This is a genomic window from Demequina lignilytica (genome assembly GCF_030418375.1).
Taxonomy (GTDB): domain Bacteria; phylum Actinomycetota; class Actinomycetes; order Actinomycetales; family Demequinaceae; genus Demequina; species Demequina lignilytica.
Window position 1 is genome coordinate 280,059 of the sequence record NZ_JAUHPZ010000002.1, and the last position, 56,398, is coordinate 336,456.

General features: G+C 73.3%; 53 protein-coding genes (2 of these 53 only partly in view). 27 read left to right on the top strand and 26 right to left on the bottom strand.

All coding sequences use genetic code 11. From position 1 onward, the window contains the following. Positions 1–1,655: the 3' portion of a glycosyltransferase gene (locus QQX13_RS04930; RefSeq protein ID WP_301152662.1), read on the top strand. 1,462 nt of this gene lie to the left of the window's left edge; only the last 1,655 of its 3,117 coding nucleotides appear in the window; the start codon falls outside the window, past its left edge; it ends in the stop codon at positions 1,653–1,655. A gap of 2 nt (positions 1,656–1,657) precedes the next feature. Next, on the top strand, positions 1,658–2,980 hold the full coding sequence (locus QQX13_RS04935) for a DUF5719 family protein (protein ID WP_301152663.1): 1,323 nt from the start codon (positions 1,658–1,660) through the stop codon (positions 2,978–2,980). A 6-nt stretch (positions 2,981–2,986) separates the two neighbouring features. Here the strand turns inward: QQX13_RS04935 and QQX13_RS04940 are convergent, their stop codons facing one another. Further along, positions 2,987–3,385, bottom strand: coding sequence for a metallopeptidase family protein (locus QQX13_RS04940; RefSeq protein ID WP_301119884.1), 399 nt, complete (start codon positions 3,383–3,385; stop codon positions 2,987–2,989). A gap of 74 nt (positions 3,386–3,459) precedes the next feature. Between QQX13_RS04940 and QQX13_RS04945 the strand changes: the two genes are divergently transcribed. Genes QQX13_RS04945 through QQX13_RS04955 form a run of 3 tightly spaced genes read left to right on the top strand, consistent with a single transcriptional unit; the run spans position 3,460 to position 6,238 of the window. After that, the gene (locus QQX13_RS04945; RefSeq protein WP_436968556.1) at positions 3,460–3,816 is read left to right on the top strand and encodes a DUF3499 domain-containing protein; all 357 of its coding nucleotides are present in this window, start codon (positions 3,460–3,462) and stop codon (positions 3,814–3,816) included. Positions 3,817–3,861: 45 nt separating this feature from the next. Beyond that, positions 3,862–5,289, top strand: a complete 1,428-nt coding sequence (locus QQX13_RS04950) for a phosphomannomutase/phosphoglucomutase (protein ID WP_301152665.1) — start codon at positions 3,862–3,864, stop codon at positions 5,287–5,289. Position 5,290: 1 nt separating this feature from the next. Next, positions 5,291–6,238, top strand: coding sequence for a cation diffusion facilitator family transporter (locus QQX13_RS04955; RefSeq protein WP_301152666.1), 948 nt, complete (start codon positions 5,291–5,293; stop codon positions 6,236–6,238). Here QQX13_RS04955 and QQX13_RS04960 read toward each other — a convergent pair. Beyond that, positions 6,214–7,035: an RDD family protein gene (locus QQX13_RS04960; protein ID WP_301152667.1), complete on the bottom strand. Its 822-nt coding sequence runs from the start codon at positions 7,033–7,035 to the stop codon at positions 6,214–6,216. The genes QQX13_RS04955 and QQX13_RS04960 overlap by 25 nt on opposite strands. Positions 7,036–7,074: 39 nt before the next feature. On the opposite strand from QQX13_RS04960, the gene QQX13_RS04965 reads away from it, so the two are divergent. Beyond that, entirely contained in the window at positions 7,075–8,070 is a 996-nt protein-coding gene (locus tag QQX13_RS04965) for a stage II sporulation protein M (protein WP_301152669.1), read from the top strand. A gap of 94 nt (positions 8,071–8,164) precedes the next feature. Here QQX13_RS04965 and QQX13_RS04970 read toward each other — a convergent pair whose 3' ends face one another. From QQX13_RS04970 to QQX13_RS04990, 5 genes are read right to left on the bottom strand one after another with little or no spacing between them, the layout of a single operon-like run. Then, positions 8,165–9,457: a DUF58 domain-containing protein gene (locus tag QQX13_RS04970; RefSeq protein WP_301119896.1), complete on the bottom strand. Its 1,293-nt coding sequence runs from the start codon at positions 9,455–9,457 to the stop codon at positions 8,165–8,167. Then, on the bottom strand, positions 9,457–10,473 hold the full coding sequence (locus QQX13_RS04975; RefSeq protein WP_301152670.1) for an AAA family ATPase: 1,017 nt from the start codon (positions 10,471–10,473) through the stop codon (positions 9,457–9,459). The genes QQX13_RS04970 and QQX13_RS04975 overlap by 1 nt, the downstream gene beginning before the upstream one ends. A 5-nt stretch (positions 10,474–10,478) precedes the next feature. After that, positions 10,479–11,714, bottom strand: coding sequence for a DUF4350 domain-containing protein (locus tag QQX13_RS04980; RefSeq protein ID WP_301152671.1), 1,236 nt, complete (start codon positions 11,712–11,714; stop codon positions 10,479–10,481). Continuing rightward, the gene (locus QQX13_RS04985) at positions 11,711–12,334 is read right to left on the bottom strand and encodes a DUF4129 domain-containing protein (RefSeq protein ID WP_301119902.1); all 624 of its coding nucleotides are present in this window, start codon (positions 12,332–12,334) and stop codon (positions 11,711–11,713) included. The genes QQX13_RS04980 and QQX13_RS04985 overlap by 4 nt, the downstream gene beginning before the upstream one ends. Positions 12,335–12,344: 10 nt before the next feature. Continuing rightward, positions 12,345–13,481: a DUF8558 domain-containing protein gene (locus QQX13_RS04990; protein ID WP_301119904.1), complete on the bottom strand. Its 1,137-nt coding sequence runs from the start codon at positions 13,479–13,481 to the stop codon at positions 12,345–12,347. 80 nt (positions 13,482–13,561) lie between these two features. Here QQX13_RS04990 and mtrA point away from each other — a divergent pair, with 80 nt between their 5' ends. The 7 genes from mtrA to secA all read left to right on the top strand — a co-directional run bounded on the left by mtrA (position 13,562) and on the right by secA (position 23,082). Continuing rightward, a complete protein-coding gene (gene mtrA / locus QQX13_RS04995; RefSeq protein WP_301119906.1) occupies positions 13,562–14,245 on the top strand; it encodes an MtrAB system response regulator MtrA in 684 nt (227 codons plus the stop codon). Further along, the gene (gene mtrB / locus QQX13_RS05000) at positions 14,242–15,879 is read left to right on the top strand and encodes an MtrAB system histidine kinase MtrB (protein WP_301119909.1); all 1,638 of its coding nucleotides are present in this window, start codon (positions 14,242–14,244) and stop codon (positions 15,877–15,879) included. The genes mtrA and mtrB overlap by 4 nt, the downstream gene beginning before the upstream one ends. Further along, positions 15,876–17,600, top strand: coding sequence for an LpqB family beta-propeller domain-containing protein (locus QQX13_RS05005; protein ID WP_301152673.1), 1,725 nt, complete (start codon positions 15,876–15,878; stop codon positions 17,598–17,600). The genes mtrB and QQX13_RS05005 overlap by 4 nt, the downstream gene beginning before the upstream one ends. A gap of 88 nt (positions 17,601–17,688) precedes the next feature. Continuing rightward, positions 17,689–18,411, top strand: coding sequence for a ComF family protein (locus tag QQX13_RS05010; RefSeq protein WP_301152674.1), 723 nt, complete (start codon positions 17,689–17,691; stop codon positions 18,409–18,411). Between the two features lie 128 nt (positions 18,412–18,539). Then, positions 18,540–19,199, top strand: a complete 660-nt coding sequence (gene hpf, locus QQX13_RS05015; protein WP_301119915.1) for a ribosome hibernation-promoting factor, HPF/YfiA family — start codon at positions 18,540–18,542, stop codon at positions 19,197–19,199. 44 nt (positions 19,200–19,243) lie between these two features. Next, positions 19,244–20,128: a DMT family transporter gene (locus QQX13_RS05020; protein ID WP_301119917.1), complete on the top strand. Its 885-nt coding sequence runs from the start codon at positions 19,244–19,246 to the stop codon at positions 20,126–20,128. Between the two features lie 47 nt (positions 20,129–20,175). After that, entirely contained in the window at positions 20,176–23,082 is a 2,907-nt protein-coding gene (gene secA, locus QQX13_RS05025; RefSeq protein WP_301119924.1) for a preprotein translocase subunit SecA, read from the top strand. Positions 23,083–23,149: 67 nt separating this feature from the next. Here secA and QQX13_RS05030 read toward each other — a convergent pair whose 3' ends face one another. Next, positions 23,150–23,548: an Rv3235 family protein gene (locus QQX13_RS05030; protein ID WP_301119926.1), complete on the bottom strand. Its 399-nt coding sequence runs from the start codon at positions 23,546–23,548 to the stop codon at positions 23,150–23,152. Continuing rightward, complete coding sequence (locus QQX13_RS05035; protein ID WP_301152676.1) at positions 23,545–24,309, bottom strand: LysM peptidoglycan-binding domain-containing protein; 765 nt, start codon at positions 24,307–24,309, stop codon at positions 23,545–23,547. The genes QQX13_RS05030 and QQX13_RS05035 overlap by 4 nt, the downstream gene beginning before the upstream one ends. Before the next feature lie 106 nt (positions 24,310–24,415). On the opposite strand from QQX13_RS05035, the gene QQX13_RS05040 reads away from it, so the two are divergent. Beyond that, positions 24,416–24,937 carry a hypothetical protein gene (locus QQX13_RS05040; RefSeq protein WP_301152677.1) on the top strand — a complete coding sequence of 174 codons (522 nt, stop codon included), beginning with the start codon at positions 24,416–24,418 and terminating at the stop codon, positions 24,935–24,937. Here QQX13_RS05040 and QQX13_RS05045 read toward each other — a convergent pair. After that, complete coding sequence (locus QQX13_RS05045; protein ID WP_301119932.1) at positions 24,934–25,146, bottom strand: helix-turn-helix domain-containing protein; 213 nt, start codon at positions 25,144–25,146, stop codon at positions 24,934–24,936. The two genes, QQX13_RS05040 and QQX13_RS05045, sit on opposite strands and share 4 nt — an antisense overlap. A gap of 108 nt (positions 25,147–25,254) precedes the next feature. Here QQX13_RS05045 and QQX13_RS05050 point away from each other — a divergent pair, with 108 nt between their 5' ends. The 3 genes from QQX13_RS05050 to QQX13_RS05060 are packed head-to-tail and all read left to right on the top strand — an operon-like array spanning position 25,255 to position 27,477. After that, positions 25,255–25,860: an SAF domain-containing protein gene (locus QQX13_RS05050; protein ID WP_301152679.1), complete on the top strand. Its 606-nt coding sequence runs from the start codon at positions 25,255–25,257 to the stop codon at positions 25,858–25,860. Continuing rightward, positions 25,860–27,038, top strand: a complete 1,179-nt coding sequence (locus QQX13_RS05055; RefSeq protein ID WP_301152681.1) for a CpaE/TadZ family protein — start codon at positions 25,860–25,862, stop codon at positions 27,036–27,038. Before QQX13_RS05050 ends, QQX13_RS05055 begins: the two co-directional genes overlap by 1 nt. Before the next feature lie 4 nt (positions 27,039–27,042). Beyond that, a complete protein-coding gene (locus tag QQX13_RS05060) occupies positions 27,043–27,477 on the top strand; it encodes a DUF6912 family protein (protein WP_301152682.1) in 435 nt (144 codons plus the stop codon). A gap of 11 nt (positions 27,478–27,488) precedes the next feature. Here the strand turns inward: QQX13_RS05060 and hisN are convergent, their stop codons facing one another. Further along, positions 27,489–28,274, bottom strand: coding sequence for a histidinol-phosphatase (gene hisN, locus QQX13_RS05065; protein ID WP_301152683.1), 786 nt, complete (start codon positions 28,272–28,274; stop codon positions 27,489–27,491). A 189-nt stretch (positions 28,275–28,463) separates the two neighbouring features. Beyond that, complete coding sequence (rsgA, locus tag QQX13_RS05070; RefSeq protein WP_301152684.1) at positions 28,464–29,486, bottom strand: ribosome small subunit-dependent GTPase A; 1,023 nt, start codon at positions 29,484–29,486, stop codon at positions 28,464–28,466. A gap of 104 nt (positions 29,487–29,590) precedes the next feature. Here rsgA and QQX13_RS05075 point away from each other — a divergent pair, with 104 nt between their 5' ends. After that, positions 29,591–30,574: a Gfo/Idh/MocA family protein gene (locus QQX13_RS05075; protein WP_301152685.1), complete on the top strand. Its 984-nt coding sequence runs from the start codon at positions 29,591–29,593 to the stop codon at positions 30,572–30,574. Between the two features lie 7 nt (positions 30,575–30,581). Here the strand turns inward: QQX13_RS05075 and aroA are convergent, their stop codons facing one another. Both aroA and QQX13_RS05085 read right to left on the bottom strand, forming a co-directional pair. Continuing rightward, entirely contained in the window at positions 30,582–31,892 is a 1,311-nt protein-coding gene (gene aroA, locus QQX13_RS05080) for a 3-phosphoshikimate 1-carboxyvinyltransferase (RefSeq protein ID WP_301152687.1), read from the bottom strand. Beyond that, positions 31,889–32,386, bottom strand: coding sequence for a hypothetical protein (locus QQX13_RS05085; protein ID WP_301152689.1), 498 nt, complete (start codon positions 32,384–32,386; stop codon positions 31,889–31,891). Before QQX13_RS05085 ends, aroA begins: the two co-directional genes overlap by 4 nt. 89 nt (positions 32,387–32,475) lie before the next feature. On the opposite strand from QQX13_RS05085, the gene QQX13_RS05090 reads away from it, so the two are divergent. Next, entirely contained in the window at positions 32,476–33,171 is a 696-nt protein-coding gene (locus tag QQX13_RS05090; protein WP_436968557.1) for a sigma-70 family RNA polymerase sigma factor, read from the top strand. Further along, positions 33,164–33,409 (top strand): mycothiol system anti-sigma-R factor, encoded by a 246-nt coding sequence (gene rsrA / locus QQX13_RS05095; RefSeq protein ID WP_301119952.1) that lies wholly within the window; start codon positions 33,164–33,166, stop codon positions 33,407–33,409. The genes QQX13_RS05090 and rsrA overlap by 8 nt, the downstream gene beginning before the upstream one ends. 81 nt (positions 33,410–33,490) lie before the next feature. Here the strand turns inward: rsrA and QQX13_RS13830 are convergent, their stop codons facing one another. Beyond that, complete coding sequence (locus QQX13_RS13830; RefSeq protein WP_375730880.1) at positions 33,491–33,565, bottom strand: 50S ribosomal protein bL37; 75 nt, start codon at positions 33,563–33,565, stop codon at positions 33,491–33,493. 159 nt (positions 33,566–33,724) lie between these two features. Between QQX13_RS13830 and QQX13_RS05100 the strand changes: the two genes are divergently transcribed. Continuing rightward, positions 33,725–34,813, top strand: coding sequence for a type IV pilus twitching motility protein PilT (locus tag QQX13_RS05100; protein ID WP_301119954.1), 1,089 nt, complete (start codon positions 33,725–33,727; stop codon positions 34,811–34,813). Between the two features lie 84 nt (positions 34,814–34,897). Here QQX13_RS05100 and QQX13_RS05105 read toward each other — a convergent pair whose 3' ends face one another. The 4 genes from QQX13_RS05105 to QQX13_RS05120 all read right to left on the bottom strand — a co-directional run bounded on the left by QQX13_RS05105 (position 34,898) and on the right by QQX13_RS05120 (position 41,160). Then, positions 34,898–35,494: a GDSL-type esterase/lipase family protein gene (locus tag QQX13_RS05105; protein ID WP_301119956.1), complete on the bottom strand. Its 597-nt coding sequence runs from the start codon at positions 35,492–35,494 to the stop codon at positions 34,898–34,900. Continuing rightward, the gene (locus QQX13_RS05110; protein ID WP_301152691.1) at positions 35,491–39,219 is read right to left on the bottom strand and encodes a multifunctional oxoglutarate decarboxylase/oxoglutarate dehydrogenase thiamine pyrophosphate-binding subunit/dihydrolipoyllysine-residue succinyltransferase subunit; all 3,729 of its coding nucleotides are present in this window, start codon (positions 39,217–39,219) and stop codon (positions 35,491–35,493) included. Before QQX13_RS05110 ends, QQX13_RS05105 begins: the two co-directional genes overlap by 4 nt. A gap of 256 nt (positions 39,220–39,475) precedes the next feature. After that, positions 39,476–40,273, bottom strand: a complete 798-nt coding sequence (locus tag QQX13_RS05115; RefSeq protein WP_301152692.1) for an ABC transporter permease — start codon at positions 40,271–40,273, stop codon at positions 39,476–39,478. Continuing rightward, on the bottom strand, positions 40,270–41,160 hold the full coding sequence (locus QQX13_RS05120) for an ATP-binding cassette domain-containing protein (protein WP_301152694.1): 891 nt from the start codon (positions 41,158–41,160) through the stop codon (positions 40,270–40,272). Before QQX13_RS05120 ends, QQX13_RS05115 begins: the two co-directional genes overlap by 4 nt. A gap of 113 nt (positions 41,161–41,273) precedes the next feature. Here QQX13_RS05120 and QQX13_RS05125 point away from each other — a divergent pair, with 113 nt between their 5' ends. From QQX13_RS05125 to QQX13_RS05135, 3 genes are all read left to right on the top strand, one after another. Next, a complete protein-coding gene (locus tag QQX13_RS05125; RefSeq protein ID WP_301152695.1) occupies positions 41,274–42,569 on the top strand; it encodes a hemolysin family protein in 1,296 nt (431 codons plus the stop codon). Beyond that, positions 42,566–43,606, top strand: a complete 1,041-nt coding sequence (locus QQX13_RS05130) for a hemolysin family protein (RefSeq protein WP_301152697.1) — start codon at positions 42,566–42,568, stop codon at positions 43,604–43,606. Before QQX13_RS05125 ends, QQX13_RS05130 begins: the two co-directional genes overlap by 4 nt. Before the next feature lie 157 nt (positions 43,607–43,763). After that, the gene (locus tag QQX13_RS05135) at positions 43,764–44,555 is read left to right on the top strand and encodes a M15 family metallopeptidase (protein WP_301152821.1); all 792 of its coding nucleotides are present in this window, start codon (positions 43,764–43,766) and stop codon (positions 44,553–44,555) included. 192 nt (positions 44,556–44,747) lie between these two features. On the opposite strand, the gene QQX13_RS05140 is transcribed toward QQX13_RS05135, so the two are convergent. Next, the gene (locus tag QQX13_RS05140; protein ID WP_301152698.1) at positions 44,748–45,569 is read right to left on the bottom strand and encodes a class II aldolase/adducin family protein; all 822 of its coding nucleotides are present in this window, start codon (positions 45,567–45,569) and stop codon (positions 44,748–44,750) included. A 309-nt stretch (positions 45,570–45,878) separates the two neighbouring features. Between QQX13_RS05140 and ald the strand changes: the two genes are divergently transcribed. Continuing rightward, positions 45,879–46,952 carry an alanine dehydrogenase gene (ald, locus tag QQX13_RS05145; protein ID WP_301152700.1) on the top strand — a complete coding sequence of 358 codons (1,074 nt, stop codon included), beginning with the start codon at positions 45,879–45,881 and terminating at the stop codon, positions 46,950–46,952. A gap of 48 nt (positions 46,953–47,000) precedes the next feature. Here the strand turns inward: ald and QQX13_RS05150 are convergent, their stop codons facing one another. Genes QQX13_RS05150 through QQX13_RS05165 form a run of 4 tightly spaced genes read right to left on the bottom strand, consistent with a single transcriptional unit; the run spans position 47,001 to position 51,379 of the window. Beyond that, positions 47,001–48,239, bottom strand: coding sequence for an MFS transporter (locus QQX13_RS05150; RefSeq protein WP_301152702.1), 1,239 nt, complete (start codon positions 48,237–48,239; stop codon positions 47,001–47,003). A gap of 31 nt (positions 48,240–48,270) precedes the next feature. After that, a complete protein-coding gene (locus QQX13_RS05155) occupies positions 48,271–49,242 on the bottom strand; it encodes a fumarylacetoacetate hydrolase family protein (RefSeq protein ID WP_301152703.1) in 972 nt (323 codons plus the stop codon). Continuing rightward, positions 49,239–50,369 carry an FAD-dependent monooxygenase gene (locus QQX13_RS05160; protein ID WP_301152705.1) on the bottom strand — a complete coding sequence of 377 codons (1,131 nt, stop codon included), beginning with the start codon at positions 50,367–50,369 and terminating at the stop codon, positions 49,239–49,241. Before QQX13_RS05160 ends, QQX13_RS05155 begins: the two co-directional genes overlap by 4 nt. A 23-nt stretch (positions 50,370–50,392) precedes the next feature. After that, positions 50,393–51,379, bottom strand: a complete 987-nt coding sequence (locus tag QQX13_RS05165) for a cyclase family protein (protein WP_301152707.1) — start codon at positions 51,377–51,379, stop codon at positions 50,393–50,395. 123 nt (positions 51,380–51,502) lie between these two features. Here QQX13_RS05165 and QQX13_RS05170 point away from each other — a divergent pair, with 123 nt between their 5' ends. Further along, positions 51,503–52,441: a LysR family transcriptional regulator gene (locus QQX13_RS05170; RefSeq protein WP_301152708.1), complete on the top strand. Its 939-nt coding sequence runs from the start codon at positions 51,503–51,505 to the stop codon at positions 52,439–52,441. 124 nt (positions 52,442–52,565) lie between these two features. Here QQX13_RS05170 and QQX13_RS05175 read toward each other — a convergent pair whose 3' ends face one another. Next, a complete protein-coding gene (locus tag QQX13_RS05175; RefSeq protein ID WP_301121830.1) occupies positions 52,566–53,582 on the bottom strand; it encodes a VOC family protein in 1,017 nt (338 codons plus the stop codon). Positions 53,583–53,969: 387 nt separating this feature from the next. On the opposite strand from QQX13_RS05175, the gene QQX13_RS05180 reads away from it, so the two are divergent. Beyond that, complete coding sequence (locus QQX13_RS05180; RefSeq protein WP_301152709.1) at positions 53,970–55,145, top strand: alpha/beta hydrolase family protein; 1,176 nt, start codon at positions 53,970–53,972, stop codon at positions 55,143–55,145. A 33-nt stretch (positions 55,146–55,178) separates the two neighbouring features. Here QQX13_RS05180 and QQX13_RS05185 read toward each other — a convergent pair whose 3' ends face one another. After that, positions 55,179–56,398: the final stretch of an alpha-L-rhamnosidase gene (locus tag QQX13_RS05185; RefSeq protein WP_301152710.1), read on the bottom strand. The gene runs 1,651 nt beyond the window's last position; 1,220 of the gene's 2,871 nt are visible here — the last part of the coding sequence; its start codon lies beyond the right edge, outside the window; it ends in the stop codon at positions 55,179–55,181.

Consider the following 56,398-nt stretch of genomic DNA (forward strand, 5'->3'; position numbering starts at 1 on the left):
ACGGGCTCTGGCCCCTCCACCTCCAGGCGATCTCGGACGGCCGCGTGGGCGCTGTCATCGCGCACGTGATGCTGCCGTGGGCCGCGCTCGCGATCGCCCGGGCGGCCGGCTGGCACCGCGGCGAGGCGGTGGGCGACGGAGAGGAGCATCCGCCGGTGCGTCTCGCCTCCCCGAGCGCCGCCATGGGCGCCGCCTTCTCCACGGCCGTGATCGTGGTCGCGGCGCCGGTGCTCCTGGCCCCGCTGGTCGCGGCCATCGTCGTCGCGGGTGCCTTCGCCCGGGGTGCGCGCTGGCGCGTGTGGAGCGCGGCAGCGGCGCCCCTGATCGTCTCCGGGCCGGCGCTGGTGGCCGCCTGGGAGGCGGGACCGCTGACCTCGCAGACGTGGGCGATCCTCGCGCGCGAACCCGGACCCGCGATCGCATCCGGCGTCACGTCGCCGTGGCGCATCCTGCTGGGCCTGACCGACCATTCGCGCGGGGTGCCCGGCCTGGACCTTCCCGGCACGCTGGTGGTCGGCGCGGTCGGGCTCGCCGTGGTCGCCGCGGCGGCGCTCGCGCTGCTGTCCGGACGGGCGCCGGCGCGCGTCGCCGCGGGGCTCGGCGTCGCCGCCGTGGGTCTCACGGTGGCCGTCGCCGCGCAGCGCACGGTGGTGGTCCCCGTGACCTCGACGGGTGCGGAGGCGAACGGCTTCGCCGGCCCCGGCAGCTCGCTCATGGTGCTCGGTCTGCTCACCGCGGTCGCCGCGGCATCGTTCCGCGCCTGGGACGCCGGCACCGGGCGGGCGCGCGCCGGCCGGCGGCTCGCGCTCTCGCTCGGGATCGTCGCCGCGTGCGGGGTGATCGCCGCAGCGGTGGTGGTCGAGGCCTGGCCGGGCCGGGCCGAGCGGGGCGACGTGCATCCCGTCGACGCCCGGGTGCTGCCGCTGGTCGCGACGCTCGAGCAGGACCTGCCGACCCGCCAACGCGTCCTGGTGGTCGCCGACACCGACGCGGGAGTCCGCTACTCGCTGCTCGAGACCGACGGGACCGTGCTGCTGGCCGGTCGCGCCGACCGCGCGCTCGACGGGTCCCTCCTCGCCGCAGGCTCCGATCCCGGGGAGGTGCTCGAGCCGCTGGTCACCCTGCTGGCCGGCTCGGGGGCGACCGCGCAGCAGCCGCTCGCCGACTGGGGCGTCGGCGTCGTGGTCGCGGCGCCGGAATCGCCGCAGGTCGGCGGCGCGCTGAGCCAGATGGCGGGGCTGCGGCTGATCGGGGCGAGCGAGTACGGCACCAGCTACCGGGTGCCGCGCACGGCGGGCGACGCGCCCGTGTCGCGCGCGTGGATCGAGACGGGCGGCGCCGACGCGGTGGTGCTCGACTCCGACGGCCGGGGAGGCGAGGTGGTCGCCGAGGCCCTCGAGGAGGGCCGCCTGATCGTCGCTGTGCCCGATGCCGACGGGTGGCAGGCGTCCGCCGACGGCGTCGCGCTCGAGCGGGTCGACGATCCGCTGGGGCGGGTGGCGTTCGCGGTCCCGTCGGGTGCCGCGCACGTCGCATACGAGTACGAGGACCGGAACTACCGGGTGTGGTGGTGGGCGGCGGTCGTCGCGATCGGATGGGCCATGATCGGGATGATCCCCCTGCACGACCGGCGGCACAGGGCGGTGAGGCGATGACGATGCGATGGAGCGCGGTCGGCGCCGTGGTCGCCGGCGCGGCGGTGGTCGCGGCGGCGGCCCTCACGGGGGCGATCCCGGCGGGCGAGCCGCTCGCGTCCGCGCCCTTCCAGGGCGAGGTGACGCCGGACCAGCAGCCGCTCGCCTGCCCGGGTCAGGTCGAGATCCCGGTGGGCCAGATCGAGTCCGGCGACGCCGCGCTCGACTCCGGCTCGGACGACGTCGCGTACGACGCCGAGGGGGAGGACCGCCAGGGGGCCGGGGCCGGCTTCACCACCGGCGCGGACACCGGGGCCTCCGTCGAGCGGGTCGGCGGCGGCGACGTGGCGGGCCTGGCGGCGGCCGGCTGCACGGCGCCGTCGCAGGAGCAGTGGCTGGTCGGTGGCTCGACCGCGCTCGGGTCGAGCGCCCGGCTGGTGCTCACCAACCCGACCGAGGCGTCGACCGAGGTCACGGTGACCTACTACGGCCCCCTGGGGCCGGTCGACGACCGCACCGTCGTGTCCGTCGCCGCGGGCGGGCAGCAGGACCTGCTGATCGAGGGGGTCGCGGCCGAGACGGCGGCGCTCGTCACCCGCGTGACGGCGACGGGAGCCGGCGTGGTCGCGGCGATCCAGGACTCGCGGCTCGACGGCTTCCAGCCCGCCGGCACCGACTGGGTGGTGCCCTCGGCCTCTCCCGCCCGCTCGCTCGTGATCGCGGGCGTGGGCAGCGCCGCCGACGGCGCCGAGACGCTCCTCCGCCTGATGGCCCCCGAGGGTGCGACCCTGGATCTGGCGCTGCTCACCGGAGAGGGAGCCGTGACGTGGGGAGGCGTGAGCGCCCTCGAGCTCGAGCCCGGTGTGGTGACGGAGGTCGTGGTGCCCCAGGTCGACGCGGGCGCGATCACCATCGAGGCCGACGCGCCGGTCACGGCCGCCGCGATGGTCCGCGTGCCGCGCGCGGTGATCGACGGCCCGCGCGACGCGCAGGCCTGGGACCTCGCCTGGTCGCCCGCGCAGGCGATCGCGGACGGCATGCCGAGGTCCGTCCGTGTCGGCGAGCACACCACGGCCGTGGTGGTCTACGCGCCCACGGTCGGCACCTTCACCCTCACCGATGCGTCGGGTGCCGAGGTGGTGAGCCGCACCCTCAGCGCCGGCACCGTCGCGTCCCTCCCGATCGACGTGGCCGCCGGCACCGAGCTGACCGGCACCGCGGGGTTCGCGTGGGAGCTCGTGCTGGAGGACTCGCCGGGCTTCGTCTCCCGGCTGACGCCGCGTCGGACCGATGTCGAGCCGATCGGCGTCGACGTCACCCGCGGCGCGTACGTCGAGCCGTCCTGACCGGGATCAGGTGCCGTAGTCGGGGTCGACGTCCTCGGGTGCGATGCCGAGGACGTGGGCGACGTGCTCGGCCAGGACGTCGCGCACCAGGGCGGGGAGGTCGCCCGGCTCCACGCGCTGCTCGATCGGTCGTCGGTACAGGACGATCCGGGTCGGCTGGCCGAGCTCGGCGGGGAACAGGCGTCCGAGGGGCACGCCGTCCTCCCACGGCGTCGGGTCGGAGGGCGGAACGTCCTCGGACCCGAACTCGATGCGCCCCCACTCGCCTCCCCACCGCGCCGCGAGGCGTTCCGCGGCATCGGCCAGCGCGTCGTCGAAGCGCTCGGCGCGGGTGCGATGCCCGGGTGCGCCGAACGGGAGCAACGGGCGGCGCAGGCCCCGCCCGTGGCGGTCGCGGCGTGACATGGTAGCGAGGCTACCGCGACCCCGGCGTGGCAGCGCCCGCGCGCCCCGGCGGCGGGGTAGCGTCTCGAACCGTGATGGCAACCCGGCAGTGCTCGCGGAGCTCGTGCGCCCGACCCGCGGCGGCGACGCTCACCTACGTGTACGCCGACTCGACCGTGGTGGTCGGTCAGCTGTCCGCGACGGCGGAGCCGCACTCCTACGACCTGTGCGCGCATCACGCCGACCGCTTCACCGCGCCGCGCGGCTGGGACGTCGTGCACATCCAGGCCGAGTATGTCGAGCCCGAGCCGTCGACCGACGACCTCGAGGCGCTCGCCCGAGCGGTGCGTGAGGCCGGCCGGCCTCGGCCCGCCGCGACCTTCACCGTGCCGGCGCCGGTGGCGTCCGAGCCGCGCCGCGGGCACCTCCGCGTCATCTCCACCGACGGTTGAGGACCCCCTAGCGGCCGGGTGGGGGCGTCCCGCTAACCTAAGGGCGTGACCGACGCACCTGATCTCAGCGCCCTCATCAAGTCCTACGACGTCCGCGGCATCGTCGGCGACACGTTGACAGCCCCGGTCGCCCGCGCGATCGGCGCGGCCTTCGCCGACGCGATCGTGCTCCCCGAGGGGGGCACCACGGTCGCGATCGGTCACGACATGCGCGACAGCGGGCCGTGGCTCGCCGACGCGGTGGCCGAGGGGCTCACGCGGCGCGGGGTCGACGTGGTCCGCATCGGGCTGTGCTCGACCGACGGCCTCTACCACGCCTCGGGCGCGCTCGACCTGCCCGGCGTGATGATCACCGCGAGCCACAACCCGGCGGAGTACAACGGGATGAAGATGTGCCGCTCCCGGGCCCGGGCGGTCGGCGAGAACTCCGGCCTCGTCGACGTCCGTGAGACCGCCGCACGCTACCTGGTGGAGGAGCCGCCCGCGGCGGAGACGCCCGGCACCGAGTCCACGCGCGACATGATCGGGGAGTACGGGGCCTTCCTGCGCTCGCTGGTGCCTCTCGACGGGATCCGGCCGCTCAAGGTCGTGGTCGACGCGGCGAACGCGATGGCCGGGTACACCGTGCCCGCGGTGCTCGGCACCGAGGCGGGCCTTCCCGGGCTGCCCCTCGAGATCATCCCCCTGTACTTCGAGCTCGACGGCACCTTCCCGAACCACGAGGCGAACCCTCTCGACTCGTCGACGCTCGTGGACCTGCAGGCCGCCGTCAGGGAGCACGGGGCGGACATCGGCCTGGCGTTCGACGGCGACGCGGACCGCTGCTTCGTGATCGACGAGCGCGGCGAGGTCGTGACCCCGTCGACCATCACGTGCCTGGTGGGCCTGCGGGAGACCGCGCGCGAGCTCGCATCCGGTGGGCAGCCCACCGTGATCCACAACCTGATCTCGTCGCGCGCGGTGCGCGAGCAGCTCGCGGCGGCCGGCGCCACGCCGGTGCGGTCGCGCGTCGGCCACAGCTTCATCAAGGCGGAGATGGCGCGGCTCAACGCGATCTTCGGCGGCGAGCACAGCGGCCACTTCTACTTCCGCGACTTCTGGTACGCCGACTCGGGCATGATCGCGGCCATGCACGTGCTCGCCGCGCTGGGCACCCAGGACCGACCGCTGTCCGAGATGCTCACGGCGCACGACCCGTACGTCGCCTCCGGGGAGATCAACTCGAAGGTCGACTCCGTCCCCGCGGCGCTCGCCCGCGTGAAGGAGGCGTTCGTCACCGAGGACGTCTACTCCGACGAGTTCGACGGCCTCACCGTCGAGCACTGGCCCGCCCCGGGGGAGGGCGAGCGCTGGTGGTTCAACGTGCGCCCGTCCAACACCGAGCCGTTGCTGCGGCTCAACTCGGAGGCTGACGGCCAGGAGCTGATGGAGCGCATGCGCGACCGCGTGCTCGCGGTCATCCGGCAGGGCTGACGTGTCGACCGAGGGCGGCACCAAGGCTGTCGTCGCGGCGCTCAGCGCGAACCTGGGCATCGGCGTCACCAAGTTCGCGGCCTGGGCGCTCACGGGCGCGTCGTCGATGCTCGCGGAGGCGATCCACTCGGTCGCGGACTCGGGCAACCAGGTGCTGCTGCTGGTCGGCGGCAAGGCCGCGAAGCGCGAGGCGACGCCTGAGCATCCGTTCGGATTCTCGCGGTACCGCTACTACTACGCGTTCCTGGTCGCCGTGGTGCTCTTCACCGTCGGCGGCCTGTTCGCGCTGTACGAGGGCTGGCACAAGTGGCACGATCCGGAGCCGATCGAGTCGTGGCAGTGGGTGCCCATCGCCGTGCTGGTCATCGCGATCGTGCTCGAGGGGCTCTCCTTCCGCACCGCGATCCGCGAGTCGAACAAGATCCGCGGCAACGTCGGCTGGGGCAGGTTCATCCGCCGGTCGCGCTCGCCCGAGCTGCCGGTGATCCTCCTCGAGGACTTCGGCGCGCTGATCGGCCTGGTGTTCGCACTGTTCGGGGTGTCGATGACCCTCGTCACGCATGACGGCCGCTGGGACGCGGTCGGCTCGGCGGCGATCGGGCTCCTGCTGGTCACGATCGCGATCGTGCTCGGCAGCGAGACCCGCGAGATGCTGCTCGGGGAGTCGGCGACCGACGAGGACCTGGCGAGGATCCGCGCCGCGCTCGCGGAGGGCGGCTACCCCGACGTCATCCACCTGCGCACCTCGCACCTCGGCCCCGAGGACATCCTGCTGGCGGTCAAGGTGGCCGCGGAGCCGGAGGCGTCGCTCGCGGAGATCGGCGAGCGGACCGACAGGGCCGAGGCGCTGGTCCGCGCGGCCGTCCCCGCGGTCCGGCTGATCTTCATCGAGCCCGACGTCCGTCACGCCGAGGAGCCGACGGGTCAGTCCACGTCCGGGATGCCGTAGGGCAGGCGGCGCAGCGCGTCGCCGTCGGCCTCGGCCCGGCTCATCCGCGCGGACTCGAGGACCCACTCACGGTCGCGTCGCTCCGTGAGGACCGCCGCGATGAACGCCTCGGGATGGGTGCCCGCCGGCGGGGGCGGCGAGACATGGGTCGCCATGCGCCCGCTCAGCAGCGATCCCAGGCGTACTCGCGAGGGCGCGTGCATCCGATCGGCTCGCGCGAGGAACATGCGGCCCGTGAGCGCCAGGCCGTCCGGCAGCCGGGTGATGTCCGCGGTCCGCGCCCACTCGCCCAGGCCGGGCGGCATGGACAGGGGCGGCAGGGCCTTGCGGCTGCCGCGCGTGCGCATCGCGTAGGTGCCGGCCAGATGATCGCCGATCCGCTTGCCGCGCGCCCCGAGCACGGAGACGGTGACGGCCAGCGTGCCGACCGTGCCGTAGATCTCGAGCACGCCGAGGAGAGCCCGGGTGAGCGCGTGGCGGACGGACACGGGGCCGCCGTCGTCGCGGACGACCCGCAGGCCCGCCGCCCAGCGGCCGACCGAACGGCCCCGGGACAGGGTCTCGACCGTGGTCGGCACGATCACGAGGCACGTCACGGTCCAGCCGATCACGAGCACGCGCGCCCACGCGTCGCCGACCGCGGGCAGGAGCTGCCCCACCAGCCCGAACCCGGCGGCGTAGAGCACCAGCACCACGAGCATGTCCAGGGCCCCGGACAGGATCCTCAGCGTGACGGGGGCCGCGCCCGAGTCGAGCACCACGCCCTCACCGATGAGAATCTGGTCCTCGTCGTCCACGCTCTCCTCCTCATCGGGCTCCTGTGGCATCGTAGCGGCGTGGACATCGACTCCTTCAGCGCCTCCCGGGAGCGCCGCTGGGCGCGGCTGAAGGAGCTCGCGGGCGCGCGCCGCCTGACCGGCGCGGAGGCCGACGAGCTCGCAAGGCTCTACCAGGCGACCGCGGGCGACCTGTCGACGGTGAGATCCGCCGCGCCGGAGCCGACCCTGGTCTCGCGGCTCTCGGTGCTGCTCGCCTCCGCGCGGGTGTGGCTGACCGGCGCCCACACGGCGTCGACGCGAGAGGTGGCGCGCTACCTTCTCGTGGGCCTGCCGGCGGCGCTCCACCGGGTGCGCTGGTGGGCGGTCGCGGTCACGCTCGCCGTGCTGGTCATGGCGTTCGTCTCGGGCTGGTGGACGGTGACCCACGAGGACGCGCTCGACCTGGTCGGGCCGCCGGAGGTGCGCGCCGCCATCGCGCAGGAGGAGTTCGCCAGCTACTACACCGAGTACGACTCGACCTCGTTCGCCGCCACCGTGTGGACCAACAACGGCTGGCTCGCGGCGCAATGCATCGCGTTCGGGATCACGGGCGTCTACCCCCTGTTCCTGATGTACAGCACCGTCCTGCAGCTCGGGGTGGCGGGCGCGATCATGGCCGAGGCGGGGGCGCTCGACATCTTCTTCCAGCTGATCATGCCGCACGGGCTGCTCGAGCTCTCCGCCGTGTTCGTCGCCGCCGGCACCGGGCTCCGCCTCTGCTGGACCATGCTCGTCCCCGGACCGCGGCCGCGGTCGCGGGCGCTCGCCGAGGAGGGGCGGGCTGCGGTCGGCGTCGCGATCGGGCTGGTGATCGCGCTCCTCCTGTCGGGCCTCATCGAGGGCTACGTGACGGGATCGCTGATGCCCTGGTGGCTCAAGATCGTGATCGGCGTCATCGCGGTCACCGCGTTCTGGATGTACATCTTCGTCGCCGGGCGCGCCGCGACGCGCGCGGGCGCCACCGGTGATGCGGAGGGCGACTTCGCGACGGACCAGGTGGCCCTCGCGGGCTGACGCCGGCCGTCCTGACCCGCCGACCGAATCGGACGCCCCATCAGCCGTCCCCGAGTTGCTGCGCGGGGTCGTGCCCGGGGTGGACGAGGCGACGTCAGAGCCGGCCGGCCGCCTTGAGCGCCAGGTAGCGGTCCGTGACGTCGGGCGCGAGGGAGTCCGGTGCGGCGAGCACCACCTCGGCGCCGAGCCGGCGCAGCTGCGCCGCGACGGCCTCACGCTCGAGCAGCGCCCGGGCCGCGGCGCCGGCCGCGTAGGCGGCCGCCGCATCGTCCCGGCCGGCCGCCATCTCGGCGACCTCGGGGTCCTCCACGGAGGCCACGAGCACCTGATGGTGGCGCTGCAGCGCCGCGACAGCGTCGAGCAGTCCGGAGTCCGTCGCGGACGTGTCGACCGTGGTGAGCAGGACCACCAGCGCGCGCTGGGACACCCGCGACTGGGCGAGCCGCAGCAGCGCGGGCCAGTCGGGCTCGAGCAGCGAGGGCTCGACCGTGGCGAGCGCCTCGGCCAGCAGCGGCATGATCTGCTCGCCGGTGGCGGCGGCCCGGGCGCGCTCGGAGCGGTCGAACGCCGTCGCCTGCACCCGGTCGCCCGCGCGGGAGGCCAGCGCCGCGAGCAGCAGCGCGGCCTCGATCGACGCATCGAGCCGCGGGGCGTCGCCGACCCGGGCCGCGGACTGGCGCGCGCAGTCGATCGCGATCAGCACCCGGCGGTCGCGCTCGGGGCGGAAGGTGCGCACCAGCACCTCGCCCCGGCGGGCGGTGGAGCGCCAGTCGATCGCGCGCACGTCGTCCCCGATCACGTACTCGCGCATCGAGTCGAACTCCGAGCCCGCGCCCTTGAGGCGCACCGCGGTGCTGCCGTCGATCTCGCGCAGCCGCTTGAGCCGCGACGGCAGGTGCTTGCGGGACGCGAACTCCGGGAGCACGCGCAGGCGCGCCGGGACCTCGACCGAGCGCTGGCGCCCCGCGAGCCGCAGCGGACCCGCGGTCCGGATGGTGACGGGACCCGCGTGCCGGTCGCCCCGACGCGTCGGGCGCATCGCGGTGGCGAACGTCGCCGCCTCGCCGGGGCCAAGGTCGAACCGGTGTCGCGTCCGCGCGGCTCCCGCGGACGGCTGCCATGCGTCGCGGAGGACGCCGCGGACCCGTCGTCGGCCGCCGACGTGCCCCGCGACCAGGCGGGTGGACGTCGGCTCGGTCAGCCGCACGGAGGCGGGCGCCTCGCGCCGCACTCCCACCGTCGCGGTGCGGGGCGCGAGCCACGCGTCGAGCAGCGCGAGCAGAGCGACGCCGAGCATCCACGCGAACGCCACGCCGCGCGACTGGGACAGCGCCGCGGGGACCGCCCCGAGCGCCGCGAGCGCGACCGTCCAGCCGGTGAGGTACATCAGCGCGGGACGGGGACCGTCGCCAGCACGGACGTGAGCACGGAGGTCGCGGTGACGCCCTCGAGCTCGGCCTCGGCGCGCACCTGGATGCGGTGGGCGAGGGTCCAGGCGGCGAGGGCCTTGACGTCGTCCGGCGCGACGTAGGTCCGCCCGCGCATCCACGCCCACGCGCGCGACGTCGCCATCAACGCGGTCGCGCCGCGCGGCGAGACGCCCAGCGCCACCGAGGGCGCCTCGCGCGTGGCCCGGCAGATGTCGACGATGTACCGGAGCACGTCGTCCGAGATCTCCACCTGCGCGGACTCGCGGCGGCCCTGCTCGAGGTCCTCGGCGCTCGCGACCGCCGAGACGCCCGCCGCGGCCAGATCGCGCGGGTCGAAGCCGGCGGCGTGACGGCGCAGCACATCGGTCTCGGAGTCCCGGTCCGGCAGCGCGACGGGGAGCTTCAGCATGAAGCGGTCGAGCTGCGCCTCAGGCAGGGGGTAGGTGCCCTCGTACTCGACGGGGTTCTGGGTCGCGAGCACCAGGAACGGCGTCGGCAGGGCGCGCGCCTCGCCGTCGACGGTCACCTGCCGCTCCTCCATCGCCTCGAGCAGCGCGGACTGCGTCTTCGGGGGCGTGCGGTTGATCTCGTCGGCGAGCAGCAGGTTGGTGAAGATGGGTCCCTCGCGGAACGAGAACGCCGCGGTGCGGGCGTCGTAGACGAGCGAGCCCGTGACGTCACCGGGCATGAGGTCCGGCGTGAACTGGACGCGCGACGTGTCGAGGCCGAGCGACGCGCCCAGGGTGCGCACCAGCAGCGTCTTCGCGGTGCCGGGCACGCCCTCGAGCAGCACGTGCCCGCGGCAGAGCAGCGCGATCACCAGGCCGGTGACGATCGGATCCTGTCCCACCACGGCCTTGCCCACCTCGGTCCGGAGGCGACCCAGAGCGTCCCGGGCGGACGATGCCGCGGGAGCCTCGGACGCCGGGCCGGGCGGCGGTGCGCCCTCGGAGGATGGTGCGGTGTCGGGCATGTCGGTCACGGTCGGTGTACCTCGCTTTCGAGAGCGTCGAGTGCGGTGAGGAGCGTGAGCAGGGCGGCGTCGTCGGCCGGCGGGGCGCCGTAGAGGAGGGCCTCGATCTCGGCGGTCGAGCGGCCGGTCGCGCGGCGGATGGACTCCACGAGGTCGGCCCGGCCGGCGGTGCGCGGGACGCCGATGCGGCGGGCGATCCGGGTGGCGGTCGCGGCGCGCAGCGCCGCCGCGGAGCGGCCGGTCGCGCGCGCCCGGCGGTACAGCCGGGCCCGACCGCGGGTGGCCTCGGATGAGCGCACCACCACCGGCATCGGCTCGCGCACGAGCGCCCCGAAGCGTCGGCCGCGCCAGATCGCGGCGAACACCAGGGCGAGGCCGAGCGCGTACAGCGCGGTGCCGGTGCCCGGGGGCAGGAAGTCCGGGCTGGCCTCGAGCTCGCTGAGGGTCTCGCGCCCGACGCCGCCGTCGCCCGAGCCGCCGCCCGCATCGTCCCCCGCCCAGGTGAGCAGGGTCGGGTCGAAGCCGTCCGCGACGTACCAGACCACGTCGGGGTGCCGGCCGGTGACCCGCAGCGCGAGCGCCGCGTGGCCCAGGTCCGCCAGCCGGCCGTTGGTGACCAGGCCGGTCGAGGCGATCACGGTGAGCGTGCGGGCGCCGTCCTCGACGCGGGCCATCGCCCCCGCGCCGTCGCGCTGGGCGAAGCAGACCGTGACGTCCCCGCCCGCGGTCGCGCGCACGCCGAGGTGGTCGACGCGGACCTCGCCGGCGGCGACGGCGTCGGGATCCTGGCACGCCGCGTCCGCGACCTCCGGGAGGAACCCGAGCGCGGTCTCGACGGGGAGGCCGAGCGCGGCGAACGCGGAGTCGTCCGCTCCGAGCAGCACCAGGTCGCCCGGGTAGTCGGCCAGCGAGCCGAGCTGCCCGGACGTGAGCAGCTCGGGGTTCGCGACCACCACGGTGGTGGCAGCGGGGTCCGCGATGCCCGCGCGGCTCAGGCGGTCGATCTGCGTCACCTCGACGTGATGCTGCCGGAGGATCTGGGCGAGCGCGCGGGTCCCCGTGTCGGTGGAGTTCTCCGTCGACAGCGGCGTGTAGTCGCTGGGGCGGGACGTCACCACCAGCAGCGCCACTATCGCGGCGAGCAGCACCACCGCGACGAGCCAGGGGCGGCCGCCGCGGGCCCGTGCCGCGATCCCCGGCCCGGGGTCAGTGGTCACCAGCGACTCGCGTCCGACGCTCACGTCACCACCGCCTTCGCCGTCGACGCGCGCTCGAGCGTCGCCCGTGCGTGCGCGTACGCCTCCGGTCCCGCGCCTCCGTGTCCGTACCGGATGCGGTCGAACACGTCCGCGTCGACGGCGAGGGGGACCGCGAGCTCCGCGAGGGCGCGGCCGCCCAGCTCCGCGGCCTCGTGGGCGGTGAGGCCGGGGGTCAGGTCGATGAGGGAGCGCTCGGCCAGCCGGCGGATGGTCGCCCGATAGGCGTGCATGGTGGCCGTCGCGAAGTCCCCGGCCCGCGCCGCCCTGTCGGCGTCGTCATCGAGCGCTGCCGCGTCGCGGTCGTCGTCGAAGAGCTCCGCCTCGACCGTGCGTCGGCGGTTCCGGCGGAGCGGACCCACGACGAGCCACACGATCAGCGCGAGCACCGCGGCGACCAGGATCCCGATGCCGATCGCGCCCCACGGGCCCACGGCGCCGCCGACCCCGTCGCCCAGACCGTCGAGGAGCCGGGAGAACCAGTCCAGGACGCGGGCGAGCCAGGACTCCCCGCCGCTCGCGTACTCGTCCTTGGCGAGCTCGTCCACGGCCCAGCGGCGTGCCTCGTCCGCCCCCGGCACCACCGGGGGCTCGATCACGCTCACGGTCGCTCGCTCACGCGCGGCGGCTCGCCTCCGCGGCCTCCGCGAGGGTCAGGTCGAAGCCCTCGTGGCGGATGCGCAGGTCGATGTGCAGCAGCGTCAGGAGCGAGCCCAGGTACGAGTACGTGAGGACGTACGAGACGACCATCCCGACGCTCACGGCCAGCACCGCGCCGATCGCGATGAGCGTGAGGTTGTCCGGCGCCGCGATCCCGACCACCAGCGCGCCGATCGAGCCGATCTGCTGGAACACCCCCGCGACCATCGACACGATGAGCGAGGACACGAACAGGATCAGCACCGTCCACCAGAACCGGCCCTTGATCAGGCGCAGCACGCGGCGCACGGCGTCGATCGGACCGCGCTTCTCGAGCACGATCACGGGGCGCGCGAGCCCGCTGAAGAGGCCGATGAGGAAGGCGACCGGGATCACGGCGACCCACAGCAGCAGGGTGAGCCCGACGCCGAGCCCGAGGGAGTCGTCGGAGGCGCCGGCCATCAGCATCGGCACCAGCGCGATGCCGAGCACCAGCGCGCCCGCGCCCGCGGTCATCAGGTAGAGCAGCAGCAGCGAGCCCAGCCGCTCCCGGACCGCGGCGAAGGCCTGCGACAGCCGGATCCGCTCGCCGAGGACGGCGCGGGCGACGGCCGGGGCCACCACCGCGCTCGACAGCAGGTCCGCGAGGAGCATCGCGATCACGGCGATCCCTCCGACCAGCACCGTGGACGGCTCGATGCCGCCCAGGTCGGACGTCGGGTCGAGGATCGCGAGCGAGGGGTCGGTGAACAGGAGCCACATGAAGGCGGCCGTCGCGAGCGTCGCCACGAGCGTCAGCAGCAGGGGCCCGCCGAGCACCACCCCGCGGTTGAACCGCATCGCCTTGAACGGCACCGACAGGAAGTCGCCGAAGCTCAACGGTCGCAGCGGCATGATGCCCGGCTGCCAGGAGCGGTAGGTGGGCGCGGGCGCCGGCGCCGCATGAGGCGTAGGGACGATGCCGGGGGCCGGGGGAGCGGCGCTCGGCGGGCCCCCGGGGGGCACGTAGGGCGGGGGGTAGGACGCCGCCGCGGGCGGTCCGACCGGGGGCCCCGCCGGGGTCGGCGCGCCACCGGGCGCGGCCCATCCCGAGGTGCCCTGCTGGTCCGTCATCCGCGCGCTCCCCCCGGTCGATGCGCCCCATCCTGCCACGCCTGCATGGTGCGGTCGGGGGGCGTCGGCATAATGGGTGCATGACGGCGAAGATCCTGGTGGTCGACGATGACCCTGCCGTGGCGGAGATGCTTGGCATCGTGCTGCGCGGGGACGGTTTCGAGACCGTGTTCTGCGACCACGGCGACGAGGCGGTGGGCGCGTTCCGCGCCACGAACCCCGACGTCATCCTGCTCGACCTGATGCTGCCCGGGAAGAGCGGCATCGACATCTGCCGGGAGATCCGCGCGGAGTCGGGCGTGCCGATCATCATGCTCACGGCGAAGTCCGAGACGGTCGACGTGGTGCTCGGGCTCGAGTCCGGGGCGGACGACTACGTGCCGAAGCCCTTCAAGCCGCGCGAGCTGATCGCGCGCGTCCGCGCGCGCCTGCGCCGCAACGACAACGCGACGCCGGCGGTGGTCAGGGTCGCGGACCTCGAGATCGACGTCACCGGGCATCGGGTGATGCGGGACGGCGAGCTGATCCCGCTCACACCCCTCGAGTTCGACGTGCTGGTGACCCTCGCGCGCACCCCGGGTCAGGTCTTCACCCGCGAGGTGCTGCTCGAGGACGTGTGGGGCTACCGGCACGCCGCCGACACGCGCCTGGTCAACGTCCACATCCAGCGGCTGCGCGCCAAGATCGAGCGCGACCCCGAGAACCCGGAGATCATCGTCACCGTCCGCGGCGTGGGCTACAAGGCGGGTGGCATCGGGTCGTGAGGCTCACCCCGCGCTCGCTGTGGGCCAACCTGGCGTCACGGCCGCGCCGGGTCTGGCGCAGGTTCCGCGGCTCGCTGCTGCTCCGGGTGGTCGCCACCACGCTGGTGCTGGGCCTCACGGCGGTCGGCATCATCGGCGCCGCCATCTCCTCGCAGATCCGCGACGGGCTGGTCCAGACCCGCGTCGACCGGATCCTCGCGGAGACGGCGCGCGACGCGGACTCCGCGCAGCAGACCGTGGACGCGTCGACGGCGGAGACCCCCGGCGACCTGCAGCAGCTGGTCAACGACCTGTTCGACGGCCTCGGGACGCTGGGCGGCGACACCCGCGGACTGGTCCTGCTGCGGGACCCGACCAACACGTCCGGCGTGCTGCTCTCGACGCCGGTGACGTCCACCGACCTGGTCGGGGTGATCAGCCCCGAGATGCGGGAGGCCGTGGAGTCCGACGTGACCCAGCCGTGGCAGTTCGTGGAGATGCCGGGGACGGGAGACCCGGGCGTGGTCGTCGGGTCGATGATCACGATCCGGGTCGCGGGGGACTACGAGCTCTACTTCGTCTACTCGCTCGCCGACGAGGCCGCGACCCTCAGCCTCATCCAGCGTGTGCTCGGCGCCGGCGCGGTCGCGCTCATGATCCTGCTCGGCCTGCTCACCCTCCAGGTGTCGCGCCAGACCGTGCGCCCCGTCCGGCAGGCGGCGCGGGTCGCCTCGCGGTTGGCGGAGGGCATCCTGTCGGAGCGCATGACCGTGCGGGGTCAGGACGAGATGGCGACCCTTGCGCGCACCTTCAACGAGATGGCCGAGTCGCTGCAGCGCCAGATCACCCGGATGGAGGAGCTGTCGCGGCTGCAGCGACGCTTCGTGTCCGACGTGTCGCACGAGCTGCGCACGCCGCTCACCACCATCCGCATGGCCTCCGACGTCCTCCACGACGCCCGCGAGGGCTTCCCCCCGGCCGTGGCGCGATCGGCCGAGCTGCTCGACGCGCAGATCGACCGTTTCGAGACCCTGCTGTCCGACCTCCTCGAGATCTCGCGCATCGACGCGGGCGCCGCGCAACTGGAGTTCGACGACATGTCCCTCGCCGACGTGGTGCGCGACCAGACGGAGGCGATGGTGCCGGCGGCTCGCCGCGAGGGCGTGGAGCTGCGGCTGTGGGTCGCCGCGGGCGACCACGTCGCGTCGATGGACCGGCCGCGGGTCGCGAGGATCGTCCGCAACCTGCTGTCGAACGCGATCGAGCACGCCCAGCGCCGGCCCGTCGACGTCGTGGTCGCGTCGAGCAAGCGAGCGGTGGCGGTGGTGGTGCGCGACTACGGCATCGGCCTGACGCCGCAGCAGGTCAACCGGGTGTTCGACCGGTTCTGGCGCGCGGACGCGGCGCGCGCCCGCACCATGGGCGGCACCGGGCTCGGGCTCTCGATCGCGCGCGAGGACGCACAGCTCCATGGCGGCAAGCTGGAGGCGTGGGGGCTGCCGGGCAAGGGGGCGAGCTTCAGGCTCGAGCTGCCGCGCACCTCGCGCGGGCTCGGCCAGCATCCGCCGCTGCCGCTGGTGATCGCGGAGCTCGACTACAACACGATCGCGACACGGGTCCCGCTCGAGGCGGACCGCAGGGAGGTGAACCGGTGAGGCTACGGCTGGCGGCATGGGCGGCGGTGATCGCGGTCGTCCTCGCGGCATGCGCGACCATCCCGACGTCGGGTCCCGTCAACGAGGGCGGAGGGCAGGTCGAGAGCGTCGACCCGTTCGTCCCGTTCGCCGAGGGGCCCCGCGTCGACGACCCGGTCACCGCGATCGTGTCGGGCTTCATCCGCGCGACCGCGGCGGGCTTCGCCTCCGACTTCTCCGTGGCGCGCGAGTACCTGACGGCCGAGGCCAGGGCGTCGTGGGACCCGCTCGCCCAGATCACGGTGTTCGACTCGGGCGCCCTCACGCCCGACTACGACGAGGCCGCCGGCACCGTGGTCTACGCGGTCCCGGTCGCGGCGCGGCTGGACGGCGCGGGCCGCATGGTCGAGGCGGCCGACGGCACGCAGACGCAGCTCAAGTTCACCATGGCGCAGGATGACGAGGGCCAGTGGCGGATCGCCGAGCTCGACGACGGCTCGCTGCTCGCCGAGGCGAACTTCACGCGCCTGTTCCAGTCCGTCAGCCTGATCTTCGCGACGCCGGACCAGTCGGCGGCGGTCCCCGAGCTGCGGTGGCTGCCCCTGACGAACGTCGCGACGTGGGCGGCCCGCGAGCTGGTCGCGGGGCCCTCGGCGTGGCTGGCCGCCGGGGTGGCCACCGGCTTCCCGGCCGGCTCCGCGCTCGCCGTCGACTCGGTCGTCGTGACGGACGGGGTCGCCGCCGTCGGGCTCACCGGCGAGTCGGCCGGCAGCGCGGACGAGCGGGCGCTCGCGCTCGCGCAGCTCCGGCTCACCCTGACGGCGCTGCCCGGCATCCGTGATGTCACCACGAGCGTGGGCGGGGTGCCGCTGTCCGCCGAGGAGGCGGACCTGTCGCGCGATCCGATCGCCGACCCGCTCGCCGCGGTCATCGCGGGCGGGCGGCTGGGCCTGTGGGACGGCGACGCGCTGCGGGTCACCGCCGAGGACGCGGGAGCGGTGCCCGACGGCGCCGACGCCCTCGCCCTCGCCTACGACGACGCCCGGGTGGCGTACCGCATCGGAGGCACGCGCATCGTCGTCTCGGACGCGCTCGCCGGCGGCGTCGACTCGCTCCAGGACTACGACGCGGACCTCGCGACGCCGACCGGGAGCATCGGCGCAGAGCCCGTGCTCGAGGGCAACAGCCTGCTCGCACCCAGCTTCGACCGGTTCGGATGGCTGTGGAGCGCGGAGGCCTCCGACCCCACGCGGCTCATCGCGGTCGACGGCGTGGGCGGCGTGCTGCGGCTCGACACGCAGTGGCTCGCCGGCCGCGAGCCTGTCGGGCTGTCAGTGTCCCGCGACGGATCCCGCGTCCTGGTGGTCTCCCGCGCGGGCTCGCAGACGGTGGTCGAGGTGGCCGCCGTGGTGAGGGCAGACGGCGGAGAGCCCGTGAGCGTCGGCGAGCCCCTCGCCGTGGGCGCGAACGTCCGCGAGGTGGCCGACGCGATCTGGGTGGACGACCTCACCGTCGGGCTGCTTGGCACGCGATCGGGCGACGAGACGGTGCCGCTGTGGCTCGCGACCGTCGGCGGCAGGACCACCGAGGACTCGACGGTGCCCGACGCCGTCGCCATCTCCGCCCGGCACGGTGACCGGTCGATCACCCTGGTCTCCGCGGACGGCGCCGTGCGCGAGCGCGCCGGCACCGGGTGGGCGGGCATCGCGACCGGGATCCAGGACCTCGCGTACGCGGGCTGATGTCCACGGCCGGGTCCCGGGCCCGGCCGGTGCGCGCCGCGGGCGCCTGGGGACGCTGCGTCGTGCTCGCGCGCGCCATCCTGGTGGGATGCGGATGGCCGGTGTGTGGCGATCGGCGGTGGGCGCCGCGCGGCTCGCGCTGCCGGTCGACTGCCCGGGCTGCGACGCCCCCGACGAGCGCTGGTGCGAGGAGTGCCGAGCGCCCTGGTGGGAGGAGCCGGTGCGGTGCGAGACGTCCGCGGCTCGCCTCGAGGTGCTCGACCCGCCCCTGCCCGCCTGGTCGATCACGGTGCTCGAGGGATCGGCTCACGGCACCGTCTCCGCCTGGAAGGACGGCGGGCGGCGCGACCTCGACCGCGACCTGACGGCGGCGATGCGCCGCGCCGCGGCGGTGGTGGCCCCCGCGCTGGCCGCCGCCTGCGGGGAGGTCGACGTGGTGCCGTGCCCCGCGCGCGCGGCGCACACGCGTCGGCGTGGCGCGGACCTTCCGGGCCTGCTCGCGCGGGGCGCCGCGGCCGGGCTCCGTGACGCGGGAGTCTCGGCATCTCCCCGGAGCCTGCTGCGTCCCGCGCGGGGACGTTCACGCGGAGCGGGGGATCGCGGGCGCTGGCGCGGCGAGGCCCCGGTCGCGCTCGCGGCGGTCCGCGGGCCGATGCGACCCGTGCTCCTGGTGGACGACGTGGTGACCACCGGGGCCACCCTCGCGCGCGCGGCCCAGGCGCTTCAGGCGGGCCCCGCGGTGCCCGTCGGGGCGCTCCTGCTGGCCGTCGCGCCGGGGGTGCACAGCCGGCAGGGGAGCGCGCTACTGTAGGAGGTCCAGGACGATGATCGTCGAACACCTTCCAGGCGAGGAGGTGATGTATCAGGCGCGAGAAGCGCCGCCCCTCCCTTGCCCCTGGCCGCCGAGCGGTCACAGTGAGAACAGAAGGAGTTTTCGTCATGGACATCGCCATCGTCGGACGCCACACCAAGGTCTCCGAGGACCTCCGCCAGAAGATCTTCGAGAAGATGGAGAAGATCGAGACGCTCGCGCCGCGGGCGACTCGCGCGGACGTCCATGTGGTCCATGAGAGGAACCCGAAGCACGGAAACGAGCGCGAACGCGTCGAGATCACGGTCCGCGGAGGCCGGGTCGTGCGCGCGGAGGCGTCGGCCGAGGACCGCATGATCGCCCTCGACGCCGCCATCCAGAAGCTCGTCGAGCAGCTGCGCAAGCTGCATGAGCGGAAGGTTCACCGTCACCAGGGCAAGACCGGGCTCCACTCGGTCCCGCCGGCGCCCGAGCCGGCGGAGGGCGACGAGCGGGTCGCGAGCGTCGAGGCGTGGGAGGGTGCCCCCGAGGGGTCGCACCGCGAGATCCCCATCGACGGCACCCCGATCGTGATCCGCTCGAAGACGCACGCCGCGCCGCCGATGACGGTGGCCGACGCGCTCGACCACATGGAGCTGGTCGGCCACGACTTCTTCCTGTTCCACGACGCGGACACCGGGCTCGCCTCGGCGGTCTACCGGCGCCGCGGCTGGACCTACGGGGTGATCCACCTCGAGCAGTCCGACGCCGGCGTCCAGGCGGAGGAGGCGGAGCGCGAGAGCGCCTGATCGCATCGTCCCGACGGGGCCGCACCACCGGATAGGTTTCGGGGGTGCGGCCCCGTCATTTCCTCTCCGTGGTGCTGGCGGCGACCCTGTGGGGCTTCGGCGGCATCACCGGCACCCTGCTCGGCGACCACGCTGGGATCGGCGCCCTGTCGATCGCCATGTGGCGGATGCTGGTCGCGGGCGTCGCCCTGCTCGCCTACCTCGCGGTCCGCGGCACGCTGCGGCGCCTGAGCGCGGCCCAGTGGCGCCGCGCGTTGCTCACCGGTGCGCTCACCGCGGCGTTCGAGGCCTGCTACTTCCTCGGGATCTCGTACTCGTCCGTGGGCCTGTCGACGCTCATCGGCATCGGCTCCGCGCCCGTGTTCGTCGCCGCCTACGACTGGGCGACCGACCGCCGGCGGCCGCCCGCGACCACGCTGATCGCGCTAGCCCTCGCGCTCGGCGGGCTCGCGCTGCTGCTGAGCGGGTCGCTCGACACCGGGCGGAACGGGCCGCTCGGCGCGCTGATCGCGCTCGGCGCGGGAGCCACGTTCGCGGCGATCACGGTGGTCAACCGCCACGAGGTGCCCGGCCTCGGGCCCGTCGAGCACACGGCCTTCGCCTTCACCTTCGGCGGCCTGCTGCTGGTCCCCGCCGCGGCCGCGACGGGCATCGGCGCCGCGTCTGACGGCTACGGATGGGCGCTGACCATCGCCATGGGCGTGCTCATCACCGCGCTCGCGTATGTCGCGTACCTCACGGGGCTGCGGTCCGTTCCGCCGTTCGTCGCGACCATCGTGGCGCTGCTCGAGCCGCTCGTCGCCGCCATCGCGGCGGCGCTCATCTTCGCGGAGAGGCTCGGCCCGCTCGGCATCGTGGGAGGCCTCCTGCTGGGCGCGGCGGTGGTCCTGTTGCGCCCACAGCGAGACGAGCCCGAGTCCCTCCACTGACCGCCTACGATGGTCGGGGACTAACGACGGTACGCGAGGAGCGAGACGTGGCACTGCTGGACCGGATCATCCGTGTGGGCGAAGGGCGCGAGCTGCGCCGCCTCGAGAAGGTGGTGACGCTCACCAACGCCCTCGAGGAGGCCTACCAGGAGATGTCCGATGAGGAGCTCCGCGCGCTCACGGACGAGTTCAAGGAGCGCCGGCAGGGCGGCGAGAGTCTCGACTCCCTGATGCCCGAGACCTTCGCGGCCGTGCGCGAGGCCGCGCGACGGACCCTCGGGATGCGCCACTTCGACGTCCAGATCATGGGTGGCGGCGCGCTCCACCACGGCAACATCGCGGAGATGAAGACCGGTGAGGGCAAGACCCTGGTCGCGACGCTGCCCGCCTATCTCAACGCCCTCGACGGCAAGGGCGTCCACATCGTCACGGTCAACGACTACCTTGCCGGCTACCAGTCCGAGCTGATGGGCCGCGTCTTCCGGTTCCTCGGGATGACCACCGGCTGCATCGTCGCGAACCAGACCCCGGAGGTGCGCCGCCAGCAGTACGAGGCGGACATCACCTACGGCACCAACAACGAGTTCGGCTTCGACCACCTGCGCGACAACATGGCCCTCCAGCCGGCCCAGCTGGTCCAGCGGGGCTACCACTACGCGATCGTCGACGAGGTCGACTCGATCCTCATCGACGAGGCGCGCACCCCGCTCATCGTGTCCGGGCCGGCGTCCGCGGACAACAACCGCTGGTACGTGGAGTTCGCGCGGCTGGTCAAGGAGATGACGGCGGGCGAGGACTACGAGGTCGAGGAGAAGAAGCGGGCGGTCGGCATCCTCGAGCCCGGCATCGACAAGGTGGAGAAGGCGCTCGGGATCGAGAACCTGTACGACCCCGCCAACACGCCGCTGATCGGCTTCCTCAACAACGCCATCAAGGCGAAGGAGCTGTTCAAGAAGGACGTCGACTACGTGGTCCAGGGCGGTGAGGTCGACATCGTCGACGAGCACACCGGGCGCCTCCTCAAGGGGCGTCGCTACTCCGAGGGCCTCCACCAGGCGATCGAGGCCAAGGAGCGCGTGCCGATCAAGGCGGAGAACCAGACCTACGCCTCGATCACGCTCCAGAACTACTTTCGCCAGTACGAGAAGCTCGCGGGCATGACCGGAACCGCCCAGACCGAGGCCGCGGAGCTGCACTCCACCTACGGCATGGGCGTGATCCCGATCCCGACCAACCGGCCGATGATCCGCGCCGACCAGTCGGACCTGCTCTACAAGAACGAGGCGGCCAAGCTCACCGCGGTGATCGACGACATCCTCGAGCGCAACGCCAAGGGCCAGCCGGTGCTGGTCGGCACGGTGTCCGTCGAGAAGTCGGAGAACCTGTCCAAGGAGCTCCGCAAGCGCGGGATCAAGCACACCGTCCTGAACGCCAAGCAGCACGCCCAGGAGGCGGCGATCGTCGCCGAGGCGGGACGCAAGGGCGCCGTCACCGTCGCCACCAACATGGCCGGCCGCGGCACCGACATCATGCTCGGCGGCAACCCCGAGTTCCGCGCGGTCGCCCAGATGCACGAGCGCGGGCTCGACCCGAAGGAGAGCCCGGAGGAGTACGAGTCGGTCTGGAAGGACGTCTTCGCGGCGGCGCAGGAGGAGACCGCGGCCGAGCGCGACGAGGTGCTCGAGGCGGGCGGCCTCTACGTCCTGGGCACGGAGCGTCACGAGTCGCGCCGCATCGACAACCAGCTGCGCGGCCGCTCTGGCCGCCAGGGCGATCCCGGCGAGAGCCGGTTCTACCTGTCGCTCGAGGACGACCTGATGCGGATGTTCCAGTCCGGCCTCGCGTCCACCGTGATGAACTCGGGCGCGTTGCCGGACGACATGCCGATCGAGTCCAAGGTGCTGACGCGCGGCGTGCGCAGCGCGCAGGCCCAGATCGAGGGCCGCAACCACGAGATCCGCAAGAACATCCTCAAGTACGACGACGTCATGAGCGACCAGCGCAAGGTGATCTTCGCGGAGCGCCGGCGCGTGCTCGACGGCGAGGACCTGCGCGAGCAGATCCTGACCTTCGTCGAGGACGTGGTCTCCGACGACGTGCGCTCGTCCACCGCGGTCGGATCGCCCGACGACTGGGACCTCGAGGCGCTGTGGAAGGACCTCCACACCGTGTACCCCGTGAGCCTCACGCGCGACGAGCTGATCGAGGAGGCCGGCGATCTCTCCGGGCTGTCGACGGCGTTCCTCGAGCGCGAGCTGGTCGCCGACGCGAAGGTCCAGTACGAGGTGGTCGAGGAGCGCATCGGCGCTGAGATCATGCGTCAGGTCGAGCGGCAGGTGCTGCTGCAGGTCCTCGACTTCAAGTGGCGCGAGCACCTGTACGAGATGGACTACCTCAAGGAGGGCATCGGCCTGCGCGCGATGGGTCAGCGCGACCCGCTGATCGAGTACCAGCGCGAGGGCTTCCAGCTGTTCGAGGCGATGACCGATGCGATCAAGGAGCAGGCCGTGTCCATCCTGTTCCGCGTCGAGAAGCGCGAGAACCAGGCGCCGGTGACGCCCGACTCCGCGGCTCAGGTCGCGCAGGCCAACGCCGCCGCGCAGGCGAACGCGGTGGCGCAGGCCCGCACGCAGGGCGCGGCCAACCCCGCGCAGCGTCTCGCCGGCGGCGGTGCGGCCACGGCCGCCGGACCGGCCGGCCAGCGCCTGGTCGCGACCCCGGCCACGGGCACCGCAGGCGGCCCCGTCCGGTCGACGATGGGCGCGATGACGTTCTCCGGTCCGTCGCAGGACGGGACGGGCGCGGCCACGATCGAGAAGGGCCCGTCGGGCCTCAAGCCGTGGGAGGACGGCCGCGTCTTCGAGGGCGCCGGCAAGAACTCGCCGTGCCCTTGCGGCTCGGGCCGCAAGTACAAGATGTGCCACGGCAGGAACGAGGAGGGCGCGGAGGCCTGACGGCCCCGAGCCTCGCCGGGAGGGCGGCACCCGCACGGGTGCCGCCCTCCCGGCGTCAGTGCGGCGGTCAGCCGAGGTCGAGCACCGTGACCACCCAGCGTCCGGACCAGTCCTCGAGCCGCATGGCGACGGGGTGCGTGCGCTCGCCCACCGCCGCGATCACGCTCACCTCGGCGGCGTCGCGCGACACCCGGCACACCCGGGCCCTGACGATCCGGGCGTCGGGGGCCCCGCGACGTCCGGCGCGCCGGGACAGGGAGTGCTGCCGCGTGAGCGCGTCCCTGAGCTCCGGGGTGATCCATCGCAGGAGCGTGTCGATCCCGTCGCCGCCCCGAGCGACCTGGATCGCGGTGAGCGTGACGGTGCAGGCCAGGGGCGAGGGGTCGCCGAGCACGGCGCGGGCGCGCCCGTAGACGTCCCGGCGGACCGGCGACCGCCCGGTCGCGCCGAGCGGCTCGGCGCTCATCGTCCACCCCCCAGGGTGGGCGGCACCTCGAGCCGCATCCCGACGCTGATCATCCCCGGGTCGTCGCCGATGGCCGCGCGGTTGGCGCGATAGAGGTCGGGCCAGGCCTCCGCGATGCGTGCGTCGCTCGGGCCGTCGCCGAGCAGCGCGGCGGTGATCCGCCACAGCGAGTCGCCGGCGACGACCACGTGCACCTGGGTCGCATCGCCGGTCGAGGTCGAGGTCGAGGTCCGCGTCGGCGGGGGGACGGATGGGCCCGATGGCACGGACGAGGTCGGGGTCGCACCGGGCGACGGCGGCGTCCCCGCGGGTGCCCGCAGCGCCTCCGGAGGTCCGGACCCGAGCGGGGTCGTCCACGCGGACGCCGACGGCGAGGGCGATGGCGCGGTGTGCTCGACCGGCAGCCATCCGACGGGAGGGGTCTCGGTCGACGCGGTGGCGGCGCCCGTCCCGGCCAGAAGCGCGAGCAGGGAGCCCGCCGCGGCGGCTGCGAGGCGGCCGGTCCGCGCGGGGACCGGCCGACCGCGGCGCAGGGCCCGCCACGCGGAGGCGACGTCGGTCACGAACCGCAGGCCGGCCACCGTGGCGAGCACGCCGATCCCGACCGCGGCCGCGTCGGACGGAGTCCACCGTGACCAGTCGGTCGTCGAGCCCAGCCGGTACGTCAGCCACCCGGCCGCGGAGGTGAGCACCGGTGCCGCGACCGCGATCGCGAGGGGTGCGGCGGCCCCGACGCGCGCATCGTTCCTACTCATCATCATGCCCCTTTGATGTTGTTTGATGCTGTTTGATGTCATCTGGTCTACACGACCGCCACGGTGATGTCGACCGGTGGGCGCAGATGGGGGACGGCGGTAGCGTGGCGCCATGCGATGGGAGCGGCTGTTCGACGACCTGGAGGCGCGGCTCGCGGCCGAGCAGCGTGCCGAGCTCGCCGCCGAGGTCGCCGAGCGCGTGGTCGCCGAGCGGTCGGCGGTCGCCATGTCCGCGCGGCTCGCCGCCCACCGGGGCGGCGAGCTCGTGCTGGTCCTCGAGGGCGGGCTGCGGATCCGGGGGACCCTGCGGTCGGTCGCCGCGGACGGGGTGCTGCTCGACATGGATGGCGGCGAGGCACTGATCCCCGAGCACGCGATCGTGCTCGCCGAGAGCCTGGCCCGGCGCGTCGCCGCGCGCGGCGTGGTCGAGTCCCGCCTCCGTCTCACCTCGATGCTGCGGTCGCTCGCGGAGCAGCGCGCGCGGGTGGTGGTCGAGACGGGAGCGGGAACCGCGGCGGGCGCGCTGGTCGGGGTCGGCGCCGACCACGTGGACCTCGAGGGTGACGGACCGGTGCGCACGGTCGCGCTCGCAGCCGTCAGGATCCTCCGCGCGGCGCCCGAGCGTCCGTTCTAGCGGGGCTCGCGCTCCTTCACCTGCTCGCGGGCTGCCGCGTACTGCCGCTCGATGTAGGCCTCGAGCTCGGCACGCTCGACGCGCCAGACCCCGCGTCCCCCGACCTGGATCGCGGGCAGCTCGCCCGATCGCACCAACGCGTACGCCTGCGGCGAGGAGATGTTGAGGATCTCCTGCACATCGCTCAGCTTCAGGAAGCGGGGCTCCATGCCTGCATTGTGGCACGGGCGCGAAGGGCGGCCGTGCTCCCTCCACAGCCCTTTCGTTCAGCTCCGCGACCAGGCATGATGAGGTCATCTGGCGAAGGGGGGCCGCCGATGGACGCTGCGACGCGCCCGGTGCCCGTGCGGCTGCGCCGCCCGGGATGGAGGGACCCGCGCCTCATCGTGGGTGTGCTGCTGATCGCGATCGCCGTCGCCGGGACGGCGCTGCTGCTGCGCTCGGCCGACCGGACGGAGCCCGTGTACGCCGCACGCCACGCGCTCGCGCCGGGCGTGGTGCTGGAGCCGGCCGACCTGGTCGTGGTCGACGTGCGCGTGGGCGACGGCTACGCCGAGCCCGACGCGGTCGAGCCCTGGGGGATGACCGTGACGCGCCCGGTCGGTGCCGGGGAGCTCGTTCCCGTGGCGGCCCTGGCCGAGCCCGCGGACTTCGACGGCCGCCCGGTCGCGGTGAGCGTGTCGCAGCCTCTCGCCGAGGGCGTCGTCCCCGGGGCGCTGGTGGACGTCTGGCTCACGCCGGCGGACGGCACCGCGAGCAGGCGGATCGGCGAGGCGCTGCCCGTCTCGGCGGTCGACGAGGACACGGGCGGGTTCGCCGCCGGCGAGGAGACGGTCTACGTGGTCGTCCCGTCCGCCGACGTCGGAGCCCTGCTGGACGCGCTCGCCGACGAGGGCGCGATCGCGGTGCTCGGGAGCGGCTGATGGGGACTCTGGGGGTGATCGTCGCGGTCACCGGTGCGCGCGAGATCGAGGTGGTCGAGGCGCTCGACGCCGACCCCGGCCTGACGGTGGTGCGCCGATGCGCCGACCTCGCGGAGGCGGTCGCGGTCGCGCGCGCGGGCCTCTGCGACGTCCTGGTGGTCTCGCCGCAGCCGAGGCTCGACCGGGACGCGCTGCGGGCCGTCGCGGACGCAGGCGTGGGCGCGGTGGGGGTGGCCGCCGGGCCCGACGACCTGGCGACGCTGGCCGGGCTCGGGGTGCCGGTGGCCGGCACGGACCTGGTCGAGGCGGTGCGGGTCGCCGCGATCGGCGCCCGGCAGCCGGTGCAGGAGGAGCCGGCGCGGGCGGAGGTCCCGGCCGGCGCCGCGGGCGCGGGGATCGTGATCACGGTCGGCGGCACCGGTGGCGCGCCGGGACGGACCACGGTCGCGGTCAACGTCGCGGCCGAGCTCGCGGCAGGCGGCCACGAGGTCCTGCTCGTCGACCTCGACACGGTCGGCGCCGCCGTCGCGACGGTGCTCGGGGTCCAGGACGAGTCGGCGGGGATCGCCGCGCTGGCGCACGGCTCGGTCCGCGGCTCCGACCCGTCGTCGCTGCTCGAGAGGCATGCGCTCGCGGTCGGCCCGCGGCTGCGGGTCGTCACCGGCCTGGCGCATGCGTCGCGCTGGGCGGAGCTCTCCGACGCCGCCCTGGAGCCGCTGTGGCCGGTGCTGAGGGCCTCCGCTGACGTCGTGGTCCTCGACACGGCGGCCCGCGTCGGAGGCGAGCGGGACACGGCCGCCGCGGGCGCGGTGCTCGCGGCCGACGCGGTCGTGATGGTCGGGTCCGCGGAGCCGCCGCAGCTCGCCAGGCTCGTGGCCGCGGTGCCCGACCTGGCTGCGGGAGCCGCGGTCGTCGTGAACCGGGTGCGGGCGTCGGTGGCCGGGCCGAACCCCGCGGACGCCATCGCCTCGGTGATGGCGCGGCACACCTCGCTCGACGAGCTCTGGCCGCTGCCGTGGGACGGTCCCGCGTGCGACGACGCGCTGCGCGACGCCCGCACGCTCGCGCAGGCCGCTCCCCGATCTCCGTTGCGGCGGTCGATCGAGTCGCTCGCCCACGCGGTCCTCGCCGACGCGCGCGCCGCCTCGCGGCCCGGGGCGGTCCCGGTGCCAGACTGAGGCCATGCGCGTGTACATCCCCGCCCGTCCCGACCAGATCCCCACGATCACGTCCGGGATGTGGGAGCCGCCGCTGGGCTTCGCGGTCACCGGGCCGCTGCTGGACCTGGTCGACAGCGACGACGACGACGAGCTCGCCGAGGTGGTGCTCGACGTCGCCGCGTGGGCCTCGCTCGAGGACCTCGGCGCGCCGCTGCGCCTCGTGATCGTCGCCGAGGTGTCGCGCTCGGAGTCGGAGGCCGCGCCCGACGTGAGCCCGGCGGCGGTCCGCCTCACCGGTCGCATCCCGACGTCCGCCATCGCCTGCGCGTTCATGGACGAGGCCGAGGCGGGCGACGATGCGGCGGGTGCCGCCGCGGGCGACGAGGACGCCGCGGACAGGCTCGCCGAGCGCGACCTGCTCTGGTACGACGCGTCCGAGATCGCCCACCTGGGCTGACACGACGCAGGTCAGGCGAGGCGGCGCATCACCTCGTCGTGCAGCAGGCCGTTGGTGACCAGCGCGTTGCCGCCGTGAGGTCCGGGCGTGCCGTCGACGCCGGTGAACCGGCCTCCGGCCTCCTCGACGATCGCGACGAGCGCCGCCATGTCGTAGAGCGCGAGCTCGGGCTCGGTGGCGATGTCGACCGCGCCCTCCGCGACCATCATGTAGCTCCAGAAGTCCCCGTACGCGCGGGTGCGCCACACGCTGTCCATCAGCCCGAGGAACTGGTCGAGCCGCCCGAACTCCCGCCATTCCGCCAGGTCCGAGTAGGACAGCGAGGCCTGATCGAGCGACGCGACATCCGACACCGTGATCCGTCGCGCCGTCGCCTCCGACGCCCCGAGCCACGCGCCCTGGCCACGGGCCGCGAACCAGCGCCGCCCGAGGGCGGGCGCGGAGACCACGCCGACCGCGGCATCGTCCCCGTCCAGGAGGGCGATGAGCGTCGCCCAGACGGGGACGTCGCGGATGAAGTTCTTGGTGCCGTCGATGGGGTCGACCACCCACCGGCGGGCGCCGGTCCCGGTGGTGCCGTACTCCTCGCCCACGAACGCGTCGTCGGGACGATGCTGGGCGATCAGGTCGCGCGCGGTGCGCTCCGCCGCCCGGTCGACGGCGGTGACCGGGGTGTCGTCGGGCTTGGTCTCGACGGTGAGCTCGCCGGTCGCGAAGTTCGGCAGGGTCACCGCGTCCACCGCGTCGGCGATGGCGAGGGCGAGCAGCAGGTCGTCGGCGTACGGTCCCGGGGTCATGCGCCCAGGCTAGTGCGCCGGGGTCCGACAGCCGCCCCGCACCCTGAGCGCACCCCCACCGGACAGTCCGCACGGAGTCGGTCCCGGGTCGGCGGCGTGTCGCACCCGATCGGGCCATGGGACCCGGCGTGTCGCCACGGATTCCGTGCGCGCTGTCCGGGGAGAGGAGGGGGAACGGAAGGGGGGGCGTCAGTACGTCTCGCCGGCGGCGCGGGAGGCGAGCAGGCGGCGGATCGAGTCGACGCGCGCCCGCCGTGCCGGGTCGTCGCCGGCCCAGGCGTCGAGCTCGCAGCCCAGCTCCGCGCTCTCGTGGGTGCAGCCGCGGGGGCACCGCTCGTCGGTCGCCTCGGAGACGTCCGGGAAGGCGTGGATGAACCGCTCCGGGTCGACATGCGCGAGCCCGAAGGAGCGTACGCCGGGGGTGTCGACGATCCACCCGCCCGTCGGAACCTCGTAGCGGATCGCGGACGTCGATGTGTGGCGCCCGCGGCCCGTGACGTCGTTCACCACGCCCACGGCGCGCCCCGCGTCCGGCACGAGCGCGTTGACCAGCGTCGACTTGCCCACGCCGGAGTAGCCGACCAGGACGGTGGTGAGGCCGTGGAGCTCCTCGCGGAATCGCACGAAGCCAGGATCCGCCTCCGGGCCGCCGTCGCGCTTCACCGAGGTCTCGATCACGGTGACGCCCAACGGCTCGTAGGCCGCACGCAGCTCGTCCGCGCTCGCGAGGTCGGCCTTCGTCAGCACCAGCAGCGCCGTCATGCCGGCGTCGAAGGCGGCGACCAGGCAGCGGTCGATCATGCGCGCGTTGGGCTCGGGGTCGGCCAGCGCCGTGACGATCGCGAGCTGGTCCGCGTTGGCGACGATCACCCGCTCGGTCGGGTCCGTGTCGTCCGCGGTACGGCTGAGCGAGCTGCGCCGCTCGAGCCGCCTGACCACGCGGGCGAGGGTGTCGGGCTCGCCCGTGACGTCGCCGACCACCTTCACCCGGTCGCCGATCACCAGGCCACGCCTCCCGAGCTCGCGCGCCTTGACGGCCATCACCACCTCGCCGTCGTGGACCTGGACCGTGTAGCGCCCACGGTCGACCGCGATCACCGTGCCGTCGACAGCCTCCTCGTGCGCCGGACGGATCTTGGTCCGCGGCCGGGACCCGCGCCTGCTGGGGCGCACGCGCGCGTCGGACTCGTCGTAGCGGCTCCAGTCGCTCACAGGATGTCCGGGGTCCGAGGCATGCCACCAGGGTACCGATGCGGCGCGGGCGGGCGGGCGGCCGGCGACGGTCCTACGCTCGGAGGAGACGGAGGGAGCGTGTCATGGGCGACAGGCTGAGGGTCGGGGTGGTGGGCACGGGCGCCTGGGCGGCGCAGCACGCGCGGATCTTCTCCCGCCGCCGCGACACCGACCTGGTCGGGATCGTGGGCCGCGATCCCGACCGCACCGCGGCGCGGGCGGAGGCCTTCGACACCGTGCCGTTCACCGACGTCGACGCGATGCTCGACGAGGCGCGACCGGACCTGGTCACGGTGTGCCTGCCCAACGAGGCGCACTTCGCGCCCACGCTGCACCTGCTGGGCCGCGGCGTGCCGCTGCTGGTGGAGAAGCCGCTGGTGTTCTCTATGGAGGAGGCGGACGCCCTGCTCGCCGAGGCGGACGCGCGCGGGCTGTTCTTCGCGATCAACCTCAATCACCGGTACGCGGAGCCGGTCGCACGGGCGAAGGCGGCCATCGACGCGGGCGAGCTGGGCGAGGTGGTCTTCGCGACCTGGCGCTTCGGCGGCGAGGCGAACATCGGGACCAGCCCCCACGCCAACCTCATCGAGACGCAGGTGCACGGGATCGACATGCTCGAGCACCTGTGCGGCCCGATCCGCTCGGTCGCGGCGCAGATGACCGACATGACGCTGCCGGGCACGTTCACCACGCTCGCGGTCGCGCTGAGATTCGCGAGCGGCGCCGTGGGCTCGCTGGTCGGCACCTACGACTCCTCGTACGCGTATCCCGCCACGCACCTCGTGGAGGTCAACGGGACGCGCGGCCGGCTCCTGATCGAGGACACCGTCAAGCGGCTGACCGTGTCGCGCGCCGGGGAGGCGACGAGGAGCGTGTGGGAGGCGGGCTACTTCGACGACGAGGCGCGCACGTTCGAATACACGTTCGACCGCCACGTCGCGGCGGTGCTGGCGGCCTTCCGCGCGGGTGAGGCGCCGCCGGTGCACGCGCGCGCAGGTCGCCGCGCGCTCGAGGTGGCGCACGCGATCATCCGTTCCCACGAGACGGGCGCGCGCGTCACCCTGTGAGGGCTGCTCAGCGGTCCGAGCCGAGCATGCCCACCCACATCTGAGGGAAGCCCGGCATCGTCTTCGAGGTGGTGCCGACGTCGAGCACCTTCACCGCGGGGACCGCCAGACCGACGATCGCGGCGAAGGTCGCCATGCGGTGGTCGTGGTAGGTCTCCATGACCGCCCCGGCCAGCCCCTCCGCGGGCATCCCGCCGAACGTGAGCGAGTCGTCGTCCGCGTGGCAGGTCCCGCCCAGGCGCTCGACCTCGGTGGCGATGGCGGCGAGCCTGTCGGTCTCGTGGCCGCGCAGGTGACCGATCCCGGTGAGCCGCGACGGCCCGTCCGCGAGAGCGCACAGCGCCGCGATGGTCGGGGTGATCTCGCCGGCGGGAGACAGGTCGGCGTCGATCCCGGCGATGCGGCCCGTGCCGCTGACCGTCATGACGTCGCCGTCGAGCGTGCACGTCGCGCCCATGCGGGTGAGCAGCTCGGGGTAGTACGCGCCCGGCTGCGTGGTCACGTCGGGCCAGCCCGGGATGCGCACCGTGCCGCCCGCGACCAGGGCCGCCGCCATGAACGGGCCGGCGTTCGACAGGTCGGGCTCGACGCGCACGTCGCCCGGCCGGATCTCGCCGGGGTGCACCACCCACGTGCGCTCGTCCGGCTGGTCCACGCGGATCCCCGCCTCGCGCAGCGTCTCGCACGTCATGTCGATGTGGGGCAGGCTCGGCAGCGTCTCGCCCGTGTGGCGCACCGTCAGCCCGTGGCGCAGGCGCGGGGCCGTCAGCAGCAGCCCCGTGACGAACTGCGAGGAGGACGAGGAGTCGACCTCCACCTCCGCGGGGATAGCGGCGGGCGGGGTGACGGTGAACGGCAGCGTCCCGGTGCCGCCGTCCTCGACGGTGGCACCGAGCGCGCGCAGCGCATCGAGCAGGGGGCCCATCGGGCGGACGCGGGCGCCCTCGTCGCCGTCGAAGCTCACGGGCCCGTCGGCGAGGAGCACGAGCGGCGGGACGAAGCGCATGACGGTGCCCGCGAGCCCGCAGTCGACGTGGGCGCCGCCGCGCAGCGGGCCGGGGGTCACGCGCCACTCGTCGCCGGAGTCGTCCACCTCGGTGCCGAGTCCGCGCAGGGCGCCGATCATGAGGTCGGAGTCGCGGGAGCGCAGGCCTCCGCGGACCGTCACGGGCTCCGCGGCGATCGCCGCCAGCACCAGGAAGCGGTTGGTGAGCGACTTCGATCCGGGCACGGAGACGGTCGCGTCGAGAGGGCCCGACGCGACGGGCGCGTCCCAGACCTGCCCCGGGCCGGTGCCCGGGACCAGGCCGGGTGTCACGCGGCGCGCTTCTTGGACTTCGCGGCCTTGGCGGCCGCCTTGGCCTCCACGGCCTTCTCCTTCGCCTTCACCTTCTTGGCCTTCTTGCGCGCGATGTGGCGTGCCGAGTGGCCGGCGGTCGCGGCGACCAGGACGCCGCCGACGAGCGACACGTCCTTGAGGAACAGCTCCATCTCCGCCTCGCGGCGGGCCGGGTCCGTCTCCTTCCAGAACGGGTGCGCGAAGACCGCCTTGGCGCCGGCGAGCCCCGCGAGGCCCAGGGCCGAGGCGCGCGGCGAGCGCGACAGCGCGAGCGAGGCCGCGAGGGCGACGGTCAGCGCGCCGTGCACCTTCACGATGTCGACGGCCTTGACCTCCTCCACGCCGAGCTCCTTGAGCGCCGGCTCCACGGTGGGGGCGATCAGGCCGGCGTTGCGCTCGGGCTCGAGAGCGTTCTGCACGCCCCCGTAGACGAACCACGATGCGAGCAAGGGCCTGGCAAGTACACGGAGCATGCTTCTGACGATAGCAAGCGCGAGCGCCCGAGGCACCGGCTTCCGGGACAACCGGGAATGAATCGCGCACAGGTGCCGTTGCCGGTGCCATGACCACCATCGCGGAGACGCCACGCGCCTCGCGAGAGCATCCGGCGGCCAGCGCCGGGGTACGCTCGCAGGCGATGACTCAGCATGCCGATCCAGCCGCCGACTTCGAGGTCGAGGCCCTGTCCTACATGGACCAGCTCTACGCCGCCGCGCTGCGCATGACGCGCAACGCCGCAGACGCGGAGGACCTGGTCCAGGAGACCTACGCCAAGGCCTTCGCCGCGCGCGACAAGTTCACCATGGGCACCAACCTGAAGGCGTGGCTGTACCGCATCCAGACCAACGCCTTCATCAACAGCTACCGCAAGAAGCAGCGGGAGCCGAAGCGGTCGGACGCGGAGAGCGTGGAGGACTGGCAGCTCGCGGCCGCCGCCGAGCACACGTCCAGCGGCCTCGCGTCGGCGGAGGACCACGCGCTGGACTCGCTCGGCGACGACGAGATCAGGCGGGCGCTGTCGGAGCTCTCCGAGGACTTCCGGATGGCGGTCTACCTCTCCGACGTGGAGGGGTTCGCCTACAAGGAGATCGCCGAGATCATGGACACCCCCGTCGGGACCGTGATGTCGCGGCTGCACCGTGGCCGCAAGCTGCTGCGCGAGAAGCTCCGTGACTACGCCGCCGAGCGCGGCCTCTACGAGAAGACGCCGGTCAAGCCCAAGCAGGAGAAGAAGGACGGAGGTGTCTGCGATGCCTGAGCCCGAATGCGAGGAGGCCCTCGACAGGCTCTTCGAGTACATCGACCACGAGCTCCCCGAGGAGGAGATCCACCGGATCGGGGAGCACCTCAAAACGTGTCCGCCGTGCGAGGCGGAGCACAAGATCAACGAGAAGATCAAGAGGCTCGTCAACCAGACCCGTCACGAGACGGCGCCTGACGCCCTGCGCCAGCGCGTGCTCGACGCGATCCGCGCGACCCGCGAGACGCCCGCCTGATCCGACACGCGCATCGTCCCGCCCGGACATGACAGAAGCCGCATCGGCCATGCCGATGCGGCTTCGTCGTGGTGTCAGCGCTTACGCGTTGGGGCGCTTGCCGTGGTTGGCACCGGACCCGGCGCGGCTCTTGCGCTTGCGGCCTCGCTTGCTCATGGCGTTCCCCTTTCTTGGACGACTCGGACGATGCGGCGGTTCACGATCGACCCCCTATCCTCCCATACGGCGCGGGTTCGTCACACCTGCTTCCATCGGACGGCGGTTCCCCAGTAGCGTCGGCTCAAGCCGAGGCCCTCGGAAGCCGATGGAGGATTCGTGAGCGACCAGCCAGTCTCAGTCATCCCGTTCCTGCACGCCCTCGCGTCGACGGGCGGCTCCGACCTGCACTGCAAGACCGGATCGCCGCCGCGCGTCCGCGTCGACGGCCGCCTGCGCAAGCTGCAGGTGCCGCCGCTGACGCCCGAGGATACGCGCAACATGGTCGCCCAGGTCCTGCCGGAGGACCTGGTCGCCTCCTTCCGCGACACCCACGAGGCCGACTTCGCGTTCTCGCTGTCCGGCGTCGGGCGCTTCCGCGTCAACGCCTACGTCGCCCGGGGCACCGAGTCGCTCGTGTTCCGCCGCGTCGCGGTGGGCGCGCAGAGCTTCGAGGAGCTGGGCCTGCCGCCGGTCATCGCGGACCTCGCGCTCGAGCCTCGCGGCCTGGTGCTGGTGACGGGCCCGACCGGATCCGGAAAGACCACCACGCTCGCCTCGATGGTGGACCTCATCAACAGCTACCGCGAGGTCAACATCATCACCATCGAGGACCCGATCGAGGTCCTCCACTCGGACAAGAAGGCGATCATCTCGCAGCGCGAGGTGCGCTCCGACACGCTCGACTTCACCAACGCGCTGCGCGCCGCGATGCGCCAGGACCCCGACGTGATCATGGTCGGCGAGATGCGTGACATCGAGACCGTCCGCGCGGCGCTGTCCGCCGCCGAGACCGGCCACCTGGTGCTGGCGACGCTGCACACCGTGGACGCGCAGGACACGATCAACCGCATCGTCGACTTCTTCACCCCGCACGAGCAGAACCAGGTCCGCGCGACGCTCGCGCAGACGCTGCGCGGCATCGTCTCCCAGCGCCTGGTGCGCCGCGGCGACGGCACCGGCCGCACGCTCGTCGCGGAGGTCATGGTGAACACCGGCCGCACCGCCGAGGCGATCGTGGACCCGGCGAGCCAGCCTCCCATCCTCGACCTCATCAAGGACGGCGAGTACTACAAGATGCAGACGTTCGACCAGCACCTGTTCCAGCTCGTGGGAGCCGGAACGGTGGCGCTGGACGACGCGCTCGCGATCGCCTCGCGCCCGCACGACCTCATGGTCGAGCTCCGCGGCGCCGGGATCGTCGAGTAGCCGGGGGGATCCGGCCGCGCCACGCACGGCGCCACCGAGGCAGGGCGGTTCGATGAACCGCCCTGCTGACGTGTGCGGCGACGCTCAGGCGGCGGGCGGCTCGATGCCGAGCCACGAGTGCCAGCGGGAGTGCAGCACCAGCCACGCCATGAGCCCGTAGCCGGCCTGCAGCGGCAGCGCGTCACGGCCCGTCGCCATGTCGGCCGTCCACTGGTCGTGACGCGCGAGCGGCCCGTACATGTCGATGTAGCCCACCTCGCGGCGGGATGCGGCGTCCTCGAGCACCGCCGCGAGCTCGGCGATCCGCGGGTTGTCCTCCTCGCGCCCCGGCGGGGGGCCGGCCATCAGCGTGCGGAAGCCCAGCGCGTGGGCCCGGTCGAGCGCGTTCGCGATGTTCAGGCGCGTCATCGTGGGGGAGACGCCGCGCGTGACGTCGCCGCGGCCGACGGCGAAGAGCACGTGGTTCGCCTCCGCCTCGTCGTGGCGGGTGCGGCGCAGCGCCTCCTCGTCCCAGCGGCTGGTCATCTCCCCGGTCGTCTCGCCGGGCACGGCGAGCACGTGGAAGCGGAGGTCGGGGGCGACCGGGAGCGTGCGTGCTGCGACGCGCCCCGCCCATCCCAGCGCCTTCGGATCCCCGTGACCGGCGACGAGCTCGTCGCCCACCAGGAAGACGTTCCTCATCGCGTGAAGGCCCTCTCGACCAGCTCGGCCTGCTCGGCGGCGTGGCGCGAGGCCTGGCCGGCGGCGGGCGATGCCGACGCGGGCCGGGACACGCAGCCCACCGTGGTGCCGATGATCTGCGGCAGGCTCAGCGAGATCTTCGACCACGCGCCCTGGTTGAGGGGCTCCTCCTGGACCCACAGCACCTCGGCGCCGTCGAAGGGCGCGAGGGCCTCCTTGATCGCGTCGTGGTCGAGCGGGTACAGCTGCTCGAACCGCAGGATCGCGGTGGCGGTGTCGCCTGCCTTGTCGCGCTGGGCGACCAGGTCGTAGTAGACCTTGCCGGCGCAGATCAGCACGCGGTCGACCCCGCCCGGGTCCACCGTGGTGTCGGGGATGACCTCCTGGAACGTGCCCGTGGTGAAGTCCTCCACCTCGGACTGCGCGGCGCGCAGGCGGAGCATGGACTTCGGGGTGAACACCACCATCGGTCGGCGCGGACGGTCGTAGGCCTGGCGGCGCAGCAGGTGGAAGTAGCTGGCCGGGGTCGACGGCATGGCCGCGACCATGTTGTCCTCGGCGCACAGCTGCAGGAACCGCTCGACGCGCGCCGACGAGTGGTCGGGGCCCTGACCCTCGTACCCGTGGGGCAGCAGCAGCACCACGGACGACGACTGCGCCCACTTCTGCTCGGCGGCCGAGATGAACTCGTCGATGATGGTCTGCGCGCCGTTGACGAAGTCGCCGAACTGCGCCTCCCACAGGACCAGCGCGTCGGGACGCTCGACGGAGTAGCCGTACTCGAATCCGAGGCAGGCGTACTCCGACAGCGACGAGTCGAAGATGTGGAGCCGCGCCTGGTCCGAGGACAGGTAGAGCAGCGGCGTCCACTCGGCGCCCGTGCGGCGGTCGTGGTAGACCGCGTGGCGCTGCACGAAGGTGCCGCGGCGGCTGTCCTGGCCCGCCATCCGCACCGGGACGCCCTCCTGCAGCAGCGTGCCGAAGGCGAGGATCTCGCCGTAGCCCCAGTCGATGCCGCCCTCGGTGCTCATCTGCTCGCGCTTCTCGAGCAGCTTGCCGAGCTTCGGGTGGACCGTGAAGCCCTCTGGCGGGCGCACGTGGGCGCGGCCGATCCGCTCGACCTGGCTCGCCGAGACGGCGGTCCGCCACCCGACCATGACGCCCGCGTCGGAGGACTGCGAGCTGGGCAGCTCGAGGCCCGAGATCGACTCGGTGTCCGGGCGGGGCTGGTAGCCCTCGCGGGTCTCGATGAACACGCGCTCGAGCTGGGCCAGGTAGTCCTTGGAGACCGTCTCGGCCTCCTCGGTCGTGATGTCCCCGCGACGGATGAGCGACTCGGTGTAGAGGTGGCGCACGGACCGCTTCGCCTCGATGAGGTCGTACATGCGCGGCTGCGTCATCGACGGGTCGTCGCCCTCGTTGTGCCCGCGGCGGCGGTAGCAGACCATGTCGACGATCACGTCGCGCCCGAACCTCTCGCGGTACTCGAACGCGAGCCGGGCGGCGCGCACGCACGCCTCCGGGTCGTCGCCGTTGACGTGGAAGATCGGGACCTGGAAGCCCTTCGCGATGTCCGTGCAGTAGCGCGTGGACCGCGAGTTCTCCGGGCCGGTGGTGAATCCGACCTGGTTGTTGATGATCACGTGCACGGTGCCGCCGGTGCGGTAGCCGCGCAGCTGCGACAGGTTCAGGGTCTCCTGGACGATCCCCTGGCCGGCGAACGCGGCGTCGCCGTGCACCAGGATCGGCAGCACGGGGTAGCCGTCGGTCGCCGGGTCGGCGCCGAGGGCGTCGAGCTTCGCGCGGACGATGCCCTCGAGGACCGGGTTGACCGCCTCCAGGTGCGAGGGGTTCGCGGCGAGGTAGACCCGCGTGGACGCGCCCGACTCCGCCGTGAAGGTGCCCTCGGTGCCGAGGTGGTACTTGACGTCGCCCGAGCCCTGCACGGAGCCCGGCACCGCGGTGCCCTCGAACTCGGAGAAGATCTGGCCGTAGCTCTTGCCTGCCAGGTTCGCGAGCACGTTGAGGCGTCCGCGGTGCGCCATGCCGATGCAGACCTCGTGGACGCCGGACTCGGCCGCGGCGCTCATCACCTCGTCGAGCAGCGGGATCAGCGACTCGCCGCCCTCGAGCGAGAACCGCTTCTGTCCCACGTACTTGGTCTGGAGGAAGGCCTCGAACGCCTCCGCCGCGTTGAGGCGGTGGAGGATCCGCAGGTGCTCCTCGCGGCTGGGCTTCGTGTAGCCGTGCTCGAGGCGCTCCTGGAACCACGACCGCTGCTCGCGGTCGGCGATGTGCATGTACTCGAGGCCGATGGTGCGGCAGTAGGCGTCCCGCAGCCGGCTGAGCACCGTGCGCATCTTCCACCGGTCGTGGCCGGCGAAGCCGCCGGTCGAGTAGTGCCGGTCGAGGTCCCACAGCGTGAGGCCGTGGGTCTGGACGTCGAGGTCCGGGTGCTTGCGCGGTCGGCTCGACAGAGGGTCGACGTCCGCCATGAGGTGCCCGCGCGAGCGGTAGGCGTGGATGAGCTCCGCGATGCGGGCGGGCTTGGCGGCCTCCTCCTCGGGCGAGGTCGCGGCGTCCTGGACCCAGCGCACGGGCTCGTAGGGCACGCGGATCGACACGAACACGCGGTCGTAGAAGCCGTCGATGCCGAGCAGCTTCTTGTGCACGAGGCCCAGGAACTCGCCGGACTGGGCGCCCTGGATGACGCGGTGGTCGTAGGTCGACGTCAGGGTGAGCACCTTCGACACGCCCAGGCGGGCGATGGTCTCCTCGGACGCCCCCTGGAACTCCGCGGGGTAGTCCATCGAGCCGACGCCGATGATGGTGCCCTGGCCGTTCATGAGGCGCGGGACGGAGTGGACCGTGCCGATCGTGCCCGGGTTGGTCAGGGTGATCGTCGTGCCCTGGAAGTCGACCGCCTGCAGCGTGCCCTGGCGGGCGCGCCGGACCAGGTCCTCGTAGGAGGACCAGAAGGCGTGGAAGTCCATGCTGTCCGCGCCCTTGATCGACGGCACCAGCAGCTGGCGGGAGCCGTCGGGCTTCGCGAGGTCGATCGCCAGGCCCAGGTTGATCTCGGCGGGGGTCAGCAGTGCGGGCTTGCCGTCCTCCTCGGTGTACGCGACGTTCATCGACGGGAACTCGGCGAGCGCCTCGACGATCGCGTAGCCGATCAGGTGCGTGAAGCTCACCTTGCCGCCGCGCGTGCGCGCGAGGTGGTTGTTGATGACGACGCGGTTGTCCATCAGCATCTTGGCGGGCACCGCGCGGACCGACGTCGCCGTCGGGACGGTGAGGCTCGCCTCCATGTTCTGGACCACGCGTGCGGCCGGGCCGCGCAGGCGCTCGACGCCCTGCGTGACGTCCTTGGCCTCGACGGGCTCGTAGTCCGGGCGCTGCAGGTACGCCGCGGTCGGGGCCTGCGCCGTCGCGATCGGCTGCGTCATCGCGACCGTCTCCGCGGCGGGCTCGGGGGCCTCGGCGCTCGCGGTCGGCTCGGGTGCCGGAGCCGGGGCCGCGGGCGCCTCGGGCGCGGGTGACGATGCGCGGGGTGCCGGCGGCGGGGGCGGCGGCACGTCGCCGTAGCCCTGCGCGGACGAGGTCACGCGCGGCATCGGCTGGGTCGGGGGCTGGGGGACGTGGGGACGGTGGCCCGGGGCGTCCGCGCGGGCGTCGTCGGTGGCGTCCGCCCCGCGGGAGCCGCCCAGGATGAGGGAGGCCACGGCTGGGGCGTCCACGCCACGGGCGACGGGGACACGGTCGGTATCGGGCGCGGAGGTGTCTGGGGACACGTTGAGGCCGCTCGCTTTCTTGGCGCATCAGCGTCGGTGGTGACTGGTGGACCCATCTTCTCCCCTTCCGACACGCCGCCGGAACCACCCACCGCGCATTTGGACAAAGTTTTACCCATGCCAGGGAAGACCAGGGGTGACGCATCGGACGCCCATGGCCGTCATCGTCCGTCCCGGGCCTCCGGGCTCAGGTGATGTCGCGGCGGAAGGAGGTCCGCCAGCCGATCGCCGCGGCGACCAGGCCGTAGCCGAGCAGCACCAGCAGCCCCGCCCACGGGGCGAGCAGGTCGGACAGGCCCGTCGCGGAGTAGAAGGAGCTCCCCGCGATCGCCTCGCCCGCCGCCCCCGGGAGGAAGCGCGCGACGGGCGCGGCGGCATCCCAGTAGCCGAGCCCGATGCGTGCGAGCGGCTCGACGATCTGGGTCCAGACGAGCACGCCGACGACGACCGCGACCTGGTTCGTCACGAGCGTGCCGAAGCCCACCCCGACGAGCATCCAGGCGGCCATGGCCACCGCCCCGAGCGCGAGGGTGCACCAGGTCGCCGGGTCGTCGAGCATCGTCCCGGTGCCCGCGAGCGCCAGGGCGGGCGCGCCCGCCGCCAGCGCCGCCAGCGAGCTCGCGAGCCCGTACGCGAGGGCGAAGGGGAGCGCGGCCAGCAGCTTGGCGGCCGCGACCCGGGTGCGCCGCGGCTCGGCCAGCACCGACGTCTGGAACGTGCGGTGGCGGAACTCCTGGGTCACGATGATCGCGCCGAACGCCAACGGGAACACGTATCCGAGGGTCACGCCCGCCGAGTAGACGGTGAGCGCGAGCTGGTCCGGAGGGACGGTGAGCTCGTCGCCGGGCTGCTGGCCGCCGAGCCCGATCGCCAGCGCGAGCGCCCCGGCGAGGAAGGCGACCGCGCCGGCCATCGCGGCGAGGAGCGCCCACCACAGGCGGGTGGTGAGGATCTTGCGCAGCTCGGCGCGGACGGCCGCGGTCATGCCGCCTCCTCCGTGAGCCGCAGGAACACCTGCTCGAGCGTCTCGCCGGACTCCGCGAGCCCGTGCACCTCGAGACCCGCGGCGAAGGCGCGGGCCCCCACCTCGGCGGCGTCCGCGTGGGCCACCACGAGCTCGTGCGGGGACGTGAGGCGTGACCTGGGCCAGTCGTCCGCGAGCCGCGCGAGCCGGTCGGCGTCGGGTGACACCAGGGTGGTCGCCGGGTGCGCGAGCCGGCGCAGCTCGGCGAGCGAGGAGGCGTGGCGGATCCGGCCCTGCGCGATCACCACCACGTCGTCGACCGTCTGCTCCACCTCCCCGAGCAGGTGGGAGGAGAGCAGCACCGTCCCGCCGCGCGCGGCGAAGTCGCGGACGAAGCCCCGCATCCACGTGATGCCCGCGGGGTCCAACCCGTTCGCGGGCTCGTCGAGCACCAGGGCGGTCGGCTCCCCGAGGAGCGCCGTGGCGAGGCCCAGCCGCTGCCGCATCCCCATCGAGAAGCCGCCGACGCGGCGGTTCGCCGCGTCGCTCATGCCCACCATGGCCAGCGCATCGTCGCACCGCGCATCGTCGGCGTCGACGAGCGGCGCGACCGTCCGGAGATGGGCGCGCGCGGTGCGGCCGGGGTGGAACGCGCCCTCGAGCAGCGCGCCCACGACGGCGGCGGGCCGCTCGAGCTCGGCGTAGGCGCGGTCGCCGATGCGCGCGGAGCCGGCGGTCGGCGCGACCAGGCCGAGCAGCGCGCGGAGGGTGGTCGACTTCCCGGCACCGTTCGGCCCCAGGAATCCGGTGACCCGGCCCGGCTCGGCGGCGAACGACACGTCCTCGACGGCCGTCACCGTGCCGAACCTCTTCGTGAGGCCGGCGATCGCGATGCGTGGACCCTCCATGCGCACCCTCCTTGGGAGTTGTTATAGAGGAACTATAACACTTTGGCACTGCCGTCGCGCCATGCCCGGCTGTATCCTTGCGACACCATGGACCCTGACAGTTCCCGTCCCCGATGACCGCCTGGATCCTGATCGGCGTGGGCGTGCTCCTCACGCTCGGCACGGCGGTGTTCGTCGCGGCCGAGTTCTCGCTCGTCGCCCTCGACCCGGCCCATGTGGACGACGAGAAGGACCACCGGGTGCGCCGCGCGCTGTCGCGCCTCTCCACGCAGCTCTCGGGTGCGCAGGTCGGGATCACGCTCACCACGATCCTGCTCGGCTTCACCGCGCAGCCGGCGCTGGTCGAGCTGCTCGAGGTGCCGCTGTCGACCTCGACGGTGACGCGCGCGGCCTCCGGGGCGCTCGCGGGTGCGCTCGCGGTGATCCTGGTCAACGCGTTCTCGATGCTGTTCGGCGAGCTGGTGCCCAAGAACATGGCGCTCGCGGCGCCCCTGCGCACGGCGCGGGTGGCGGCGCCGCTGAACATGGGGTTCACTGTCGCGCTGCGCCCCCTGATCGCGGCGCTCAACTCTGCTGCGAACGGGATCCTGCGGCTGCTCGGCATCGAGCCGAAGGAGGAGCTTGCCGGCGGACGGTCCCGGCAGGAGCTCGCCGCGCTGGTGCGCCGCAGCGCCGAGGCGGGCACCCTCGCGCCGTCGACGGCGCTGCTGCTCAAGAACAGCATCGAGCTCGACGACCTCGCGGCGATCGACGTGATGACCGACCGCACCCGCCTCCACGTGCTGCCGCGCGACGCGGTCGCCGCGGACGTGCTCGCCGCCGCGCGCGCGACCGGCCACTCGCGCTTCCCTGTCGTGGGCGACGGCCACGACGACGTGCTCGGGCTGGTCCACCTGCGTGCCGCGATCGCGGTCCCCGCCCACGAGCGCGCCGCGCGACCGGTCCGCGAGCTCATGGTGGAGGCGCCGCGCATCCCGGAGACCATGCAGATGGGGCCCCTCCTTGTCGAGCTGCGCGACCTGGGCCCGCAGTGCGCGATCGTGGTCGACGAGTACGGCGGCACCGCGGGGCTCGTGACCCTCGAGGACGTGGTCGAAGAGCTCGTGGGGGAGGTGGCCGACGAGCACGACCGGCGTCGTGCATCGGTCCACCGGGTGCCCGGCGGCGCGTGGATCGTCCCCGGCGACCTGCGCCCTGACGAGGTCCGCGAGCGCACGGGCCTGGTGGTGCCGGAGTCGCCCGCCTACGAGACGGTGGGCGGCTTCATCATGGCCGCGCTCGGCCGCGTGGCGGCCGTCGGTGACGTCGTCGACCACGACGGCGTCCACCTGCGGGTCGAGCGCATGGATGGCCGCCGGATCGACCGGGTGCGTCTCGCGCCGATCGCGGAGCCGGAGGGCGAGGGATGACCGCCGAGATGGTCGCCGTGGTCGCGGGCCTGCTGCTGGCCAACGCCTTCTTCGTCGGCGCCGAGTTCGCCATCATCTCCGCGCGGCGCAGCTCGATCGAGCCGCGCGCGGAGGAGGGGTCGCGCGCCGCGCGCACCGTCCTGTGGGCGATGGAGCACGTCTCCCTGATGCTGGCGACGGCGCAGCTGGGCATCACGGTCTGCTCGGTCACCCTCGGTGCCGTCGCGGAGCCGGCGCTCGCGCACGCGCTCGAGCCCATGCTCCACTCGTGGGGGCTCCCTGAGGGGACCGCCCACGGGGTGGCCGTCGCGATCGCCCTGCTCGTGATCGTCGGCCTGCACGTCGTGGTCGGCGAGATGGTGCCGAAGAACTCCGCGGTGTCGAGCCCTGACCGCGCCGCGCTGGTGTTCGGCCCCCCGCTCGTGGCCATCGCGCGGGTGGTGAAGCCGGTGATCGGGGCGCTGAACTGGGTCGCGAACCACGTGGTGCGGCTGTTCGGGCTCGAGCCCAAGGACGAGGTCACGAGCGCCTTCACCGCGGACGAGGTCCACAGCATCGTCGAGCGGTCGAGCGCCGAGGGCACGATCTCCGACCCGACCGGCCTGCTCACCGGCGCGCTCGAGTTCTCCGACCGTTCGGTGGCCGAGGTGATGGTCCCGGTCGACCGGGTCCGCGCCCTCGAGCTCGGCGTCACGGTCGACGGGCTCGAGCGGGCCGCGACGGACACGGGCTTCTCGAGGTTCCCGGTCACCGAGGCCGGGCGCTTCATCGGCTACCTGCACATCAAGGACACCCTGTTCGCCCGGCCAGGGGAGCGCGAGGACCCGATCCAGGCGTGGCGTGTGCGCGACCTGCCCGCGATCGACGCGGAGGCCGAGATCGAGCTCGCCCTCGCGCTGATGCGCCGCTCGGGGGCCCACGTCGCGGCGGTCGAGCGCGACGGGGCCGCCCTCGGGATGGTCTTCCTCGAGGACATCCTGGAGGAGCTCGTGGGCGAGGTCCGCGATTCTCTCGCACGCCGTGATCAGGTGATCTAGCAGGCAGCTCGCAACCAAGTCAGGCCGCTGTGAGCAGTGTCATACCCAGGGGGGGTTGGCCTGACCGTTACCAATCGGTAATATTTGCGCAGGCGCTTGCATGGACCTCACCTCGAGCGCTCAGATGACAGCTTCGCCTGAGGAGGCCAGTGTGAGCATGCGCGGACCCGTGCATCGGCACCGTCCTGCGCACCCCTCGCGCCGCCAGCTCCGCATCGAGCGCACCCAGGAGATCCAGGTCCGCACCACCCATCGCCGGCGCAAGCTGCTGACGCGCGGAGGGGTCATCCTCGGCTTCCTCGGCGCGATGGTGGTGTACCCGGTGATGGGCACCATCACGCCGTACGCGAACGCCGCCGAGCAGCTTCCTGGCGTGGTCGAGGGGCAGGCCCCCACCATGTCGACCGCGATCCTCGGCGCCGGCCCGCAGTTCGAGTCCTCGGACCTGCCGCTGCCCACCGTCGACGACCAGTCCACGGTGGTCCTCACGGAGAACGACATCCCCGTCGCGTCCTCGCTGCTGCCGGAGTGCGACCCGGAGTTCGACGACACCACCTCGAACGGTCGCCTCCGGGCCGACCAGCTGTGCAGCCTCTGGGTCGCCGGCGAGCAGCTCCGCCCCGACGCGGCGCTCGCGCTCGCGGCGCTCAACGAGCAGTTCAAGACCGCGTTCGGCACCAGCATCTGCATCGCGGACTCCTACCGCAGCCTCTCCGAGCAGTACGCCACCAAGGCGTCCCGGGGGTACCTGGCGGCCAGCCCGGGCACCTCGATGCATGGCGAGGGCCTGGCGATCGACCTGTGCCGCACGCAGGCCTCGGGCGTCTACTACCGCTGGCTCTCGAACAACGCCGAGACCTTCGGCTTCTGGAACCCCGACTGGGCCAAGTGGTCGAAGTACGAGCCCTGGCACTGGGAGTACCTGCCCGGCACCGGCATCTACTGGTGACCCACGCGGGGCGCGACCCCCGCATCGTCCCGGCCCGCGACGCATCGTCGCGGGCCTTCTGCGTCCCCGACCGAGGGCGCCCCGCACCCACGCCGAAATGGAGGATCGGTGCACGAAAGCGCAGGCTTTCGTGCACCGATCCTCCATCTCGTGCACCTCAGGCGGCCTCCGAGGCGCACCGCCGGTCCCGGATCAGAGCCAGGGGGAGTCGATCGAGAACGTGGTGGCGACCCCGTTGATCTCGTCCTTGGTGAGGCCCTCGGCGCGGCCTCCGGCGACCAGGTCCATGTACTCGTACTTCGCGCCGGTCTCGGCGTACTCGACGCGATCGACGGCACGGTAGACGGAGACGTCGGACCGCGACATGGTGCCGTGCTTCGACCACAGGGTGATCTCGAAGTCGCGCAGGCCCGAGACGTTCGCGTCGCCCATCTCCTCCGAACCGGGGATGAAGAACGGCAGCACCGCGATGCCCTGTGACAGCGAGACGATGCTCTCGGGCTCCCAGCGCAGGATGGCGCGGTTCATGCGCTCGGTGTCGCGGTACGCGGGGATGTGCGAGAGGTAGGTGAGGTGCGGGGGCTGCGCGTGCACCACAGCCTGGAAGTCGACGCCGCGTCGCTCGACCTGGTCCTGGTGGACCGCGAGGTGGGAGTTGAACTCGGACGTGAGGCGGGCGAACTTGCGGGTGTTCGAGGTGTAGAGCGTGCCGGTGCGGCCGCCCTCGTGGATCTTCACCGCGCCGATCGCGGCGAGGGGCTCGGCCTCGATCTGGCGCAGGCGGCGGCCCGATCCGGTCGCGAGCACGGTGCCGCCGGCGAGCGCGGGCGCGGGGACGGGGAGCTCGATCTCCTCGGCGTTGGGGAAGTGGCGGCGGACCTCCACGTCCCATCCCATGTAGACCGAGATGTTGCCGGCGCCGGCCTCGGAGGCGTCGATCTCGCAGATGCGGGCGCCGCATTCGCCGATCTGTTCGATGATCTCGTCGAGCGTGGGCTTCGGGTCGGTGGCCACTGTGCGTCTCCTTGTGATGTGGGGCGCGGCACCTCTGTCGCGCGGTTGCGGATGGCGGTCCTCACCTCGCTCCCGCGAGGTGTTGAAACGATTCAATCATAGTCTCGGACGGGAGCGCGAGTCGAAGGTCCCGGGTGTCCGGCGCGCGGGCGGTGGTGGCCGGACTGTCCGGGATCCCGGGGCGGCTGTGGTCCTGCGCGACGGCCGCGCCGATACTGGGAGCAGAGGCGGCCGACAACCCGGGCCGCACGAGGACGCACACCGCCGTGCCCCACCCCGCACGGCGGTGTGCCCACCGAGGAGGCAGCCGTGCTGGTCGGAGTCCCCACTGAGACCAAGAACCGCGAGACCCGCGTCGCGCTGACCCCGTCGGGCGCGCACGCCCTGGTGGCGGCCGGCCACCAGGTGGTGGTCCAGCGCGCGGCGGGCGAGGGGTCCGCCTACGAGGACGACGAGTACCTGCTGGCCGGCGCCGTCCTCGGCACGGCCGCGGACGCCTGGGCGGCTGACCTGGTGCTGAAGGTCAAGGAGCCGCAGCCCGAGGAGCTCCCCCTGCTGCGCGACAACGTGCTGTTCACCTTCCTGCACCTCGCCGCCAACCCCCGCCTCGCGGACGCGCTGTGCGCCGCCGGCACCACCGCGCTGTCCTACGACACCGTCCAGCTCGACGACGGCTCCCTGCCGCTGCTCACCCCCATGAGCGAGGTCGCCGGCCGGCTCGCCGTGCTCGAGGGGGCGCACCATCTGCTGAGCCCGCAGGGCGGGCGCGGCGTGCTCCTCCCCGGCGTCCCTGGCGTGCCCGGGGCGCGGGTGACGATCCTGGGCGCCGGGGTCGCCGGATCCAACGCGGTGGGTCAGGCCGTCGCGATGGGCGCGGACGTGACCGTGCTCGACCTCTCCCTGCCGAAGCTGCGCGCGCTCGACGAGCGGTTCGGCGGCCGGGTGAGCACGGTCGCCTCGACGTCGCACACGGTCGAGGACGCCGTGCTCGGAGCTGACCTGGTGATCGGCGCCGTGCTGGTGCCGGGGCGCCCCGCGCCGACGGTCGTGAGCCACGCGATGGTGACGGGGATGCGCCGCGGCAGCGTCCTGGTCGACATCGCGATCGATCAGGGCGGGTGCCTGGAGGACTCGCGCCCGACCACCCACGACGCGCCGGTGTTCGAGGTCGAGGGCTCGCTGCTCTACTGCGTCGCGAACATGCCGGCCGCGGTCGGCTCCACCGCGACCCGTGCGCTCGCGAACGTCACGCTGCCGTACGTGCTGCGGCTCGCGTCCGGCGTCGACGCGGCGGTGAGGGACGATGCGGCGCTCGCGCGTGGCGTCAACGTCCGGGGAGGCGAGGTGGTCCACCCCGCGGTCGCCGAGGCGCTCGGCGTCTAGACGCCGCGGGAGGGGGCCGGGTGGGACCCGACCCCCTCCCGCGTGCCGTCAGGCGGCGGCGACCGGGGCCGTCGCCCCCGCCGGACGGGCGACGACGACCGCCGTGAGTCCCGCCGCGACCAGCGCGCCCACGCCGACCACACCGACGGCGGCCGGCAGCGACCCGACGCCGCCGACGATGCCCTGCATCACGAGCGGCGTGAGGAACTGGCCCAGGAAGAAGGCCATGGTCCACAGGCCGGTCACGCGCCCGCGCTCCTCGAAGCGCAGCGGCGCGATGGTCCACGTGACCAGGGTGGGCAGCAGCAGGCCCGAGCCGGCCGAGGCGATCGCCGCGCCGATCCCGACGCCGATGAAGGCGGTGCCCATGAGCGCGATGACGGCCATGCCGATCGCCTGCAGCCCGAACGCGATCGGCAGCAGCACCTTGGGCGTGAGCCGCGCGATGCGGGCGAAGGTGAACGCGCCCGCCGCGGTGGCGAGAGAGGCGACCGCCGCGACCGCGCCGATGGTACGGGTGTCCTCGGGCGCGACGCCGGTGCCGACCACCAGGTAGCTCGCCTCGATGATGAGCACGTAGAACGAGAAGCCGCCGAACAGCGTGACGGCCAGCGGCAGCGCGATCCGGCCCCAGGGGATCCGGACCTTGACGCCCTCGGCGACGTGGGTGTCGGTGGAGTCGTGCCGGCTCGGCTCCCACAGCCCGCCGATCATCAGCACGCCGATCACGGCCGCGATCGTGTACACCCAGAACGGCGTGTGCCAGCCGCCGACGCCGAGGGCGCCGCCGATCGCGATGAACACCGTGGCGCCCAGGGTGGTGACCACCGTCTGGAGCCCCAGGTACTTGTTGCGGCGCCGCTCCTCGTGGAAGTAGTCGACGATCAGCGTGGTGCAGACCGTCATGATGGCGGCCTCGAAGACACCCACGAGCACGCGGCTGATGAGGATGGACTGCAGGGTGGTGAGCAGCGCGGGCGCGGCACCCGCGAGCGCGTAGGCGAACATCGCGATGATCAGCAGCGGCTTGCGCCCGAGGCGGTCGACGATCTGCCCCGCGAACGGCGCGAACACCGCGATCATGAGCGCGGGGATCGCGACGATCATGGGCACCAGCACCTCGGCGCCCGGCTGACCGCCGAACTCCGCGGAGAGCTGGGGAAGGATCGGGGTGATGAGCACGGAGCCCATCACCGGCATGCAGCTGCCGGCGAGCAGCAGGGCTGCCTGCCAGCCGCCGGCGCGTCGGGCCGGCGCGGTGGCGCCGGCGGTGGTCTGACTCGTCATTGAATCTCCCGGGGTGAGAAGGGCGGTGAGATCACCGCGATCGCACGCGCGGACGCGTGCGGGCGGCGGGCAGGGCGACGGGTGCCTGCGGCGTCCCGACGGTCCCTCGGAGCTCGCCGATGCCCTCGACCCGGAGGACCACGGTGTCCCCCGGACGCAGCGGCTCCGGTGCGAGGCCGCCGGTGCGGCCCCAGAGCTCGGCCAGGCAGCCGCCGTTGCCGGCGGTGCCCGAGCCGAGCACGTCGCCCGGGACGATGCGAGAGTCCCGGGACGCGTAGGCGGCCAGCTCCGCGAAGGGCCAGCCCATGTTCGAGAGGAGATCGTGGCCGATGCGCTCGCCGCGCACCCAGGCCTCGACCTCGAGGGCGAGGAAGCCGTCGGCGTCCTCGTACGGAGCGAGCTCGTCCGCGGTCACGATCCACGGGCCGAGCGAGGTCGCGAAGTCCTTGCCCTTGCACGGCCCGAGCCGGACCTTCATCTCGCGCCCCTGGACGTCGCGCGCGGACCAGTCGTTCATGATCGTGTAGCCGACGATGTGCCGCCTCGCGGTCTCCACGTCGAGGTCGCTGCCGTCGGAACCGTCGACGCCGCCGATGACAGCGGCGACCTCGAGCTCGAAGTCGAGCCGCGCGCTGACCGGCGGGCGCACCACCGCGCCGTCCGCGCGGAGGGTATGCGGGTTGGTGAAGTAGAAGGTCGGGAGCTCGTACCACTCGGGTGCCACATGGCTCGCACCGTCGACGGCCGCGGTCACGCCCTCGACGTGCTCCTCGAACGCCACGAAGTCGCGCACGGTGGGGGCGTCGACAGGCACCACCAGCTCGACCTCGGCGAGCGGGCGCGCCGCGGCCGTATCCGCCCAGCCGGCGACCTCGTCGAGCCGGTCGAGGCCCGCCGCGAGGGCGTCCGCGACGGTACGGCCGGCGCCGAAGGGCACCGCCGCATCGTCCCGGATCACGCCTTCCTCGACGGTGCCGTCCGCGCTCCAGCGCGCGAGCCTCACGCCGGCACGCTCACCGTGCGTGCCACGGTCCCGACCAGGCCGGGGATGTCCGCGTCGCGGCGGCCCTCGAGCAGCCACTGACCCAGCTGGACCGAGGACCTGACCACCAGCGTGGCGCGCTCGACGCGGCGGTCGTGGAACTCGTCCCACATCGCCTGGTCGATGGGCCCGCGCAGGATCAGCTCGCCGAGCACCTCGGCGTCCTCGAGCGCCTGGGCGGCGCCCTGCGCGATGGTGGGAGGGCACGAGTGGGCGGCGTCGCCGATCACCACGGTCCGGCCGCGGTTCCAGGCACCCTCGATCACGTGCTCGGTGAACCAGGTGTAGTTGACGTGCGAGGCGGTCGAGAGATTCTCACGGATCGCGTTCCAGGGGCCGTCGTAGGCCATCGACTGGCCGCGCATGATCTCCACGGCCTGCTCGTCGGTCACGTCCGTGTGCTCCTGCGCGTCCTCGACCAGGAACGCGTACATCGAGTCCTCGCCGGTGGGCGTGTAGCCCGCGATGTACATCGGGCCGCCGTAGTAGAGCTCGGTGTGGGCGACCTCCGCGGGTCGCGGCACGAACGCGCGCCAGATGCCCATGCCCGTGCGGCGCGGGTGGAGGTCGATGCCCATCGCGGCGCGCACCGTCGAGTGCAGGCCGTCGGCCCCGACCAGCAGGTCGTACGTGCCGGCGGGTGCGCCGTTGACCTCGACGTCCACATCAGTGTCGCGCGTGGTGCAGCCCGTCACCTCGGAGGAGTGGTGCAGCCGGGCGCCCGCGGCGACCGCGGCGTCCGTGAGGATGCGCGCGAGGTCGGGGCGGTACATGCCCATGCCGGCGGGGAAGTCGGGTCCGCCCATGCCGATCTCCGGCATGTCCGCCACGACGGGTGCGCCGGGTCCGGGGGCGCGCAGCGTGAGGCCGTTGAAGGCGTAGCCCGCCTCCTGGATCCGGTCCCAGACCCCGAGGTGCCCGAACGCCCGCAGCGCGTTGCCCTGGAGCGTGATGCCGGAGCCGAGCGCGCTCACGCAGTCGGCCTTGTCGAACATGTCGACCTCCACCCCGCCGCGGGCGAGCTGGATGGCGAGCGCGGTGGCGGCGACTCCGCCTCCGGCGATGGCGACACGCGTCGTTGCGGTCATGATGGGGTCCCTTCCTTCCGGGGTTAGAGCAGGGCGATGGGGTTGACGGGGGAGCCGACCGCGCCGGTGATGCGCAGCGGCGCGGCGACCATGAGGAACTCGTAGCGCGACGATGCGGCGCACGCCTCGGCGAGCGTGTCCAGGTCCCACATCTCGCCGATCGTGAGGCCCATGTGGGGGATCACCACCTGGTGCAGCGGCTGGAACGCGGGCTCGAACTCGTTGGGCCTGACCTCGAAGCCCCAGGTGTCGGTGGCGATCGCGGCGATGTTGCGCGCGTGCAGCCAGGGCGCGGTGGTGAAGGACAGCCCGGGCGCGGCGCCGCCGGCGTAGTCGCCCCAGCCGTCGCGGCGCGCGCGGGTGAGCTGTCCGGTGCGGACGACGACGATGTCACCGGCGCCGACCGTGGAGGTGGGCCCCTGGGCGGCGATGCAGGAGTCGAGGTCGGCGGCGGAGATCGCGTAGCCGTCCTCGAGCTCGCCGGCGTCGGGGCGCAGGTGGCGGCCCAGGTCGAGCAGCACGCCGCGCCCGGTGATGAGCGAGGCGGCGTTCTCGATGCCGGTGACGCCGTCGCCGAGCGAGGTCACCACGTCGCCGGCGCGACGTCCGTTCCAGGCCGCGCCGTGGTCGAAGATGTGCCCGAGCCCGTCCCACTGCGTCGAGCACTGGAGCGGCATCGCGATCACGTCGTCCGCGCCGCCGATCCCGTGGGGGAAGCCCTGGACACCGGCCTCGGCGTCGGTGCCGGTGTCGAGCATCGTGTGGACGGGGTTGGTCCGGCGCCGCCAGCCCTTCTGCGGGCCGTCCATGTCTAACGGCAGCGACAGCGAGATCGACTCCCCGGTGCGGACCAGCGCCGCGGCGCGCGCACGCGCCCGGTCGTCGATGAGGTTGAGGGTGCCCACCGCATCGTCCTCGCCCCAACGGCCCCAGTTGCTGACCGCGCGGGCGGTCGCGGCGATCGCGGCCTCCGGATCGCGCGGATCGAAGCCTGCGGCCTGGACGAGCATGTCCCTCCCCGTGGACGCATCGTCGCGTCCGTGCCCCAGTCAATCGCGAGTCAGCGCATCAGCACAGACGAATCGACCGATGAGCGGTATCCGTGCCGCCGATACGGTGGCTAGGCTCGGCCCATGGACCTGCGCAACCTCGACATGAATCTCCTGCTGCCGCTCCACGCGCTGCTCGAGGAGCGCAGCGTGTCGCGGGCGGCGCAGCGCCTGAGCCTCAGCCAGCCGGCGCTCTCGGCCTCCCTCGCGAAGCTCCGCAGGCTGTTCGGCGACGACCTCCTGGTGCGCCACGGCAACACCTACGAGCTCAGTCCCCTCGCGGTCTCGCTGCGCGAGCGCACCTGGACGGCCGTGCAGACCATGGACCGCCTGTTCTCCGCGCAGGCCGAGTTCGACCCCGCGACCAGCACCCGTGACTTCCGGATCCTGGGCGCCGACTACGCCTTCCGCATCGCCGGCCGGGAGATCTCGCTCGCCGTCTCCGCGGCGGCCCCCCACGCGCGGCTCACGTTCGAGACCCTGGCCCGCGAGACCCTCGAGGGGGCGCCGGAGTCGCTGCGCGACTGCGACGGCATGATCCTGCCGCACGGCTTCATCGGCTCGGAGCGCTACCTCGACATCCTCGAGGACCGGTGGGTGGTGGTCGCGGCGCGCGCCAACCCGGAGCTGGGTGAGACTCTCACGACCGACGACCTGGCGTCGCGGCCGTGGGTGCTCGCGATGAACCGCACCACGTCGTACACCCCCGCCGTGCGGCAGATGCAGACGCTCGGCATCGAGCCGCGGGTCGCGGTGGTGACCCCGAGCTTCGCCACGCTTCCGGCGCTGGTGGCCGGTACCGACCGGATCGGGCTGCTGCAGGAGCGCCTGGCGCTCGCGGTCCAGGATCTCCACGACCTGCGGATCCTCGACTTCCCCGTGCCCATCGCGCCCATCAAGGACGCGTTCTGGTGGAACGCGGTCTACGACGCGGACCCCGGCCACCAGTGGCTGCGATCCGTGCTCGCGCGGGTCGCGGAGGAGATGCGTCTGCCCGGGGGCGTCGACGCCGCGGGTGCCTGAGCGCCCGCCGCGAGTCCGGCATCGTCCCGCCCGAATCGTCCGATGCTGCAGCCGGAGACGCCGACGGCGGCGCCCCGGGGCCGGAGGAGGTGGCCCGGGACGCCGCCGTCGGCGCGTGTGCGGCTCAGCCGTTGCCCTGCTTGGCGTACGGGTTGAACAGCGCGTCCTTGATCTCGTCGGGCACGCCCTCCTCGGTGGCGGAGGGGCCGTCGGCGGCGGGGAACGACTCGGTCATCGACATGGGCATCTGCGAGTTCTTGTAGAAGTTGTTCGAGCCCAGCGACGGGGTCCAGGTCTGCGGCTCCCAGTCCGGCACGTAGTTGCGGTAGCCGCCCGTGTTGAGCTCGATGCGGAGGCTCGACGGCTCGCGGTAGTAGAGGAAGTTCTGCTCGCCGATGCCGTGGATCGACGGGCCGTACTCGATCGGGACGCCGTTCTCGAGCAGCGAGTCAGCGGCCTGCAGCAGGTCCTCGCGGGTGTCGACCCAGAAGGCGTAGTGGTTCATGCGGCCGGCACGGGTCGAGCCGTCGAGCACCACGCCCAGGTCGTGCGACTTCTCGTTGGTGGTGATGACGGAGAACACGGAGATCGGGGCCTCGTCGAGCACGGTGCGCGCCATGATGCGGAAGCCCAGCACGTCGCGGTACCACTGCGCGAAGGCGTCCACGTCGGACGTCGCGATGGTGATGTGGTCGAGCTGGCGCGGCGCGCCCAGGTGGCGGCTGCGGCGCTGCGGGCGGTCGGGGTAGGCGGACGCCTTGTCGCCGGTGGCCTTGTAGTGCTCCACGTCCCAGTGGAGCGTCATCGAGTGGCCCCACGGGCCGACGAACTCGAACGCCTTGCCGATCCGGTTGCCCTCGATCCAGGTGCCCTCGATGCCGGCCTCCTGGATGCGGCGGGCCGCCTCCTCGAGCGCCTCGGGGCTGGTCGTGCGCCACGCCATGGTGGACAGCGACGGCTCCGGGCCCGGGCGCAGCACCACCGAGTAGCGGTAGTAGTCGCCCCAGCAGCGCAGGTAGACGTCGTCGCCGATCCGGTCCACGACCTCGAGCCCGACGTGCTCCTCGTAGAACCTCACCGACGCCTCGACGTCGGGGCACGTGACGGCCACGTAGGACAGGTGCGACAGCAGAGAGATCATCGTTGACCCTTTCCGTTCCCTCCGGCGGCGTTGCCGGAACGACTCCCACTGTGGACGCGGCCGCCGATATCAGGGAAGCGGAATCTGGCGATGCCACACATCAGTGCCGCTGATTGCTTCCGGGGACCCCCACCCACTCCTCCCCGGACGCTCCGCACGGATCTCCGGGCGACACGCCGTCCGGGAGGGACGATGCGGGGGTTCCGCCCCGCGTGTCGCCTCCGGATCCGTGCGGAGCGTCCGCGAGGGGGGAGGGGTGGAGGGGTGGAGGGGTGGCGGCGGGGTATCGGCGGGGTCGATGGTGGGCATCGTCAGAATCGGCTGTGCGGATGGTTCGCCGCTCCCTAGGGTGGACGCGACGCAACGACGCGAGCGAGGTGGACCCCCATGTTCATGTACTTCCCGACCAACTACGTGTGGAGCATGGCGGCGGTCGCCTCGCTCAACTGCGGCGGGTACATCGACGAGGTCGACCGCGCGTGCAAGCCGGTCCTCGAGGCCTCGCGCAACGGCGACGACGTGGGCACCGACCTCCTCTACGCGTCCTGGGAGGCCGTCGCCGACCGCCTGATCGCGTCGGCGGAGGAGGACGTGCGCCTCGGACGCCGCATCAACGCGGGCGACAAGTACTACCGAGCCAGCCTGTACGTCTCCCAGGCGGAGCGCCTCCAGTCCCCGCAGTGGGAGGGGCGCAAGGCCGCGTATCAGAAGTCGATCGACCTGCTCCTGACGCACGTGGAGCTGTCCGGTGCGCCCTTCACCACCGTGGAGATCCCCTACGAGGGCGCGAGCCTGCCGGGCTACTTCTACGCCGCCGACCCGGCCGCGGTGCCGGCGGGCGCCAAGGCGCCGGTGGTCATCCAGTGGAACGGGCTCGACTCGACCAAGGAGATGATGTACTACTCGCAGTTCCCCCAGATGCTGGCCCGGCGCGGCGTCTCGACGCTGATGGTCGACACCCCCGGATCCGGCGAGGCGCTGCGGATGCGCGGCCTGCAGGCCCGCTACGACACCGAGGCCTGGGCCGCCGCCTGCGTCGACTACCTCGAGACCAGGGACGATGTGGACCTCGCGAAGGTCGGCCTGGTGGGCTGGTCGCTGGGCGGCTACTACGCGCCGCGTGCCGCGGCGTTCGAGAAGCGCATCTCGCTGGTGGTCGCCTGGGGCGCGAACCACGACTGGGCGGCGGTCCAGCGCCGCCGCGTCGAGCGCGAGGGTGAGAACCCCGTGCCGCACTACTGGAAGCACGTGTTCTGGGTGTGGGGCGCCTCCGACCTGGACGACTTCATGGAGCGCACCAAGGACATGCACCTCGACGGGGTGGCCGAGCGGATCACGGTGCCGTTCCTCATCACGCATGGCGCGAACGACCGCCAGATCCCGGTGGCGATGGCGCACCGCAGCTACGAGCAGGCGGTCAACAGCCCCAAGCGCGAGCTGCGGATCTTCGACGAGCCCGAGGGCGGCACGGAGCACATCTCGATCGACCACATGGCCTATGTCGCCGCGTACATCTCCGACTGGGTCAGCGAGACGTTCGCGGAGCTCGGGTCGGAGGGCTGACTCCTCGGCGGATCCGGCCCTCCGACCCGCGGCTCACAGCCGCCAGTGGTCGGGACCGCAGGGCTCCAGGCCGCGCTGCACGTTGATCGCGTCGAGCTCGGCACCCATCGCGGCGACCTGCTCGGGCGAGCACATGGGCAGGCCCGTGCGGAGCGTCGTGTCCGCGCGCCAGCGGCCGTTGTCGATCCAGCCGAAGCCGATGAAGTAGCCCACGCGCCCGAACACGCCCTGCAGGCGACCGGTCACCTCGGGGTCCCAGGCCATGATGGACAGCGGGGTGTCCATGGTGAACGGCGCGGGCGCGGCCGCGGGCGCGCCCAGCGGGACGCTCCACTCGTGCGCGCCCGAGCCCACCCGCTGCTCGGGCATCCCGGGCAGGTCGACCACGGCCTCGGCGTTCGCCGGCACCGCGGCGGTCACGCGCATCGTCCCGTCCTCGAGACGCCAGGACACCTCGAAGCGCCCGTGGACCGACTCGAGCGCCGTCGAGGCGGAGGTGAGCGCGCCGCCGGGGCGCGGCGCGATGCGCGCGACGCGGTAGCCGGGCTCGAGCGGGCTGAGGCCCGCGATGTCGCGGTGCATCCAGTCCGCGACAGCGCCCAGGGCGTAGTGGTTGAAGCTCGTCATCTCGCCCGGGTTGACGCTGCCGTCCGGCATCATCGAGTCCCAGCGCTCCCAGATGGTGGTCGCCCCCATGGTGACCGGGTACAGCCAGGAGGGGCAGCCGGTCTCCGCGAGCAGGCGGTGCGCGACGTCGCGGTGACCGGTGGAGGCGAGCGCGTCGCACAGGAGCGGCGTGCCCACGAATCCGGTGCGGATACGGAACGCGTGCGCCACCGTGAGCTCGGCGAGGCGGTCGCCGGCCTTCGCGAGGCGCTCGTCGCCGTCGAGCAGGCCGAACGTGATCACCAGGGCGTACGCGGTCGGGGCGTCGGACAGCACGCGGCCTTCGGGCGTCACGTACGCGGCGAGGAAGGCCGCGCGGGTGCGGGCGGCCGCGGCGGCCCAGCGCTCGGCGTCGTCCGTCCTGCCCAGCACCGTGGCGGCGCCGGCCATCGCGGTCAGGGTCTTGTGCAGGTAGGCGCTCGCGACGATGTCCTGGTCGGTCTTCGCGGCCGCCGGGTTGTGCGGGGGAGCGGTCGGGTCGAGCCAGTCGCCGAACTGGAAGCCGCCGCGCCACAGGCCCTGCTCGTCCGCCACGGCCAGCACGGCCTCCGCCCACGCGGTCATGGACGCGTACTGCCGCTCGAGCA

Bases quoted from the DNA above. Each gene is read 5' to 3' on its own strand.
- QQX13_RS04935 (WP_301152663.1), top strand. From the start codon at position 1,658: ATGCGATGGAGCGCGGTCGGCGCCGTGGTCGCCGGCGCGGCGGTGGTC.
- QQX13_RS04940 (WP_301119884.1), bottom strand. From the start codon at position 3,385: ATGTCACGCCGCGACCGCCACGGGCGGGGCCTGCGCCGCCCGTTGCTC.
- QQX13_RS04945 (WP_436968556.1), top strand. From the start codon at position 3,460: ATGGCAACCCGGCAGTGCTCGCGGAGCTCGTGCGCCCGACCCGCGGCG.
- QQX13_RS04970 (WP_301119896.1), bottom strand. From the start codon at position 9,457: ATGTACCTCACCGGCTGGACGGTCGCGCTCGCGGCGCTCGGGGCGGTC.
- QQX13_RS04975 (WP_301152670.1), bottom strand. From the start codon at position 10,473: ATGCCCGACACCGCACCATCCTCCGAGGGCGCACCGCCGCCCGGCCCG.
- QQX13_RS04990 (WP_301119904.1), bottom strand. From the start codon at position 13,481: ATGACGGACCAGCAGGGCACCTCGGGATGGGCCGCGCCCGGTGGCGCG.
- mtrA (WP_301119906.1), top strand. From the start codon at position 13,562: ATGACGGCGAAGATCCTGGTGGTCGACGATGACCCTGCCGTGGCGGAG.
- QQX13_RS05010 (WP_301152674.1), top strand. From the start codon at position 17,689: ATGCGGATGGCCGGTGTGTGGCGATCGGCGGTGGGCGCCGCGCGGCTC.
- hpf (WP_301119915.1), top strand. From the start codon at position 18,540: ATGGACATCGCCATCGTCGGACGCCACACCAAGGTCTCCGAGGACCTC.
- QQX13_RS05030 (WP_301119926.1), bottom strand. From the start codon at position 23,548: ATGAGCGCCGAGCCGCTCGGCGCGACCGGGCGGTCGCCGGTCCGCCGG.
- QQX13_RS05035 (WP_301152676.1), bottom strand. From the start codon at position 24,309: ATGATGATGAGTAGGAACGATGCGCGCGTCGGGGCCGCCGCACCCCTC.
- QQX13_RS05040 (WP_301152677.1), top strand. From the start codon at position 24,416: ATGCGATGGGAGCGGCTGTTCGACGACCTGGAGGCGCGGCTCGCGGCC.
- QQX13_RS05045 (WP_301119932.1), bottom strand. From the start codon at position 25,146: ATGGAGCCCCGCTTCCTGAAGCTGAGCGATGTGCAGGAGATCCTCAAC.
- QQX13_RS05050 (WP_301152679.1), top strand. From the start codon at position 25,255: ATGGACGCTGCGACGCGCCCGGTGCCCGTGCGGCTGCGCCGCCCGGGA.
- QQX13_RS05055 (WP_301152681.1), top strand. From the start codon at position 25,860: ATGGGGACTCTGGGGGTGATCGTCGCGGTCACCGGTGCGCGCGAGATC.
- QQX13_RS05060 (WP_301152682.1), top strand. From the start codon at position 27,043: ATGCGCGTGTACATCCCCGCCCGTCCCGACCAGATCCCCACGATCACG.
- hisN (WP_301152683.1), bottom strand. From the start codon at position 28,274: ATGACCCCGGGACCGTACGCCGACGACCTGCTGCTCGCCCTCGCCATC.
- QQX13_RS05075 (WP_301152685.1), top strand. From the start codon at position 29,591: ATGGGCGACAGGCTGAGGGTCGGGGTGGTGGGCACGGGCGCCTGGGCG.
- QQX13_RS05085 (WP_301152689.1), bottom strand. From the start codon at position 32,386: ATGCTCCGTGTACTTGCCAGGCCCTTGCTCGCATCGTGGTTCGTCTAC.
- QQX13_RS05090 (WP_436968557.1), top strand. From the start codon at position 32,476: ATGACCACCATCGCGGAGACGCCACGCGCCTCGCGAGAGCATCCGGCG.
- rsrA (WP_301119952.1), top strand. From the start codon at position 33,164: ATGCCTGAGCCCGAATGCGAGGAGGCCCTCGACAGGCTCTTCGAGTAC.
- QQX13_RS05105 (WP_301119956.1), bottom strand. From the start codon at position 35,494: ATGAGGAACGTCTTCCTGGTGGGCGACGAGCTCGTCGCCGGTCACGGG.
- QQX13_RS05115 (WP_301152692.1), bottom strand. From the start codon at position 40,273: ATGACCGCGGCCGTCCGCGCCGAGCTGCGCAAGATCCTCACCACCCGC.
- QQX13_RS05120 (WP_301152694.1), bottom strand. From the start codon at position 41,160: ATGGAGGGTCCACGCATCGCGATCGCCGGCCTCACGAAGAGGTTCGGC.
- QQX13_RS05125 (WP_301152695.1), top strand. From the start codon at position 41,274: ATGACCGCCTGGATCCTGATCGGCGTGGGCGTGCTCCTCACGCTCGGC.
- QQX13_RS05130 (WP_301152697.1), top strand. From the start codon at position 42,566: ATGACCGCCGAGATGGTCGCCGTGGTCGCGGGCCTGCTGCTGGCCAAC.
- QQX13_RS05135 (WP_301152821.1), top strand. From the start codon at position 43,764: ATGCGCGGACCCGTGCATCGGCACCGTCCTGCGCACCCCTCGCGCCGC.
- QQX13_RS05150 (WP_301152702.1), bottom strand. From the start codon at position 48,239: ATGACGAGTCAGACCACCGCCGGCGCCACCGCGCCGGCCCGACGCGCC.
- QQX13_RS05160 (WP_301152705.1), bottom strand. From the start codon at position 50,369: ATGACCGCAACGACGCGTGTCGCCATCGCCGGAGGCGGAGTCGCCGCC.
- QQX13_RS05165 (WP_301152707.1), bottom strand. From the start codon at position 51,379: ATGCTCGTCCAGGCCGCAGGCTTCGATCCGCGCGATCCGGAGGCCGCG.
- QQX13_RS05170 (WP_301152708.1), top strand. From the start codon at position 51,503: ATGGACCTGCGCAACCTCGACATGAATCTCCTGCTGCCGCTCCACGCG.
- QQX13_RS05175 (WP_301121830.1), bottom strand. From the start codon at position 53,582: ATGATCTCTCTGCTGTCGCACCTGTCCTACGTGGCCGTCACGTGCCCC.
- QQX13_RS05180 (WP_301152709.1), top strand. From the start codon at position 53,970: ATGTTCATGTACTTCCCGACCAACTACGTGTGGAGCATGGCGGCGGTC.